The sequence below is a fragment of the Thiomicrospira sp. S5 genome, assembly GCF_003991075.1.
GTDB classification, from domain to species: domain Bacteria; phylum Pseudomonadota; class Gammaproteobacteria; order Thiomicrospirales; family Thiomicrospiraceae; genus Hydrogenovibrio; species Hydrogenovibrio thermophilus.
Window position 1 is genome coordinate 515,658 of the sequence record NZ_CP014470.1, and the last position, 57,671, is coordinate 573,328.

The window sequence follows — 57,671 nt, forward strand, 5'->3', positions numbered from 1 at the left end:
GCGATGGCATGGACCACCAGGCTGGAACCGCGTACCATATCCCCACCAGCGAACACTTTTTCATTCGATGTCTGGAAAGGGAACTCGGCTTCTTCTTGAGCCACGACGGTTTGCCAGTCGGTCAAGCCGATGTTGTGGTCTTTGAACCATTCCGGCGGGTTCGGCTGGAAGCCAAAGGCGACAATGACCGCATCACAGTCGATAACGTATTCAGAGCCTTCTACCATTTCCGCACGTCGACGACCGTTTTCATCCGGTTCACCCATGCGCGTTTCAATCACTTTCAATCCCGTCACCTGACCGTTTTCGGCGATAACCTCCACTGGCGCCAGGTTGAACTTGAACTGGACGCCTTCTTCTTTGGCGTTTTTCACTTCGGCGCGTGAACCCGGCATGTTGGCTTCATCACGGCGATAGACACAGAAGACTTCATCTGCACCTTGACGAACCGAAGTACGGGTACAGTCCATGGTGGTGTCACCACCGCCCAGTACGACAACACGCTTGCCTTTCATGGAAACAAATGGCTCCGGTGACTGTTTCAGTCCCAGTTCGTGTTTGACATTGCCGATCAGGAAGTCCAGCGCTTTATAAACTTGCGGTAGGTCTTCGCCTGGGAAGCGCCCGGCCATTGGTTTATAAGTCCCCATTCCCAAGAAGACAGCATCATAATCGTTTAGAAGCTGTTCGAAGGTGATGTCTTTACCGATTTCCGTATTGCAATGGAACTCCACGCCCATGCCTTCCAGGATGCTGCGGCGTTTCAGAACAATGTCTTTGTCGAGTTTGAATTGCGGAATCCCGAACGTCAGAAGGCCACCGATTTCCTGTTCTTTCTCAAACACCACCGGTTTAACGCCGTTGCGAATCAAAATGTCAGCACACCCTAGGCCAGCCGGTCCGGAGCCGACAATCGCCACTTTCTTATCCGTCATAGTGACGTTTTCCAGAGTCGGTGTCCAACCCATGTCGGTCGCGGTGTCGGTGATGTATTTTTCAACCGCGCCGATGGTGACTGCGCCGAAATTAGTGTCTTCCAGGGTACAAGCTTCTTCGCACAGACGGTCCTGCGGACAGATGCGGCCGCACATTTCCGGCAAAGAATTGGTCTGGTGCGACAGTTCGGCCGCTTCAATGATGTTACCTTCCGAAACCAGTTTCAACCAGTTCGGAATGTAGTTATGCACCGGGCAAGCCCATTCGCAATAAGGGTTACCGCAGTGCAGGCAACGATCAGCCTGAGCTTGGGCGTGAGCAGGGGTAAACTCCGTGTAGATTTCTTCGAAGTTCTGTTTACGCTCCATCGCCTCTTTTTTGGACGGAAGCTGTCGATCAAGTTCTAAAAATTGTCTTACATTTCCCATGATTCGCTCCCTTACTCTCCATCACCACAGTTGGCGAATAAATCCAATAGTTTGTCCACACCAATCGCTCTGGATTTGACTAACCAGAAGTTATGCAGATAGCGGCTGAAGTCACTCAATACTTCTTGGCCGAACTCGCTGCCGGTTTTTTCGACGTACTCGGTCAAAAGGTCGCGCAGATAAATGCGATACGCTTCGGTGGATTCGGTGTCGATACGAATTGCTTCAACCATTTCGGTGTTCAGACGATCCGGTAGCGTTCGATCCAGATCGAGGATGAAGGCCATGCCGCCGGACATGCCGGCCCCGAAGTTGACACCGACCGAGCCCAAGCTGACGACGGTTCCACCGGTCATGTATTCACAGCCATGATCCCCCAATCCTTCGACAACGGCGACGGCGCCGGAGTTACGGACGGCAAAACGCTCACCGCCGGTACCGTTAGCGAACAGCTTACCGCCAGTGGCACCATACAGACAGGTGTTGCCGACAATCGGCGTCATATGTGGGTCAAAGGCACGATTTTCCGGTGGGTGAATGACGATTTCACCGCCGGCCATGCCTTTACCGACGTAGTCGTTGGCATCGCCTTCCAAGTGCAGGTTTAAACCATCGACGTTGAAAACCCCGAAGGATTGCCCGGCAATGCCGTTCAATTTCAAGGTAATCGGTTGATCTTTCATACCGTGGTTGCCGTATCGTTGGGCAATTTCACCGGCAACGCGTGCGCCGATGGAACGGGCGGTGTTCACTAGATGGAACTGGAATTCGCCACCGGACTTACTTTCAATCGCCGGCAAGACTTCCTTGACGATCTCTTCGGCAATATGGCCGTCATCCCACGGGTTGTTGCGATCGACTTGTACCGTTTGCGGCTTGCTCGCATCGACACCGCCGTCGGAAATGATGGCGGTCAAGTCAATGTTACGCTGCTTGTCGGTCAGCGGTTGTTCGATTTTCTTCAACAGGTCGACGCGGCCGACCAAGTCTTCCAAGCGCGCCACACCCAATTTAGCCAACCATTCGCGGGTTTCTTCCGCCACGAAGCGGAAGTAGTTGATGACCATTTCCGGCAAGCCGATGAAGTGCTCTTTACGCAAGCGCTCGTCTTGTGTTGCAACGCCCACTGCACAAGTGTTCAAGTGGCAGATACGCAGGTACTTACAGCCCAGCGCGATCATTGGCGCGGTCCCGAAGCCGAACGATTCTGCCCCGAGGATGGCGGCTTTCACAACGTCCAGGCCGGTTTTCAGACCGCCGTCGGCTTGTAGAATGACTTGTCCACGCAAATCGTTGGCTCTCAGCACCTGATGCGCTTCCACCAAGCCCATTTCGAATGGATTACCGGCGTATTTCACCGAGGTAATCGGGCTGGCGCCGGTCCCACCGTCGTAACCGGAAATAGTAATCAAATCGGCATAGGCTTTGGCAACACCGGCTGCAATGGTCCCGACGCCTGGTTCGGCCACCAGTTTGACCGATACCAGAGCGTTTGGATTAACTTGCTTCAAGTCGAAAATCAGTTGCGCCAAATCTTCAATCGAATAAATATCGTGATGCGGTGGCGGTGAAATCAAGGTCACGCCTTCTACCGAGTGACGCAGGCGAGCGATGGTAGCATCCACTTTGTGGCCCGGTAGCTGACCGCCTTCACCCGGTTTCGCACCTTGGGCGACTTTGATTTGCAGGACTTCGGCATTGCGCAAGTAGTGCGCGGTGACACCGAAACGCCCGGAGGCAATCTGTTTGATTTTCGACATTTTTTCGGTGCCGTAGCGTGCCGGATCTTCGGCGCCTTCACCGGAGTTGGAGCGCGCGCCGATGCGGTTCATGGCAATGGCCAGCGCTTCGTGGGCTTCAGGAGACAGGGCGCCAAGGGAAATACCGGCCGAGTCGAAGCGTTTGAAAATCGATTCGATCGGCTCAACTTCGTTGATGTCGATGGATGGTAAATTGTCCTTGAAGGTAATCAGGTCACGAACTGTCATCGCCGGGCGTTCATTGACCAGCTTGGCAAATTTGTTGTAAGCCACTTGGTCGCCTTTCTGGACGGCATCACGCAGGTAGTTGACCACATCCGGGTTATAGGCGTGGTATTCGCCACCGTGCACGTATTTCAACAAGCCGCCGGCTTGCAAATATTTGCGTGGGTTAAAGGCGTTTTTCGCGGTTTTGATCAGGTCGGCTTCCAAATTGTCGAAGCGTGTCCCTTCAATGCGAGTCGGAGTGCCTTTAAAACACAAGTCGACAATCTCTTTACTCAACCCGACGGCTTCAAACAATTGTGAACCACGGTAAGACGTGATGGTGGAAATCCCCATCTTGGACAGAATCTTATAGAGACCTTTATTAACCCCTTTACGGTAGTTTTTGATGTAAGCGTCAATGCCGACTTTTTCGTCCAGTTCTTTACTGCGAATCATGTCCTGAATGGTTTCATACGCCAGGTAAGGGTAAACGGCTGTGGCACCGTAACCGAACAAGACCGCGAAGTGATGTGGGTCACGCGCGGCGCCGGTTTCGACAATGATATTGGCTTCTGGGCGCAAACCTTCGGTAATCAAACGGTGGTGGACGGCACCGGTCGCCATGGCCGATGGAATGGTGATCAAACCTTTCTCAATATCCAGGTCGCTCAAAATTAGCAGGGCGGTGCCGTTTTTAACGGCCTCGACCGCTTCGTCGCACATGTCGACGATGGCTTGCTTCAGGCCTTTTTCTTCTGGATTGTAGTGCAGTGAAACACGTTGGTTACGATAATTTTCGTCCACCAGCCCGATCAACTGTTTCATCATGGATGGCGATAGAATCGGAGATTGTGATTCCAAGCGGCGTGCGTGTTCTTCGCCTTCGTCGAACATGTTCAACTCGCGGCCGAAACAGGTGTTCAGAGACATGACGATGTTTTCACGCAACGGATCGATTGGCGGGTTGGTGACCTGTGCGAACATTTGACGGAAGTAGTCGAATACCGAACGCTCTTTGCTTGAAAACACCGGTAGCGGCGCATCGTCGCCCATGGAGCCGATGGCTTCCTGACTGGATTCGGCCAGGACGCGGATGACTTGGTCGCGTTCTTCAAAGGAGATTTGATAGTACTTCTGATAAACGTCGGCGGTGTCGTTATCCCAGTCGGAGATGTGCGCTTCAGCATCCAAACGTTCTTCCAGGCGCATGTACCCTTTGTCCATCCATTCACGGTATGGCTTGGCGTTTTTCAAGCCGTTGTCGATGTCTTCCGGTTTCAGAAGGCGGCCGGCTTCCATATCCACGGCAATCACTTGCCCCGGCTTCAGGCGACCTTTTTCGACGACGTCTTCGGCCGGGTAGTTGTACACCCCGATTTCGGAGGCAAAGGTGATGTGGCGGTCTTTTGTCACGACATAACGCGTTGGGCGCAAGCCGTTACGGTCCACGCCGCAGATGGCGTATTTACCGGTGTTGATAACCATACCGGCCGGACCGTCCCACGGTTCCATATGCATGGAGTTGTATTCCAGGAACGCTTTCAGGTCCGGGTCCATGTGCGGCATGTTCTGCCAAGCCGGTGGAATCAACAAGCGCAGAGCCTGGAATACCGGCATGTCGCCCATCATCAGGACTTCCAGCATGTTATCCAAGGAGTTGGAATCGGATCCTTCCTGAGCGACTAATGGCTTCAGGCTGGCCAGGTCTGGGATTAATGGGGTTTCGAACTTGCTTTGACGTGCCAGTGCCCAGTTACGGTTCCCTTTGATGGTGTTCAATTCACCATTGTGTGCCAGGAAGCGGAAAGGCTGCGCCAGACGCCATTGTGGCAACGTATTGGTGGAGAAACGTTGGTGATAGGAAATCAACGAGGATTCAAAACGATCCTGTTTCAAATCCAGGTAAAATTCCGGCAGCTCTCTCGGCATGACCAGGCCTTTATAGGACATCAGCTGGCTGTGCAAAGAGGCAATGTAGAAGGTCGGGTCGTTCGGTTCGATGGCCATTTCGGTTTTACGACGGGCGACAAACAGCAGACGGTTGAAGTCGGCATCGCTCATGTCGGCCGGGGCGTTGATGAAGATCTGCTCGATCAACGGTTCCATACTGGCGGCTTGTTCCCCCAGTACATCAGATGCGACCGGTACCTTACGCCAACCACAAACTTCAAGCCCTTTGTTGGCCAGCAGGTCTTCCAAAGTCTTTTTCGCCAAGGCCGCCTTGTCGGTATCCTGATTCAGGAAAATCATCCCGCACGCATAGTTCTCAGACAGCGTCATCCCCAACGTCTTGGCTTCTTCACGCAGGAAGGAATCCGGTTTTTTGATCAATAGACCACAGCCATCTCCCGTACAGCAATCCGCAGCGACGCCACCGCGGTGTGTCATGTTGGCTAAGGACTCGATGGCGGTTTGAACGGCCCAGTGACTTGGTTTGTCGTCCATCTGGGCAATCATTCCAAACCCGCAGTTCTCTCGTTCAAATTCGGGTGAATAGAGTCCTTGTAAGCTGTTGAGTGAATTCATAATTCAGTTTTCCTGTCTGTAAACATTTATAACGTATTGTTATAAAAGCACTTTTTGGGGGTACTTTTGGGTATCTGAGTGCGAAAAATTTAAAATGGTGCGAAATTATACTTTTTTAGCGGCTTGAACGCAATGTCTCGGACCGGCTTTCCCGGAGAAATGTTGTGGGCCGACAAAAGGATGAGGCGGGTGAGTCGAACGGCTTTGTCAGGAGCGAAAACGGCCAGACCTGGCCGTTTTCATCAGGCTTATCATCCCTTGTCGATCAAGGATGTTCCCGTCATTTCCTCTGGTTTTTCCAGCCCCATCATGTCAAACAGGGTTGGGATGACGTCGCACAGGGCGCCGCCGGTTTTCAGTGGGTAGTCTTTATCCCCGACATAAACCAGTGGCACCGGGAAAGTCGTGTGTGACGTCACCGGTTTGCCGGTTTCTTCGTTGAACAACATTTCCATATTGCCATGGTCGGCCGTGACAATGGCTTCGCCACCGGCTTCCTTGAGGGTGGCGAGAATTTCGCCCAGCGCTTCGTCAACCGCTTCGGCGGCTTTCACGCAGGCGTCGAAGTTACCAGTATGCCCGACCATGTCCGGATTGGCAATGTTGCAAATGAACGTGTCGTATTGACCGCTTTTGATGGCTTCGATCAATTTGGCTTTCACTTCCGGCAAACTCATTTCCGGTTGCAGGTCGTAAGTGGCGACTTTCGGCGAGTTGATCAGAATGCGGTCTTCGCCGTCGTTCGGCTCTTCCACGCCGCCGTTGAAGAAGAAGGTGACGTGGGCGTATTTTTCGGTTTCGGCAATGCGTAGCTGCTTTAAGCCTTGCTTGGCGACGTATTCCCCGAAAGTGTTACGCAGCTTGGTCGGGCGGTAGGCAATCAAAGCGCCGAATTTCTCAAAATTCTTTTTGTATTCGGTCAAGGTGACGAACGCGGACAGGACCGGTGTATTGCAACGGTGGAAATCTTCGAAGTCGTCGAAGATGAACGCTTTGGTCAGCTGACGGGCGCGGTCCGAACGGAAGTTCATGAAAATAATCGAGTCGCCGTCTTTGACGCGGACGCGTTTACCGTCTTCTTTTCGTGGAATGGCGGTGGCCAGAATGAATTCATCTGTTTCGCCACGAGCGTAGGCCATTTCCACCGCTTCTTTGGCAGTTTTGGCTTCGTGTTCGCTGATGCCGCAGGCGACGACGTCGTAGGTTTGTTTGACGCGATCCCAACGGTTGTCGCGGTCCAGCGCGTAGTAGCGACCGGTTACCGAGGCGATTTGGCCGCCGCCCAACTCCTGCATGAAGTCTTCCAGTTCTTCAATGTACTGGATGGCGCTTTTCGGGGCGGTGTCGCGGCCGTCGGTGAAGACGTGCACATAAATGTCCGCGCCACGCTCATGAGCCATCTGCACGCTGGCTTTGATGTGATTGATGTGCGAATGCACGCCGCCGTCCGACAAGAGGCCAAGGATGTGAACCTTGCGCTTGCGGTCAATGGCGGAATCGATGGCTTTCAATAAAGCGTTGTTTTGGAAGAAACGACCGTCATCGATGTCTTTCTGGATGCGGGTCAGCTCCTGATACACCACGCGCCCGGCGCCAAGGTTCATGTGGCCGACTTCCGAGTTCCCCATTTGCCCTTCCGGCAGGCCGACCGCCAGGCCGGAGGTGTTGATCAGGGTGTGGTGGTATTGTTTGAGCAGGTTATCCCAGTTCGGGGTGCTGGCTTGTGCAATGGCGTTGTGCTGCGTCGCTTCACGATGACCCCAGCCATCCAAGATGATCAATCCCGTTGGTCTGTGTTCGATTTGCACTTTGTCTGTCATGGTGTTTCCTTTTGAGAAGAATATTTGCGGTTCGGGTAGGTTGGCCGCAAAAGCAAATAAAATTTTAAAATGTCATTTATTGTAACCAGTTTCACTGTTAAAATCATTAGCTTTGAATTTTGGCTGATGTTATTTAAGGGAATATGAATGTTTATTGAATTTGTGCAAGAGCAAATTTTTCTGTTCATCGCATTGGGCGTGATTGTCGCCATGTTGTTCTACAGTTATTTCGGTGACAAGGTGTCGGGTTATAAGAGTGTGAATGCCGACGAAGCGGTTCGTTTGTATAACTCGGGTGCTTGGGTGTTGGATGTGCGCAGTGATGCGGAGTTCAAGACCGGTTACATCGGCGAAGCGGAAAATATTCCCTCCACGGAAGTGACGAAAAAAATGGATGCGGTTTTGCCGCATAAGGACGAACCGGTGCTGGTGTACTGCCAATCCGGTATGCGTTCGGCTTCCGTGGCCAAGCAATTGGTGAAACAAGGTTTTAAAGAAGTGAATAACCTGAGCGGTGGGATTTTGTCCTGGAAAAACGCCGGGTTGCCTTTGAATAAGCCGGTTTCTAAAAAAAAACTAAAAAGAGAAAAAAAGTGAGTTCGAAAATGCCGGAAGTCGTCGTTTACGCAACCCAAACCTGCCCGTTCTGCACCATGGCGAGAAATCTCCTGGAAGGTAAAGGGGTGGAATATCAATTGATCGATGTCGGTAACGACCGTGCCATGTGGGCCGAGTTGCAAGCCAAGACCGGTCGTAACACTGTGCCTCAGGTGTTTGTTGGCGAACATCACGTCGGCGGCTTTGACGATTTGTCGGCGGCAGACAATTCCGGAGAGCTGGATAAGCTTTTGGCCGGATAATCCAGAATTCAGATTAATCTTGTTAAGGAAAGAACATGGCAGAACAACAGGAAAAACAGTTTTCCATCCAAAAAATTTACACGCGTAACATTTCATTTGAATCACCGAATGCACCGGAGATTTTCACGCAAGAGTTTCAGCCACAGTTGGATGTGGATTTGAATGTCGAGACCTCCTCACTGGAAGACGGCGTGTATCATGCCGTGGTGCGTGTCACGGCGACCACGAAAGTGGACGACAAAACCGCATTTTTGTGTGAAGTCGAGCAGGCCGGTATTTTCAGCATTGTCGGTTTTGATGAAGGCGAGTTGAATTATTTGCTGGGAACGCAATGCCCGAATACGTTGTTCCCTTATGCGCGTGAAGCGATTTCCGAAATGGTCACGCGCGGCGGTTTCCCGCAGTTGTTGTTGGAACCGGTGAACTTCGATGCGATGTACGCCAGCCACTTGCAGCAGCAAGAGACGCAGCAGTAAAGTTTCTATTTCTGATTTGAAGGTCTCATGACGTCGAACGCTTCTCAACAACGTATTGCGGTGCTCGGAGCTGGCGCCTGGGGTTCGGCCTTGGCCATTCATTTGGCTAAGAATGGACACGATATTCAGCTTTGGGAACACGACCCAAAACGCGCAGGCTTGTTGCAAAAACACCGCGAAAACGAGCGTTATCTTAAAGGAATCGCGTTTCCGGAGCGTTTGACTGTGACCAGTGATTTGGCCGAAGCCTTGCATTCGGTGGATGCGGTTCTGCTGGTGGTGCCGAGTCATGTGTTTCGCGAAGTGCTGCATCACGTCGCCGAAGTACGTGATTTGAATCAAGCGCCAGTGCATTTCGCTTGGGCGACCAAAGGCTTTGAGCCGGGCAGCAGTTTGATGTTGCACCAGATCGTCGAGCAGGAATTGCACAACCGTTTCCCGGTGGCGGTTCTGTCCGGTCCGACGTTTGCCGATGAGGTGGCGCGCGGTTTACCGACGGCGATGGTCAGTGCCTCGGCCGACACCTCCGAAGCGCAGTTCTGGGCGGATGCCTTTCATTGTGATACGTTTCGTATGTACACCCAGTCCGATATTGTCGGAGTGGAAGTGGGGGGCGCCTATAAAAATATTATGGCGATTGCCACCGGGTTGTCGGATGGGCTTCAGCTGGGGGCCAATGCGCGTGCCGCGCTCATTGGACGCGGCATGAAGGAGATGATGCGTTTCGGCGCGGCCTTGGGCGCGAAGCCGGAAACCTTGATGGGGTTGTCAGGCCTGGGCGATTTGGTCTTAACCTGTACCGATAATTTATCCCGTAACCGCCGTTTCGGGTTGCGCATGGCGCAGTCGGGCTTGTCGTCGGACGCCGTGATTGACGAAATCGGTCAGGTTGTGGAGGGCGTCAAAGCCGCCAAAGCGGTGAAGCGAATTGCGGAACAGCACGGGTTGGATTTGCCGATTATGGAACAGGTCTATCGCATTATCACCGGCGAAAAAACCGCACAAGAAGCGGTGAGTGCGTTGATGCACCGTGACGGGCGTTCCGAAACCGAGCATTTTTAAGCCGGTTTGTAATTTGGCATCGGCACCAAAACCACCAGGCCTGGTGGTTTTTTCGGTTCAGTGGCTGGGTAAATCCATATCAAAATCAAGCTGGCGCCAGGCCTCATAAGCCATGACGGAAACCGCATTGGCCAGATTTAAACTGCGGCCGCCCGGCACCATTGGGATGGTGAGACGCTGTTCAGCGGGCAGGCTTTCCAATACGTCGGCAGGCAAGCCACGACTTTCCGGACCGAATAAAAAGGCATCGCCGTTTTCAAAGTTCGGTTCGGTATAATAACGGTCGGTTTTGGTCGTCAGCGCGAACACCCGATTCGGTTGTAAGTTTGCGAGGCAGGCGTCGAGCGAAGCGTGTTCATGCAGGTTGGCCAGTTCGGCATAATCCAAACCGGCGCGGCGGACTTTCTTTTCGCTGAGGTCGAAGGCATAGGGTTGAATCAAATGCAGGTGCGCGCCCATATTGGCGCTGAGTCGAATCAGCGCGCCGGTGTTTTGAGGAATTTCCGGTTCATAGAGAATAATGTGAATCATAATTTAATGTAATGGTGAAAAACTTGGTTGATTTGTCGGTTGATTTAAAAGGTATTCGGTTTGCAAACCCGGTGGCGATGGCTTCCGGTAATGCCGGTTACGGTTTCGAGTACCAAGCGGTGTCCGGTTTTTCCAATCGGGATGTGGGGGCCGTCTTTCTCAAAGGCACCACCTTGGAGCCGAAGCTCGGCAACAAACCGGAGCGCGTCATGGAATCGCCTTGCGGGTTGCTGAATTCCATCGGTTTGCAAAACCCGGGCGCGCATGCCGTGATTGCAGATTATCTACCAAAGCTCGATTTAAGCCAAACACAATTTATCATTAATGTCTCCGGCTCTTCGGTGGAAGAGTATGCGGAAGTGGTGCGTTTGTTTGATCAAACCGACTTGCCGGCCATTGAGGTGAATATTTCGTGCCCGAATGTGAAAAAAGGCGGTGCGGCCTTCGGGAATGATCCGGAGATGGCCGCGCGTGTGGTTGAGGCGTGTCGGGCCAGTACAAGCAAGCCGTTGATTGTGAAGTTGTCGCCGAACCAGACCGATATTGCCGAAGGTGCGCGCCGGGTGATTGATGCCGGTGCGGATATCTTGTCGGCGATTAATACGATGATGGGGATGCAAATCGATATTGATTCCGCCACGCCGACATTGGGTAATAACCAAGGCGGGCTTTCCGGCCCGGCGATTAAGCCGATTGCCTTATTAAAAGTGCATCAGGTCTATCAAGTGGCCAAGCAATATGACGTGCCGATTATCGGTTTGGGCGGGATCGCCTCGGCGGAAGACGCGATTGAATTCATTCTGGCGGGAGCGTCGATGGTGGCCATCGGCACCGCCATCGCCAAAGATCCGTTGCTGGTGAAAAAAGTGTCGAAAGGCGTGGAGCGATATATGAGGCGTCACGGCTATGCCTCGGTTAACGAGATGACGGGCCGCTTGACGCTGAACACCGATACCGTTTTGTGCGGGTAAAACACAACCGAATATAGAAAGAATAAACAGTGATTTTGAATAGAAAGATTGAGATGAAAACAGTAGAAGAACAATTAGCGATTATCAAACGGGGCGCCGAAGAGATTCTGGTCGAGAAAGAATTGGTGGAAAAGTTGGAGTCGGGCAAGCCGTTGAAGGTGAAAGCCGGTTTCGACCCGACGGCGCCGGATTTGCACTTAGGGCACACGGTCTTGATTAACAAGCTGAAGCAGTTTCAGGATTTAGGGCATGAAATTTTGTTCCTGATCGGTGATTTCACCGCCATGATTGGTGACCCGACCGGCAAAAGCGCGACACGCCCGCCGTTGTCGGAAGAGGATGTGCTGCGCAATGCCGAAACCTATAAAGAGCAGGTGTTCAAGATTTTGGATCCGGCCAAAACCCAAGTCGTATTCAATTCCGAGTGGATGTCCAAGTTGACGGCGGCGGATATGATTAAGTTGGCCGGCACCACGACGGTGGCACGAATGTTAGAGCGTAACGACTTTGGTGATCGTTATGCGTCCAATACGCCGATTGCGATTCACGAATTCCTGTATCCGTTGGTGCAGGGGTATGACTCCGTTGCGATGGATGCGGACATCGAGCTGGGTGGAACCGACCAGAAGTTCAATTTGTTGATGGGGCGTACCCTGCAACAGCATTACGGTAAAAGTGCTCAGTGTACGTTGACGATGCCGATTTTGGAGGGCTTGGACGGCGTGCAAAAAATGTCCAAGTCCTTGGGGAACTATATTGGTATCAAAGATGCCCCGAATGATATGTTCGGGAAAGTGATGTCGATTTCCGATGAATTGATGTGGCGTTATTTTGAACTTTTGTCGTTTGAGACCTTGGAAACCATTGCCGGTTATCAGCAGGCGGTGAAAGACGGCGAAAATCCGCGCAACATTAAAATCAAGTTGGCGTTGGAGTTGATTGAGCGTTTCCATGATAAAGAAAGTGCCGAAGCGGCGTTGAAAGATTTCGAAACCCGTTTCTCCAAAAACGCCATTCCGGATGATATGCCGGAATTCACGTTTCACGACGTTATGCCGTTGGCGAATGTATTGAAAGAGGCCGGTTTGGTCGCTTCAACTTCCGACGGACATCGTATGGTGAAACAAGGGGCGGTCAAGTTGAATGGCGAAAAAGTGTCCGATAGCCGGGCGCCGGTTGAAAATTGCGAAGGCCAAGTCTATCAAGTGGGTAAACGAAAATTTGCCCGAATCACCGTTCAGGCTTAAGCGAAAACCGCTGTCTTAAAAACCGCCAGGCCTGGCGGTTTTTTTATTTTAAAGAGGTCGAAAACGACAAGTACTTTGATATTAAACGGGAAATCGAATAATTGTTAAAAATGGCCTGAAATTTTTTTCAAAAAAGATGCAAAAAGCTATTGCAAAAAACTGGAGAGGCTATAGAATACGCATCTCTTTCACGGAGACGCCAAAAACAACACTGCAAACGGAGTTGAATAAAGCGGGAACGGGGAAGAAAAAAAAGCGTAAAAAAAGCTTGACGGAAACAAAATCAAGCGCCTATAATACGCGGCTTACCGAGACAGGGTGCAGCGCACTGGGTTGAGGAAAAGCAAGACCAAGAGTTCTTTAAAAATCAGGTAATTCAGAGATAATTTATGTGGAAGTTGCTTAGGTAAGTGGCTGTCCAAAAATAAATATCTCGACAACTATGTATATGGTTAATCACATTTATGTGAAACATGTACCTGTTAATTTCGAGTGTTTAATTCGTGCAGACAAGCACACAAAAAAATCGAGTAAAAAGATTAAACTGAAGAGTTTGATCCTGGCTCAGAATGAACGCTGGCGGCAGGCCTAACACATGCAAGTCGAACGGAAACGACAAGAACAAACTCTTCGGAGGGCGATCTTGGGCGTCGAGTGGCGGACGGGTGAGTAACGCGTGGGAATCTACCCTTTAGTTGGGGACAACATATGGAAACGTATGCTAATACCGAATATGCTCTACGGAGTAAAGGTGGCCTCTACTTGTAAGCTATCGCTAAAGGATGAGCCCGCGTTAGATTAGCTAGTTGGTGGGGTAAAGGCCTACCAAGGCGACGATCTATAGCTGGTTTGAGAGGATGATCAGCCACACTGGGACTGAGACACGGCCCAGACTCCTACGGGAGGCAGCAGTGGGGAATATTGCACAATGAGGGAAACCTTGATGCAGCCATGCCGCGTGTGTGAAGAAGGCCCGAGGGTTGTAAAGCACTTTCAATTGTGAGGAAAGGTTAGTCGCTAATATCGGCTAGCTGTGACGTTAACTTTAGAAGAAGCACCGGCTAACTCTGTGCCAGCAGCCGCGGTAATACAGAGGGTGCAAGCGTTATTCGGAATTACTGGGCGTAAAGCGCGCGTAGGCGGACTGTTAAGTCGGTTGTGAAAGCCCTGGGCTCAACCTAGGAATTGCATCCGATACTGGCAATCTAGAGTTTAGGAGAGGGAAGTGGAATTCCTGGTGTAGCAGTGAAATGCGTAGATATCAGGAGGAACATCAGTGGCGAAGGCGACTTCCTGGCCTAAAACTGACGCTGAGGTGCGAAAGCGTGGGTAGCGAACGGGATTAGATACCCCGGTAGTCCACGCCGTAAACGATGTCAACTAGCTGTTGGCCTTATTAAAAAGGTTAGTAGCGTAGCTAACGCGCTAAGTTGACCGCCTGGGGAGTACGGTCGCAAGATTAAAACTCAAAGGAATTGACGGGGGCCCGCACAAGCGGTGGAGCATGTGGTTTAATTCGATGCAACGCGAAGAACCTTACCATCCCTTGACATCCTGCGAACTTTCTAGAGATAGATTGGTGCCTTCGGGAACGCAGTGACAGGTGCTGCATGGCTGTCGTCAGCTCGTGTCGTGAGATGTTGGGTTAAGTCCCGCAACGAGCGCAACCCTTATCTTTAGTTGCTACCATTTAGTTGAGAACTCTAAAGAGACTGCCGGTGATAAACCGGAGGAAGGCGGGGACGACGTCAAGTCATCATGGCCCTTATGGGATGGGCTACACACGTGCTACAATGGGGGGTACAAAGAGCAGCTAGCTGGCGACAGTGCGCGAATCTCATAAAACCTCTCGTAGTCCGGATCGGAGTCTGCAACTCGACTCCGTGAAGTCGGAATCGCTAGTAATCGTGAATCAGAATGTCACGGTGAATACGTTCCCGGGCCTTGTACACACCGCCCGTCACACCATGGGAGTGGGTTGCAAAAGAAGTGGGTAGTCTAACCTTCGGGAGGGCGCTCACCACTTTGTGATTCATGACTGGGGTGAAGTCGTAACAAGGTAGCCCTAGCGGAAGCTGGGGCTGGATCACCTCCTTTAAGACAAAGACGGCCGCGAGCCTAAGTTAGCTTTCACATAAATTGTCTCTGAATTACTGAGAAAAACGAGAACGACCTGGGTCTGTAGCTCAGTTGGTTAGAGCGCACCCCTGATAAGGGTGAGGTCGGTGGTTCAAATCCACCCAGACCCACCAATGAATGGGGCTATAGCTCAGCTGGGAGAGCGCCTGCCTTGCACGCAGGAGGTCTGCGGTTCGATCCCGCATAGCTCCACCACTACACCTGTGAATAGGTTCTGACTTTAAGTCTAAAGCAGAGGTTATTCACAGTCGTATTGGTGACAATAGACTGAAGAAAGAAATAGATCTTTAACAATTAGGAAAAATCTCTAAGTGACTGTCGAGCGTCACGTTTGGTTTAACAATTTTAAAAAGTTAAATTGAAAAGACGCACGACAGTGTAGTTAGAAACATACAGAATACCGACATATTCTGTATGACCGGCATTCAAGCAACTCCAACAGCTTGAATGCCAAGGTAACAATGTATCTTAAAGAGTTCAAACACACGCAAGTGTGATGATACAAACTCAAGCGAGAACATGTCAGCGTAAAACTTTAGTCATTGCAGCGAAATAGGCTTTGATTGAGACATGGTTTTTTATGTATTTAAAAGATGATGGATCAACACAAAAGGTCAAGGTTATTTTTGAGTTGTATAGTTAAGTGACTAAGCGTACACGGTGGATGCCTAGGCGGTAGAAGGCGACGAAGGACGTAGTAACTTGCGATAAGCCACGGGGAGTTAGTAAACAAGCTTTGATCCGTGGATTTCCGAATGGGAAAACCCATCCTTTATGGATATCCCCTTGTGGGAGGCTAACCCGGAGAACTGAAACATCTAAGTACCCGGAAGGAAAAGAAATCAACCGAGATTCCCCAAGTAGCGGCGAGCGAACGGGGACCAGCCCTAAAGCATTTATTAAGATAGCAGAACAGTCTGGAAAGTCTGACGATACAAGGTGATAGTCCTGTATGCGAAATCTTATTAAGTGTTATTCGAGTAGGACGGAACACGTGAAATTCTGTCTGAACATGGGGGGACCACCCTCCAAGGCTAAATACTCTCTACCGACCGATAGTGAACCAGTACCGTGAGGGAAAGGCGAAAAGAACCCCTGGAGGGGAGTGAAATAGAACCTGAAACCGTGTACGTACAAGCAGTAGGAGCCCTTCGGGGTGACTGCGTACCTTTTGTATAATGGGTCAGCGACTTACGTTATGTTGCGAGGTTAACTGAATAAGGGAGCCGAAGGGAAACCGAGTCTTAAATGGGCGACTAGTAGCATGGCGTAGACCCGAAACCGGGCGATCTATCCATGGCCAGGTTGAAGGTGCCGTAACAGGTACTGGAGGACCGAACCCACGTATGTTGAAAAATGCGGGGATGAGCTGTGGATCGGAGTGAAAGGCTAATCAAGCCCGGAGATAGCTGGTTCTCCTCGAAATCTATTTAGGTAGAGCCTCATGTCTCACTGCTGGGGGTAGAGCACTGTTATGGTCTAGCGGGCCGTCAAGGCTTAGCAGCCCATTGCAAACTCCGAATACCAGCAAGTGCAATCATGGGAGACAGACTGCGGGTGCTAACGTCCGTAGTCAAGAGGGAAACAACCCAGACCACCAGCTAAGGTCCCTAAACACTACTCAGTGGGAAAGGATGTGGGAAGGCTTAGACAGTCAGGAGGTTGGCTTAGAAGCAGCCACCCTTTAAAGAAAGCGTAATAGCTCACTGATCGAGTCGGCCTGCGCCGAAGATTTAACGGGGCTAAGTAGTGTACCGAAGCTGTGGATGCCATTTATGGCATGGTAGAGGAGCGTCGTGTAAGCCTGCGAAGGGGTGTTGTAAAGCATCCTGGAGGTATCACGAGTGCGAATGCTGACATGAGTAGCGATAAAGGGAGTGAAAAGCTCCCTCGCCGAAAGACCAAGGTTTCCTACGCAACGTTAATCGACGTAGGGTTAGTCGACCCCTAAGACGAGGCCGAGAGGCGTAGTCGATGGGAAGCAGGTTAATATTCCTGCACTTTTTATAACTGCGATGGAGGGACGGAGAAGGCTAAACTAGCTTGCTGATGGTTGCAAGTTTAAGGTAGTAGGCAGAGATCTTAGGCAAATCCGGGATCTTAATGCTGAGAACTGATGACGAGTCCTCTTTTGGACGAAGTAGTTGATGCCATGCTTCCAAGAAAAGCTTCTAAGCTTCAGGTTATAAAGAATCGTACCCCAAACCAACACAGGTGGTCAGGATGAGAATTCCAAGGCGCTTGAGAGAACTCGGGTGAAGGAACTAGGCAAAATAACACCGTAACTTCGGGAGAAGGTGTGCCCCTGCCGGTGATGAGACTTGCTCTCTAAGCTAGTGGGGGTTGCAGAGACCAGGTGGCTGCAACTGTTTACTAAAAACATAGCACTGTGCAAAATCGAAAGATGACGTATACGGTGTGACGCCTGCCCGGTGCCGGAAGGTTAATTGATGGGGTTAGCTTAGGCGAAGCTCTTGATCGAAGCCCCGGTAAACGGCGGCCGTAACTATAACGGTCCTAAGGTAGCGAAATTCCTTGTCGGGTAAGTTCCGACCTGCACGAATGGCGTAATGATGGCCACACTGTCTCCACCCGAGACTCAGCGAAATTGAACTCGCAGTTAAGATGCTGCGTACCCGCGGCTAGACGGAAAGACCCCGTGAACCTTTACTACAGCTTTGCACTGGACTTTGATACTATCTGTGTAGGATAGGTGGGAGGCTTTGAAGCAGTGACGCCAGTCATTGTGGAGCCATCCTTGAAATACCACCCTGATATTATTGAGGTTCTAACCTAGGGCAGTGAATCCTGCTCAGGGACAGTGTATGGTGGGTAGTTTGACTGGGGCGGTCTCCTCCCAAAGTGTAACGGAGGAGCGCGAAGGTACCCTCAGCACGGTCGGACATCGTGCAATGAGCGCAAGAGTAAAAGGGTGCTTGACTGCGAGACAGACACGTCGAGCAGGTGCGAAAGCAGGTTCTAGTGATCCGGTGGTTCTGTGTGGAAGGGCCATCGCTCAACGGATAAAAGGTACTCCGGGGATAACAGGCTGATACCGCCCAAGAGTTCATATCGACGGCGGTGTTTGGCACCTCGATGTCGGCTCATCACATCCTGGGGCTGAAGTCGGTCCCAAGGGTATGGCTGTTCGCCATTTAAAGTGGTACGCGAGCTGGGTTTAGAACGTCGTGAGACAGTTCGGTCCCTATCTGCCGTGGGCGTTGGAGAATTGAGAGGGGCTGCTCCTAGTACGAGAGGACCGGAGTGGACGAACCTCTGGTGTTCCGGTTGTCACGCCAGTGGCACTGCCGGGTAGCTATGTTCGGAAAGGATAACCGCTGAAAGCATCTAAGTGGGAAACCTGCCTCGAGATAAGTTCTCCCTAGACTTTAAGTCTTCTTAAGGGCCGTTAAAGACTATGACGTTGATAGGCTGGGTGTGGAAGTTCAGTAATGGATGAAGCTAACCAGTACTAATTACCCGTGAGGCTTAACTATACAACTCAAAAGTAACTTTTGAGCAATGACTCGAAGTATGACGTGAAGACGTGTTCGAGCTTGAGTTTAGTATTAAGAACGCTTTAAGCGCATTGTGACATCATGTGAGATAGCATGAGATAAGCTGACTCGAAAAGCTTAAGAGATTTTTCCGAATTCAGTGAGCTGTCTGTTTAATAGACAACTTACATAACCAAATTGCTTGGGGACCATAGCGAGATGGAACCACCTGATTCCATTCCGAACTCAGTAGTGAAACGTCTTAGCGCCGATGGTAGTGTGGGAGGTCCCATGTGAGAGTAGGTCATCCCCAAGCTTATATTCCTAAAAACCCGTCTTTATGATGGGTTTTTTTTTGCCTGGGATTTATACAATAGGGGTTCCAGGTTTTGAAGAGATGTGTATGTCGTTTACGTCTGAATTGTATCAAACGATTGAATTAAGCGAAGTTGATTCAACCAACCGTTATCTGAAAACCGAATTGTCCGAGGGGCGGTTGACGGGACCGATTTTTTGCCGTGCGCACAGTCAGACAGCAGGTTATGGCCAGCGAGGCCGTGCGTGGACGCAGTCGTTGGATTCGCTAACGTTTTCAATTGCGCTGCCTTTCGACGGTCGTATTGGCGAAATGCCGTTTATTTCAGCGCAAATTGCCTTATTGCTACGACAATCGATTGCCGGGGCATCTCATGCCACGAATTTGACCGTTAAGTGGCCAAATGATGTCTTTCTGGATGGAAAAAAGGTGGCAGGCTGTCTGATTGAAATGCTCAGTCCGTCACCTTCGCGTAAGGAAGGTTATTTGATTATCGGGGTGGGTGTGAATTGTTCTCCGGTATCGGGTGACGGATTTGATGCCCAATATGTGAACGATTTGGATTCGGAGCGTTTTTTTCAATCGTTTTCAGTAGCACTATATGAATTGTTCATGGTGGATGTGCCCCCTGTTTTTAAATTGAGCGAATGGCGAAATCATGATTTTTTTACGCCGGGGCAGGAAGTGATTGTGTATCATAACGACTCGTCCGAAACAGGCCGATACGACGGGTTGGATGAGATGGCATGTGCCATGGTCGAGATTGAAGGCCGAGTGAAACGTTACCAGTCCGGTGCGGTTTCCATTCGGCCGTTATGAGTGAGATAAAGAATGTTGATTTTTTTTGAACTGGGAAATACACGGCTGAAAGCGGCTTCGTTGAAAAAGGGCCGTTACGACTATCTGGGATCAGTCAATCATGCCGAGATGACTTCAGACAGCTTGTTGACCGATTTGGGTTTACAGGGTGTTGATGTGGATGCCGTGTATGTCTGTTCTGTGGTGGATTCGGAGTCCAATGCGAAGTTCAATGAATGGATTCAACAGGCATTTAAACTCTATCCGACGTATCTTGCAACCCAGCCGAACTGCTGTGGTATCCAGTGTGGCTATGACGCTTTTGAAACGTTTGGAGTCGATCGTTGGATGGCCATTATCGGTGCCTGTTCCGGGCAAAATAAGCCAACCTTTATTGTGGATGCCGGGACGGCGATCACCGTGGATGTCGTCATTGAAAAAGAGCACATTGGCGGCTTTATCGTGCCAGGCCTGGCGATTATGAAGCAAAGCCTGTTGGACCAAACCGCACTGAAACCCGAGGCGATACAGCTGAAGGATGAGACCATGTCTTCCGGTTTATTGGCCACCAATACCGCTGAAGCCGTGGCTGGCGGCACGCTTTATATGGTGGCGGCTTATCTGAACGCTCTTCTGGCAGACTTGGAAAAGGAAACCGGTCGACGATTCGATTGTGTGGGGACTGGCGGGGACTTTCCGATCATTGAACCCCTGCTGGATAAGTCGTTCGATTATGTCGAAGACCTGACGTTACAAGGCATGGTCGAGGTCATCGAAAGTTTATAAAAAACAGTTGACATAAATCGGTAAGAATTTATAATACGCCGCATTCAGCCGACATAGCACAATTGGTAGTGCAACTGATTTGTAATCAGTAGGTTGGGGGTTCAAGTCCCTCTGTCGGCACCATCTTCCAAGCCCGCATTCCAAAAGGGAATCGCGGGCTTTTTTGTATGTGGGAATTGCGTTGTAATGGAAATCTCACTACTGTTATAATAGGATTTATAACTTGTCAATTTGGAAAATACATGGAAAAGCAGTCTAGCTATAATAAAGAAGAACTTTTATCTTGCGGGCGCGGCGAATTATTCGGCCCAGGTAACGCCCAACTTCCATTGCCACCGATGTTAATGTTTGATCGTATCAGCCACATTTCCGAAGAAGGTGGGGCTTATGGGAAAGGAGAAATCCGCGCTGAGCTAGACGTAACTGAAGACCTGTGGTTTTTCGAATGCCACTTCAATAACGATCCGGTCATGCCGGGCTGCCTGGGGTTGGATGCCATGTGGCAGTTGATCGGTTTCTACCTAGGGTGGACCGGTGGTCCTGGACGCGGCCGTGCGCTAGGCGCCGGTGAAGTCAAATTTTATGGCCAGGTCTTGCCGAAGGCCAAAAAAGTCGAATATGTGATTGATATCAAGCGGGTCATCAAACGTAAGTTATATATGGGCATTGCCAATGCTCATTTGTTCGTGGATGGGCGTGAAATTTATTCAGCGGATGACTTGAAAGTCGGATTGTTTACAAATACGGATAGTTTTTAACATGAAAAGAGTTGTTATCACCGGTGTTGGGATTGTTTCCAGCCTTGGAAACAATAAAGATGAAGTCACGGATTCCTTGAAAAACGGACGTTCCGGGATTGTGTTTGCCCCAGAATACGAAGAGAACGGTATGCGCTCGCAAGTTCATGGCGCGGTTAAGAACCTGGATTTCAAAGAGCATATCGATCGTAAGCAACTGCGCTTTATGGGCGATGCCGCTGCTTACTCTTACATTGCGATGAAACAAGCGGTGGAAGATTCCGGTTTGACCGAAGATCAAATTTCAAATCCGAGAACCGGCTTGGTAGCCGGTTCCGGCGGCGGCTCCAACTCAAATGCAACGGAAGCCGTCAGCATCGCCAAAGAACGTGGCGTTAAGCGTATTGGGCCTTATATGGTAACGCGTACCATGGGTAGCACTGTGTCAGCCTGTTTGGCAACGCCGTTCAAAATCCAAGGCATTAACTACTCCATCAGTTCGGCTTGTTCCACATCGGCACACTGTATCGGCACTGCGGTTGAGCAGATTCAACTGGGTAAGCAGGATGTGGTGTTTGCCGGTGGTGGTGAAGAGTTGCACTGGACCATGTCGGTCTTGTTCGACGCCATGGGGGCTTTGTCGACCAAATATAATGACACGCCTGAAAAGGCCTCCCGTGCTTACGACGCCGACCGTGATGGCTTTGTCATCGCCGGTGGCGGTGGTATGGTTGTGGTTGAGGAATTGGAACACGCTTTGGCGCGTGGTGCGAAAATCTATGCGGAAATCACCGGTTACGGTGCCAATTCCGATGGTTATGACATGGTTGCCCCTTCCGGTGAAGGGGCGGTACGTTGCATGGAGCTGGCGTTGTCGACAGTGAACGGCGACGTGGATTACATCAACCCGCATGGAACGTCCACCCCGGTGGGCGATACCAAAGAAGCCGCGGCGATTCGTGATGTATTCGGTGCCAAAGTGCCGAAAATCAGTTCAACCAAGTCATTGTCCGGCCACTCTTTGGGTGCAGCGGGAGTACATGAGTTCATTTACAGCTTGATGATGCTGGAAAACGATTTCATCGCACCATCGGTTAACATCGAGACCATGGATCCGGAATGTGAAGGGATGCCAATCGTGACGGCACTTGAAGAAAATGCCGGGTTGACGCGGATGATGAGTAACAGCTTTGGTTTCGGTGGAACCAACGCATCTCTGGTCTTTGAAAAATACCAAGGATAATCGAGACGCGTTATTGCGCGGAGATCGAGTGTACAAAAAAGCCGCTGAAAAGCGGCTTTTTTGTATCTGTTTTTTGACGCTCTGGCAATTTAACAGTAAGGCCAAGGCGCATTGCATTCTCCTCGGCTCTTGGCTTGTTGAGTACGGTTTTGAACGACCGGTTCAGCCTTCTTGGGCTTCGGTGCCGGAGTCGTTACAGCAAGCTTGTCACAGACTTGTAACTGTTTTTTGTACAGCATTGAGCGTTTAGTGACTTTATAGGCGACTTTCTTCAGCCAGGTCTTATTTTGATAGGTCTTGCGGGAGTAACCGCCTTGGCCTTCGTGATAGGCCAGGTAAAGGTTGTAAGGGTCGTTTCGTGAAATGCCGTTGCGCTTGTAAGATTGATAGTTGTACCAACCGATAAAGTCGAGGGAGTCCTCAATGTCAGTGCGGCGTGCCGACCAGTTTCCGGTGGCTTTTTGGTAATCGTACCAAGCCGGGTCCTGCGCTTGGCAGTATCCGTAAGCGGATGAGCTTCTCGGTAACGGAATTAATCCCAATGCATACTCCCGTGGTGGTTGGGCATCGTGTGTGAAACGGGATTCCTGGTGGATAAACGCCATCAGAATGTATTCCGGTGTGCCCCATTTCTTGGCCGAGTCGTGCGCGGCTTCTTCCCAGTCGGAATCGTGATCGTAAATATAGCAAATGTTATCGTGGGTTTCTTTTGGCGGGTTGCTGGAGCAACCGGCCAATCCAATGAGTGCAAAGAAGATCAAGGCGGGTTTAATCTGACGAATCATGGTGCTTACGGTCTCTCGCTTTCTGTTATGTAATTGAACGAGTATCGATAGATGACTTGTTCTTGGTTATCCAATACCTCGACATGCCATTGTCCCGGCCAGGCACTGCTCAGGCGCTTGCTGGACCAGGTTCGGAAGCGTTGGCTGGTGATTTTCAACGGCACCGTGGCCATCACCCGGTCTTTGTAAATCCAACGATGGTATATCGTCTGGTCGGCGGCATGGTCGACTTGGGTAAAGAAAAACACTTTCCGTACATACTTCGGTACGAAGGGGCCAAGCGGTTGAGTTGGTGTCAGGTTCGACACCTCTTCAGCCAAAACGGCTTGTTCAATTCGAATGTCGCTGGCTTGAACCGGAGCCATGGAAACGCGTTTTTCCGATTGATTATAAAGGACTTCTTCACGCGTTTGGGCTAAATCTTGCCGTGCCTGATGGGAGAGCAATGACAAACCATCGTTTGTTGCCTCTGTTTTCTCTGGAAGCGAAGGTGATGGTTCGGTGGGCGCTTTGGGTGTCATGGCTTCTGGAGAAGGTATTTCAGGCAAAGAAGTTGAGTTGGCTGGTGCGGTTTCGATTAGACTTAAATCCGCGGTATTCATGGCGGTGTCAGTGGTGGGTTCGGGAGATGGCTCCGATTTCACTTCTGGGGCCGTGGAAGCGGTATTCTCGCCAGGCCTGGCGGTTTCAGCATTCGCCGGGGCATCGATACGTGCTTGTTGTTCGGCTTTTTTGTCGTTGATTTGCGTAATCATCAGTGATGCGGTGCCGATGCCGGCGAGCATCATCATCATGAACCAGGCAAAACGACTTCGCCAAGGTGTTTTGGCATCGTCCTCTTCGCCGTTGGCGACCTCTTCCTGCAGTTGGTTCCAGCCCATTTGAAAGTATTCCCGTAAAGCGGCATCCCGGCGGATGCTGCTGGGCATGTGCGACATGGGTTTACCATCCAAGGCCAGGCGATAGCCTTTTTTAAAGGCGTAATGGTAATGGGCGTTATCCGTGTCCGGCAGGTTCATGGAAATCAGCTATCGGTCTGATCGAACAGCGCTTCAGCAAATTCATCGGCTTGGAAAGGTCGCAAGTCGTCAATTGCTTCGCCGACCCCAATAAAACGAACCGGAATGCCGAGTTGTTCGGCCAGAGCGAAGACAATCCCCCCTTTGGCGGTGCCGTCCAGTTTGGTCAGGGTCAATCCAGTCAAATCAACCGCTTCATGGAATTGCTGTGCTTGGCTCAAGGCATTTTGCCCGGTGCCGGCATCGAGTACCAGCATGACTTCGTGTGGTGCGTTGGGGTTGACCTTTTGAATGACGCGCTTGACCTTTTTCAGTTCTTCCATCAAGTTGGATTGGGTGTGTAAGCGTCCGGCGGTATCGGCAATGAGGACATCGACTTTTTTCGCGGTGGCGGATTGAATGGCGTCGAAAATGACGGCGGCGGAATCGGCTCCGGTTTTCTGGGCAATGACTGGCACTTGGTTGCGTTCGCCCCAGGTTTCCAGTTGTTCTACAGCGGCGGCGCGGAAGGTGTCCCCGGCCGCCAGCATTACGGACTTACCTTCGTTTTGGAATTTTTTCGCCAGCTTGCCAATGGTGGTGGTTTTGCCGACGCCGTTGACGCCGACCATTAAAATCACAAAGGGCCCGTCGTCGTTTGAAAGGCTCAGAGGCTGTGAAACCGGTTCCAATAACGCTTCCAATTGGCTTTTTAGTGCTTGAATTAACGCTTCGGGTTCTTTAAGCTCTTTGCGTGAGACTTGGTCCGTCAGGTTTTGGATGATTTTGTCGGTGGCTTCGACACCCACATCGGCGGTGAGTAGAATCATTTCCAGCTCATCCAGTAAATCCGCATCGATTTCTTTGCGCCCCATAACCAAGGTTGACAGACTGTCGGTAAAGTTACGACGCGTTTTACTCAGGCTGTTTTTCAGCCGGGTGAACAGGCCGGGTTTGCGAGGCGTTTCGTCCGCATCTTCCGCTTTATCGGATGGTGCTGCCGGCATCTCGTCGATTGTCTCGACCGGATTGGGGGCTTCGATGGATGTGTCCGGATTTTCCGGGAGGCTGGTTGAATCGTTTGGCTGGGTTTCGTCGGATGATGGTTTGTCTTTGCGTTTTAAAAAACTGAACATGTCGCTTCCTGTTTTAAAGCTTCGTCAATACTTGCGGCAATCAATTACGTTATTATAAATGAAATTCGTTTAATTTTAGGAGATTCCCCTATGGTGAGAATTGGATTATTCGGTCTGGTGATGGCGTTGGCATGGCCGGTTCACGCCAGTATATCGAAGTTCAAACTCGACAACGGCATGCAAGTGCTGGTCAAAGAAGATCATCGTGCGCCGGTTGTGGTACAGCAGGTCTGGTACCGGGTCGGTTCCAATTATGAATACGGTGGCATTACCGGCATTTCGCATATGCTGGAGCACATGATGTTCAAAGGGACGGAGTCGTTGGAACCGGGTGAATTCTCCAAAGTCGTGTCGAAGTTGGGCGGTCAGGATAACGCTTTTACGTCGAATGACTACACCGCTTACTATCAGGTCGTCGGCACCCAGAATCTGGAAAAAGTCATGGAGTTGGAATCGGACCGCATGCGCAACCTAGTCATTAAAGACGAGGAGTTTCAAAAAGAGCGTGATGTGGTGACCGAAGAGCGCCGCTGGCGTGTTGAAGACCGCCCGGGTTCCAAACTCTATGAATTGTTCAAAGCGTCGGCCTATGTGAACAGTCCGCAGCATCATCCGGTTATTGGCTGGATGTCGGACATCCGTGCCTATACGGTCGACGACTTACAGCAATGGTATCAACAGTGGTATGCGCCGAATAACGCCACCTTGGTGGTGGTCGGTGACGTCGACCCGAAGCAGGTCTACGAATGGGCGAAACGCTATTACGGCGCGCATAAGCCGGAAACCATTACCCCGCCAAAACCGCGTGTGGAAATCGAACAGGAAGGCGAGCGCCGCATTCAGATGAAGGGCGCGACCAAATCGCCGAGCTTGATTATGGGCTTCCATGCGCCATCGTTGGTGACGGCTAAAGACAGTCAGGAAGTCTATGCGCTTTCGGTGTTGAACAGTGTTTTGGACGGCGGTGACAGCGCGCGTTTGCCGCGCCACTTGGTGCGTGGTTCGAAAGTCGCGGTCTCCGCCGGCGCCAGTTACGATGAAACCAGCCGTCTGGAAAGCCTGTTTATGGTGAATATCACGCCTTCTGAAGGGAAAACGCTGGAAGAAGCCGAAGCCGCGCTTTGGGAGCAAATCGAGCAGTTGCAACAACAGCCGATTTCCGAAGACGAACTGAAACGGGTGCTGGCGCAAAGTGAAGCCCAGTATGTGTTTCACCAGGATTCGATTCAATCTCAAGCGATGATTTTGGGCTCGCTGGTCAGCATCGGATTGCCGACCGAAACCTACGATAACTGGGTGGAAAATTTACGTCAGGTCACGCCGGAGGCGGTGCAAGCCGTGGCGAAAAAATACCTGACGCGCGATAAAGTCACGGTGGCGACCTTGCTGCCGAACGGGGAAGGCGTGCAAACCCCGAGTGTACCGGTGATGGAAGGAGGGGTTCGATAGTGACGAGAATGAAGCAACTGACCGTGTGGGCATTCGCGTTTGCCTGCTTGTTAAGTACCCAGGCCTGGGCGAAAGTCGATATTCAAACTTGGCAGACCGCCAAAGGCACCAAGGTGATGTACGTCCATGCGCCGCAACTGCCGATGGTGGATGTGGAATTAATGTTCGATGCCGGTTCGGCACGAGACGGCGACCAATGGGGCGTCGCCTCCTTTACCTCGAATTTATTGGGCACGGCGACGCCGGAGCATGACGAAAATCAGATCTCCGAAGCCTTTAACGACTTGGGCGTGCAAATCGGTTCCAATGCAGGGCGCGATTCCGCCAGCATTCATTTACGCAGTCTGACGCGGTCGGAAATTTTGACGCCGGCGATGACGTTGTTTGCCGAAATCGTCGGACAACCGGTGTTTCGCCAAAACATTATGGCGCGTGAAAAAGCGCGTCTGATGACCGGTTTGAAGCAAAAAACCGTCAAGCCGCAAGCGATGTTGTCGGATGAACTCTGGGCCAAGCTCTACGGCGACCACCCATACGCTCATCCGGTACCGGGCACCTTGAAAACGGTCGAGGCCTTGACGGTCGAGGACTTAAAAGCCTTTTACAAACGTTATTATGTGGCCGCCAATGCGCAAGTGACCATTGTCGGCGCGGTGGATCGCAAGCAGGCCGAGCAAATGGTGGAAGATTTGACCCGTTCCTTGGCGACCGGCGAAAAAGCGGCGGCGTTGCCGCAACCTAAGCCGCTGGATAAAGCTCAGGCGAAAATCATCCGTTTCGGCTCGACCCAGACGTACTATACCTTGGCGCAACTGGGTGTGGAGCGCGGAGACCCGGACTATTATGCGCTCTTTCTCGGCAACCATCTGTTGGGAGGTAGCGGCTTCGGTTCTTTGTTGATGGAAGAAGTGCGTGAGAAACGCGGCTTGGTGTATGGGGTGTCGAGTGGCTTTTATCCGATGAAAGTGCCGGGGCCATTCCAAATCGGCTTGTCCACCAAAAACGCTTCGGCCAAAGAAGCGGATGAAGTCGTCAAACAAACGTTGGCGCAGTTTATGAAGGATTTTCCGGATGAGAAGTTGGCCGAAATTAAAAGTAACCTGATTGGTGGCTTTCCGCTCCGCATCGATAGCAATTCAAAAATCGCCGGATACATTGCGATGATCGGCTTTTACGATTTGCCGCTGGATTACTTGGAGCGTTTTCCGAAAAAGATGGCGGAACTGACCAAGGAAGACGTCCTTGAAGCCTGGCGTAAGCATATCCATCCAAACAAAATGCTGACGTTGATGGTCGGCGAACCGAATGTGAAACCGATCGAAAAGTGACCACTTAAGCTTTCCGTTGTTTAAACCGCCAGGCCTGGCGGTTTTTTTTATTCCAAAACTGTGTCAATTCGTCTTGAAAGTTATAATGAGAGCTTTGCACGAGATGGATTCATGGAAAGGTTTGGAAATCGAAAATGAAGTTTTTATACGGAATAACTTGGTTGCTGATTTTTCAGCTTGTAGGCGAATCGTTGGCGATTGTATTGAATCTGCCGGTGCCCGGGCCGGTCATCGGCATGATGCTGTTGTTTGCCTCACTACTGTGGCGAGGGCGCAGCTCCGAAGCGTTGGATGAGGTGTCCGACGGTTTGTTGAGTCACTTGTCGTTACTGTTTGTGCCGGCCGGGGTCGGCATTATGGTGTATTTTCACCGTATTGCCAGCGAATGGCTGCCCATCGGTTTGACGCTGTTGCTCAGCACCGTGATTACGATGGTGACAACCGCCCTGACCATGTGGTGGGTGATGCAATGGTCGCAAAAACGATTGGCGAAAAAGGCGGCGGGTGATGGCGGAAAGTGATTTGACTTATCTCTGGGTCTACCTGTCGGCTTCGCCGTTGACCGGTTTGACGATGACGTTGGTGGCCTACACCTTAGCGCTGAAGTTGTATGAGCGTATGAACCGAAATGTCCTGCTGCATCCGGTTATTACCGCCATCGGCTTACTGATCGTATTTTTAACCCTGTCCGAGATGGATTACGAAGCCTACTTCGAAGGCGGGCAGTTCATTCATTTCTTGTTGGGGCCGGCGACCGTGGCGCTGGCGATTCCCCTGTATCAGCAGTTCCCGAAATTGAAAAAAATCTGGTTGCCGGTGACGTTCGGTTTGTTGGCCGGGGTGTTGACGGGGGCAATCAGTTCGATTGCCATTGCGCACGTTACCGGCGCGAGCCTGGAAACCTTATTGTCGCTGGCGCCAAAGTCTGTAACGGTGCCGATTGCAATGGGGATTTCCGAAAAGATCGGAGGCTTACCGTCGTTGACGGCCGTATTGGTGGTGGTAACCGGTATTCTCGGTGCCGTGATTGGTCTGAAGGTGTTTCAGTGGTTGGGCATTCGAGACGACAGCATCAAGGGAGTCGCCATGGGGGTAACCGCACATGGCATCGGTACCGCGCGCAGTTTTCAAATCAGTTCGGAAATGGGTGCCTTCTCCGGCTTGGCCATGGCGCTTTCGGCGGTGTTGACGGCCATTGTGCTTCCAACGTTGGTGCCATTGTTACATTGGCTAGCCTTGTTTTGAAACCGAATTTTCAGGTGGTTGAACGCCGGATTTAACCAATTCAATTTTAAGGTTTTTCTGTCGCCGAGCTGGTGCAGCAAGCCGGTTCGGTTTATCATATAAAGAATATTGATAATAGATAAAAACGGATGACTTCAGTGGTAGAGGTGACATGCCTGAACAGGCCCCGAACATGGCAGTGGTTAAGGGGGGCGATAATCCAAGCGGTATTGGCCTTTGTCATTTCATCCTTGTTTTTCTCCCTACCGGTGTCGGCGGACAATACCCTACCGGTGTCGTCCGGTCCTAAGCTGGAAAAAGTCACCGTCAAACTCAAGTGGCGCCATCAGTTTCAGTTTGCCGGATATTACGCGGCGCAGAAGCAAGGTTATTATCGAGACGAAGGTTTGGAGGTTGCGCTACATCCTCGTGACCTGTTGGAAAACAACATCGAACAGGTCTTGAAGGGCGACGCGCAATATGGAGTGTCCGACAGTATCTTATTGTTGTATCAATCCCGCCAAAAACCCATCGTGATCGTTGCGCCGATTTTTCAGCATTCTCCACAAGTCCTGTTTACCCTCAAGTCTTCCGGGTTGGACAGCCCTTATAAATTAAACGATAAATTACTGGCCTTTTATAAAAAAGACACGGACGGTTTGGCGATTTTGGCGATGCTGGAGGAGCTGGGCGTCAAACCCGTGATGGATCGGGTGATTATCGATAAATCGCCTATCATGCTGGTGCGTAAGGAAGTGGACGCCTATGCCGGTTACCTGGCGAATGAAGCTTACTTCTTCAAGAAAAACGGTGTGCCCTACGATGTCATTAACCCGATGAACTATGGCATCGATTTGTATGGTGATATGTTATTCACCACGCGGGATGAGGTCGAACAGCATCCGGAACGGGTTGCCAAAATGCGCCGGGCGACCATTAAAGGTTGGCAGTATGCGATGGCGCATCAAGAGGAAATGGCGCGCTATATCCTGAAACAGTACGGCTTGAAAAAATCCTTTCAGCACCTGATGTTTGAAGCGCGGGTGATTGAAAGCGTGATGGACTTGAATAGTGTGCCCATCGGCACTTTAAACGAAGGGCGGCTTCGATACATTGCCGACTTGTTCCAGAAACAAGGGCTGTTGAAAGGCTCGGTGGATTTGCAAAAAGGCATTTATCGGCCGGAGGATGAAACACTTCAATTAACACAGCGCGAAAAAGAGTGGATCAAGCAACATCCGGTGATTCGTATCGGTGTTGATCGCGCTTATGCTCCGGTTGAGTTCGTGAACGAACAAGGGCAGTATTCCGGCATTACGCCCGAGTTTCTGGATTTTATATCACAGCGTACCGGCTTGGAATTCGTGCCGTCACTGCATTTGAAGTGGCCGGAAGTCTTGGCCGAGTTCAAGGCGCATCGGCAGGATGTGTTGCCGGCGGTGATTGAGACCGAGGAGCGCAAGGCCTATATGAACTTCACGCAAGCTTACTTGAAGTTTCCGATGGTGGTGGCGACGCGGGATGGGGTGCCTTATATCGCCAATTTCAACCAGTTGCGCTCCAAAACCATTGCCGTGGTCAAGAATTATGCGGCGCATGAAAAATTACACAGTGTGTTTCCGGATGTGGCATTGAAGTTGGTCGATAATGCCAAAGAAGGTTTGGAAGCCGTCGCCAACGGGGATGTGTTCGGTTACGTCGATAATGTTGCGGTGATTGGCTATCACATCAAAAAGTACGGTCTGACCAATTTGCAGATTTCCGGGGAAATGCCGTTCCACGCCAATATCGCCATGGGCGTTCGCCAGGACTGGCCGGAACTTTTGAGCATTTTTCAAAAGGTGTTGCAACAAATACCGAAACCACGTTATGTCGAAATGACCAACAGTTGGCTTCAGATCAATTACAAGAAAGAATACAGTTGGACACAGCTGTTGCTCATCCTCGCGCCGGTTTTATTGTTATTGGCGGTGTTTATTTTCTTTAACCGCAAGTTGCGACATACTCAAGACGAGCTTCGCGCCTCCAATGAGAAGTTGTCGGTTCTGTCGGTGACGGATCACTTGACCGGAATTTATAACCGTCAATACCTGGATCAGGTTTTGGATGCCGAAGTGGAGCGAGTGGATCGTTATCATTCGAAGCTCAGTCTGGTGATGATGGATTTGGACGATTTCAAGCGAGTCAATGACACTTACGGCCATCTGGTCGGGGATGAAGTGTTGGTCAAGAGTGTTGAAACCATCCACCATCTGGTGCGGAAGACCGATACTTTCGGACGTTGGGGCGGAGAGGAGTTCATTTTGATTTGCCCGGAAACCGATTTGCATCAAGCCTCGCAACTGGCTGAAAAGGTGCGGGCGGCGATTGAGACGACTGAATTTTCGCAAGACATACGCTTGACCTTCAGTTTGGGGGTGGCGCAATACCACGCCGGAGAGTCGGTCAACGAGTGCGTGGACCGAGCTGACCGCAACCTGTATCGTGCCAAGCGCAACGGTAAAAACCAGGTGTCAGCGAGCGAAGATTGATAAGACGCGCGTTGAACGCGCGCCGGTTCCTTAGGTTTCTTTCTCAACGGTCGCGCTCAATTTCTGGTAAACCCCCAGGCCGACGATCAGAACCACCGCGGCGAGCACCAATGTCGTCGGATAGACCAATAAGGTAATGTCCTGAATCCCGGCTTTGAAAATGAACACCAAGCCTTCAATGCCGACCGCAATCGACAGAATGACAATCACTTTGGTGATGGTCTGGCGTGCTTCAACCGGCGAACGCAACTCCTTATTGCGAAAGACCTCTTCTTCAATCATGTACTTGGCGACGTCGATAATCGCCACCGAAATGACGGTGGCGCCGACGGCCTGCAACATCATCGACACAAATTCGCCGTCCAATAGGTTGTCGTTGTCCACTTCGGACACGACTTCGTAAATCGACCAGCCGATAGTGGTGAAGGCCATGGCGAATAACACTAATGCGGCGGCGGAGTAACTGATGCTGATGATGAGTTCAAACATTTTTTTCATCTCATTCCTCCTTTGCCGCGAGTGATCAGAGCTGCGGCGTGTTGGGTCAGGGGTCTTCCGATACAGGGTGTAAAAGGCGCTTCAAGTGCCGACGTCCCTGTCGGCCGGAAGCTGATTGTGAGATGTTGGGCTTTATTGAGCGCTTCAAACTTTTGCGGGTTTGGCGCTGGTTTAATGTATGAGACAGCGTTTTTGTGGTTTGGTAACGGGTTGAGTGTTGCATGGTGCCTCCTTTGACTTGTCCAATACGGTTTGTCATGGTTAGCGATGGCCGGGATGAATCGAGTCAACCGCAACCCGGTGGTTTTGCCCGGCCCTGCTTCGGCTATTTAAACGGTTGGAATTTAAGCGGTTAGCATCCGGAAAGCCTTTCGAATCTTTCCAGCGGTGGTTTTGACTGCTGATGTTTAAAAACGGTCAGTGGCCGCCTGTAACGCCCGCTTTAGGTTGTCGTGTGCTTGCTCGATGCCTTGTTTGAGATCTTGCCAGGCCTGGTCGCCCGCGGTTTTGAGTTCGGCCAGTTTGGCCTCAGCTTGATGTTGATAGGTTTTGAGCGTGTCGATGTCCGCTTGAAGGTCGATGCGGGCCTGCGCATCGGCTTGTCTGGCTTTGGCTTCCAAAGCATCAATATTGGCGGACCACTCATCCAGTTGGGCTTGGAGTTTCGCTTGATAAGCTTGTTTGTTACTCGTACTCATCTTTCACCTCGTCGGATCAATTTCGTGCGTGTAAAGGCCGCTTCTATGAAAGAAGCGGTTTCAACTCCCTGTGCCCACCTTACTAATGATGGGGAGGGTTTGTCAAACCGAGGTGTTTTTCGGGCTTTTAGTCGCAGACCTGGTGAGAGTTGGTTATCATGGGCGGGAAAGATAACGATACTGGCTTAACAAAATGACGAAAAAACGACGCACACATGGTTCTCAGGGCCGACAAGCTGGCAAAAAATCCGTGCAGATGGGCGCTGTCCGTATTATCGGCGGTGACTGGCGGGGGCGTAAGCTACCGGTGTTGGATGCGCAAGGCTTGCGGCCGACATCCGACCGGGTGCGGGAAACACTGTTCAACTGGTTGCAGTTTGATGTGGAGGGTGCACATTGCCTGGATGTATTTGCCGGGTCCGGTGGACTGGGGTTTGAGGCCTTGTCCCGTGGCGCGGCCGCGGTGACTTTTTTGGAGTTGTCCAAGTCGAATGCCGAGCAGCTCAAGCAGAATGTGGCGACACTGCAAGCCAAGAACGCCGAGGTGGTGCAAGCCGACAGTTTGGTTTGGTTGGAACAACCTGCCAGACAACTGTTTGACATGGTGTTTCTGGATCCGCCGTTCCATCAAGGGTTGATGCAGCCGGCGGTGGATAAGCTGTTTGCCGGGCAGTATTTGAAAAACGACCAGGCCTGGCTGTATTTGGAACAGGAAAAAGCGCTGGACTGGCCGACCTTGCCCGACGGTTGGGTGTGCCACCGTGAGAAGACCACCCCGGAAGTGCGTTACGGATTGTTTTGTATATCCGGCCATTAAGAGAAATGTTAGGCAAGCCTGAGCCGTTGCGTTAGAATAAAATCAGGAGAGGTTGCCATGACGCGCGGGAGGCTGTCATGGCGACCGAAGCCGTTTATCAGAAGGCAAGAGGGACTTAATGGATGCAAATGTCGCTCAAACGATTTAGTGTGTTATGGCTGGCCGCATGGATGTTGATGGCATCTTGGGCGGTGAAGGCGCATCCAACGTTTCAAGCCTTTTTCCAAGACAGCGGTTCTGTCATGTTGCTGATTGATCCGGCCAATGGCGACATTGTCGAAGCTAACGCTGCCGCGGCCAAATTCTACGGCTATTCCATTCCGCAACTTCAGCGGATGACCATTCAAGAAATCAATCAACTGACTCCGGAGCAAGTCGCCGAAGAGCGCCGCCTGGCGAAATCCGAAGGCCGTAATTATTTCATTTTCCGCCATGAGCTGGCGGACGGTGAAATTCGTACGGTCGAAGTCCATTCCGAACCCTATGATTTCAATGGACGCACCTTGCTGCTGTCCATGGTTCACGACATGACCCCCCTGCGCGAGAAGACGGAAGATTTCTGGCACTACCAAACCCGTTTGGAAGAAATGGTCGATGCCCAGCGTCAGGAGCTTGAAGCCTCCTATGCGCGCCAAACCTGGATTCTGGTGGCGGGCATTCTGATTCAGGCGCTCTTGATTTTGTTGTTGCTGTGGGTGATGCACCGGCGTCAAAAACTGCAAAAGTCTTTAAACGGTGTGGCTTCACTGCTGACTAATATCATGAATTCAGCCACCGGGATTGGCATTATCGCGACGGATACTGAGGGGATGATTACGGCTTTCAACCATGGTGCCGAAAAGCTGTTGGGGTATCGCGCGGATGAAATCATCGGCAAAGTCACGCCGTTGAAATTTCATGACAAGGAGGAAGTGAAGGCGCAACAAGGCGTGCTTTCGCGTCTATTGGGGCGCCCGGTGAACGGCTTTGGTGTCTTTGTCCAGCAGTTGGAAGGCAATCAACATCGTCAAAGCGAGTGGACCTATATTCGTAAAGACGGCTCTCGTTTTTTAGTCAGCCTGTATGCCTCCAATATCTTGAATGAAGCGGGTGATGTGATCGGATACTTGGGGTTGGTTCAGGATATTTCTGAATTGAAAGCCTCACAGTTGGCACTGGAAACGGCACGAAATGAGCTGAAAGCGACATTCGATGCCTTGCCGGATTTGTTGTTTGAGGTGGACCTGAATGGCGTGATTCTCAGTTATCATTCGGCGGAAGCAGATCATCTTTATGTGACGCCGGATGTGTTTTTGAATAAGACGGTTGAAGCGGTTTTACCTGAAAAACCGGCGATTGTGATTATGACGGCTTTGCACAATGCCCATAAATCCGGTCAATCCTTCGGATTACAGTACGCACTGGATTTTGAAGATGGACGGCGATATTACGAACTGTCCGTGTCACGGAAAACGCCGTTGGATGTGACCGAAACACCAAGGTTTGTGGTGCTGGCGCGGGATATTTCCTTGCGTAAGCGTCAGGAACGCCAGTTGGCGGAAAAAGACCAGCGTCTCAATCTGATTTTGGAAGCCAGCAATATCGGGCAATGGGATTGGGACATCGTCAATGACGTCATGCTTTGGGATGCACGTTCTTATACCATGCTCGGTTTTAAAGAAAATGCGTTTAAAGTCAGCTTCGAGAAATGGCGGCAGATGTTGCACCCGGATGACTGTCACGCGGTGGAGCGCTTGCAAGCGCATTTGGAGGATAAAGATACCTACAGTGTTGAGTATCGGCTTGCGACGGTGGACAACGACTGGCTTTGGATCGAATCGCGCGGGCAGGTGGTCGAGCGCGACGATGAAGGCCATCCGACCCGGATGGTGGGGATGCACATGGATGTCTCCGACCGTAAGCAGGTCGAAGATATGATTGCCATGAATGAAGAGCGCTTGAGAACCATTTTTGAAATACTGCCGATTGGCATTTCCCTGACCGATCGTGACGGACATATTTTAGAATGCAATTCCGCGTCGGAAAAACTGTTGGGTATTACCCGAGAAGAGCATACCTCGCGGCGTTATGACGATGACGTATGGCAGATTTATCGGGAAGACGGTACCCCGATGCCGCCGGATGAGTATGCCAGTGTTCGTGCTTTACAGGATCACACAACCATCAAAAATCAGTTGATGGAAGTTCGACGCATGGACGGCAGTACCTGGCTGAACGTCAACGCCACGCCGTTGGATCATCCTCAGTATGATCTGGTCATCAGTTATGAAGATATTTCCGATAAACGTGCCGCCGAAGCCCGTTTGAATCTCGCCGCCAGTGTATTCACGCATGCGCGAGAAGGCATCACCATCACCGATAAGAACGGATTGATTATCGACGTCAATCGCGGCTTTACGCTGATTACCGGTTACGAACGTGACGAAGTGATCGGGAAAAATCCGAACATTCTCAGCTCAGGGCGTCAGCCCAAAGAATTCTACAATACCATGTGGAAAACCCTGTTCGAGAAAGGGCACTGGACCGGTGAAATGTGGAACCGTGACAAGAACGGTTCGATTTACGCTCAGCTCATCACCATCAGTGCCATTAAAGACAGCAACGGCTCCATCCAGAATTACGTCGGCCTGTTCACCGACATAACCTCATTGAAAGAGCAACAACAGCAACTCGAACACATTGCCCATTACGATGTGCTGACGCAACTGCCGAACCGCTCATTGTTGGCCGACCGGTTGAATCAGGCCATGCTCATCATTAACCGTCATGGCGGTTATCTGGCGGTGTTGTTTATCGACCTGGATCAGTTCAAAGCGATCAATGATTCCTTCGGGCACGACATTGGCGACGATTTGCTGGTGGAGGTGTCCAAGCGGATGCGAATCGCTTTACGAGAAGAGGACACGCTGGCTCGAATTGGGGGCGATGAATTTGTGGCGGTGCTGGCCAATCTGGAAGGGATTCAGGACTGTGAGGAAATTTTGGACCGGCTGTTGGTGGCCGCTTCCGATCCGGTTGAAGTTCAGGGGCATAGTTTGACGGTGTCCGCCAGTATCGGTGTGACTTTCTATCCGGATGACCAGGGCGATGCCGACCAATTGATGCGCCATGCCGACCAAGCCATGTATCAGGCCAAGCAGGAAGGCAAGAACCGTTACCATTTCTTTGATGTCAGCCACGATTCGATGGTCAAGTCGCAAAGTCGCATCCAGCGCGAAATGGCCGATGCCATTGAACACAATCAGTTGGAATTGCACTTTCAGCCCAAGGTCAATATCAAGGAAGGTCGGGTGATTGGTGTCGAGGCCTTGGTGCGTTGGCCGCATCCGGAGAAAGGCCTGCTGATGCCCGCCGATTTTCTGCCCAGCGTGGACGGTTTGCCTCTGAGTATCGAACTGGATAAATGGGTGTTGCGCACGGCGTTGAAGCAAGCGAATATATGGCATGAACAAGGCATGCACATCAATGTGAGTGTCAATATCGGCGCCTACTTCATCCAACATCGCGATTTCATGGAAACGTTACGCGAATACGTGGCGGATTATCCGGCTTTGCCGCCGTTTACATTGGAAATCGAAATTTTGGAAACCAGTGCGCTGGAAGACGTCGTCAATGTCAGTCTGTTGATCTGGGAATGCCATGAACTGGGCGTGCATTTTGCATTGGATGATTTCGGCACCGGTTATTCCTCCCTGACTTACTTGCGCCACCTGCCGGCCAAAATCATCAAGATTGACCAAACCTTTATCCGCGACATGCTGATGGATTCGGATGACCGAGCCATCGTGGACGGAATTTTGAAACTGGCCCAGGCGTTCGATCGCGAAGTGATTGCCGAAGGGGTGGAAACCGAAGCGCATTTTGAAGCCCTGTTGGCGATGGGATGTGAACTGGCGCAGGGCTATGCCATCGCCAGGCCGATGTTACCCGAGGCGTTACCGGATTGGGTATGCGAATGGGAAAAGTCGCCGCAGTGCGAAAAATCATAACCGACCGGATTTGGCATGGAACCGAAATCGTATCTCAAGTAGAATAGGCGCCATTCATTACCCTGAAAGAGTGAAATTATGTCGATCACAGCGGTTTACCCTGGCACCTTCGATCCCATTACCTGCGGCCATTTCGATTTAATCGAAAGGGCGGCGCGTTTTTACGACCGGCTGGTCATCGCCGTGGCGGATAACCGCAATAAAACCTCTTTGTTTTCGCTGGAAAAGCGTGTGGCGCTGGCGAAAGAGGTGACGTCGGGCATGGACAATGTCGAAGTCATCGGTTTCAGCGGGTTATTGGTGGACTTTGTGCGTGAGATTGACGGCAACGTGCTGCTGCGGGGACTGCGAGCCGTCTCCGATTTCGAGTACGAATTCCAGTTGGCGTCGATGAATCGTAAACTGGCCCCGGAAGTGGAAACCATGTTCATGACCCCGGCGGAACAATACGCTTTTATTTCCTCCAGTCTGGTGCGGGAAATCTCTGCTTTAGGTGGGGATGTTTCGGAATTCGTGCACCCGGTGGTTGCCAAGGCGCTGGACGAAGCCAGTCTGTAAACAGCCGTTTTCGCCAGGCCTGGTCGATTCTTCTATTATTCGTTGATAAGGTTTCAACGCTCCCTCTCAACTATTCATTCCGTGATTCCGGACGTGGTTCTGACGAGGTTTTTCGGTGCCAAAGCCCGTTTTCCTGCACCATTTCATATTTCGCCCAATGCGCGAATTCCTCGCGGGTGACGCAATCGGTGGTTTTGCGTTCCTGACCGGCGATTTGTTTGAAAATCACAAAGTCCTTTTCCGGATCGTCACTGCCCGATTCGTCAATGATGCGACGCATCGACCAATCCCGACCAATCAAGCCATTGCTGTAAACTCGACCGAGTTCGATGTCTGACGACGAAAGCTGCGTGTTCGGATGACCAATCAAAGCCAGAATGCGACGCAAATCGTATTCATTGATGTCCACGAACGAATCGATTTCCTTTAAGGCATTTAAAAAATCGCTGTGGGAAAAGCCGTCCTGCGATGCCGGTTGGGGCTCGGTCTGTTGTTGGTACCAGTAAGCCGGATAGCGCCGCCAATGAAAAAAAGCATTGAACAACACGGCAATCGCCAGGATGGAAAACACATTCAATAATACCGGCGTCAACAGAAACTCGTAACCCAATGCATGGATGCTTTCGCTGCCGATGACGGCGGTTAAGGCGGTGGCCCCGCCCGGCGGATGAATGCATTTCAAATAATACATGGCGGTGATGGACGCGCCGACGGCGACGCTGGCGGCGAGAATCGGCGGGTCGATCAAGTGTGCGCAGCTGACGCCGATGAAGGCGGAAATCAGGTTGCCGCCAATCAACGGCCAGGGTTGTGATAAAGGACCGTGTGGAACCGCAAACAACAAAACGGCGGAGGCGCCCATGGAGGCGACCACGGCCAACGCATCCGGGAGTGCCAGAAAGCGGTGGCTGATCAGCAGGATGACCAGAATCGCCAGAAAACCGCCCAGGCCTGAAATGAGTTTTTCGGAATGGCTGCTGCCGGCTTCGCGGACCCCTAGGTAGCGGCGAATCGTTGACCGCAAGTCGGCCATGCGGTTGTTTTGCGGTTGTTTGGGGGAGAGGCTGTCCATCTTCGTCCTTGAGAGATAGCGCATTAAAAGCGTATCTTAACATGATGCCTGGCGGCGGTTAAAATTGAGTTTTACCAGCCAGGTCGGGAATTTATTTGGCGATTAAATAATTTAAACACCTAAGCGTTGCGGTTGGTCAATCGCTCGACTATAATGCTTCGCTATGTACTTAAAGTTATAAAGAAGGCCGGACATTTGAACGCATCCAATCTCCCCGAACAGCTTGTGCAATCTTTCTTGATGGGCAGCAAACAGTCTCGCTCCGGGCAGCGTCGTTTGGAATTGTTGAACAAAGTGGAGTCACTGGGTTCCCTGTCGGCGGCGGCGAAAGCTTGTGGGATGAGTTACAAAGGCGCCTGGCAAGCCATTGAAGCCATGAATCAGCTGGCGGAAGAGCCGTTGGTGCACACCCAGAAAGGCGGTGCTGGCGGCGGCGGAATGGTGTTGACCCAAGCCGGTGAAGCCTTGTTGGCGGCCTATCGATTATTCAATGAACAGATGCAGCATTGGATGCGGGAGCTGGAGGCGATGTCGCCGAACATGCTCAGTCAATTGGAATTGATGAGGAAAATTTCCATGAAAACAAGTGCACGAAATTTATTCCACGGAACCGTTACCGAAATTGAAAAAGGGGCGGTGAACTGTGAGGTGACCCTGTCGGTGGGGCAAGGTAACGAAGTGATCGCGCAGATTACGCTGGACAGTTTGGAGCGTCTGGGGCTGGAAGTCGGTTCCGATGCGTATGCCCTGATTAAAGCCAGTTGGGTCATTCTGACCGAAGACTTGAACGGCACGGTGAAAACCAGCGCACGGAACCAGTTCTGCGGCGTGGTCACCAAACTGGATGAGGGCGCCGTGAACAGTGATGTGTCCATTCAACTGGAAGGGGAGCAAATGATTTCTGCCATCGTGACAAACCAGAGTGTCGAGAATTTGGGGCTGGCCGTGGGGGCAAGATGTTGCGCCCTGGTCAAAGCCAGTCATGTATTGTTGGCGGTTTCCGACTGAGGTCGGATTTTTTTGATTTAACGATATGTATCAAACGTAATATGTATTAACTATCATAACGGAGTGACTGTATGAAAACGATGATTCGTACCCTGGCCTTGGCTATGGGTGTTTTGAGTGCCTCGATGGCGTATGCGGAAACCGCCAAGATTGCGGTGGCGGCCAATTTCACCAAAACCATCGAAGAGGTCGGCAAGGTGTTTGAAAAGGAAACCGGTCATCAGGTGAAATTCTCTTTCGGCCCGACCGGTAAACTCTATGCCCAAATTAAAAACGGCGCGCCTTTCGATGCCTTCTTCGGTGCGGATGAACGTCGCCCGAAAAAAACCATTGACGACGGGATTGGCATTGCCGACAGTTATTTTGTTTATGCACAAGGTCAAATCGTACTGTACAGTGCAAAACTGCCGGTGAAAAACAGCCCGATTGAGGTATTGAAAGCCAAAAAATACAATCACTTGGCGGTGGCGAACCCGAAAACCGCTCCTTATGGCGAACGTGCGGTCGCTTTCTTGAAAAAAGAGGGTTTGTATCAGGACGTGAAATCGAAAATCGTCAATGGTGAAAGCATCGCTCACGCTTTCCAATACGTCGCCACCGGCAATGCCGAAATCGGGTTTGTCGCCATGTCGCAAGTGGTGGACCCGCAAAGTCCGGTGTACAAAAAAGGTCAATACTGGGTGGTGCCGCAGTCGGACTATAAGCCGATTAACCAAGGCGCGCTTCTGACTAAACAAGGTGAAAAGAATGCGGCCGCCAAAGCCTTTATGGCATTCATCAAGACGCCGAAAGCCATCGAGATTATCAAACGTTATGGCTATAACGTCAGCTAAGTTACAATAGCCTTTGTCTGAAAAAACGACCAGGCCTGGTCGTTTTTTTATGGGAGCGGAAAAGAGACATCATGTTGGAAATCTTCGGTACGGAAATCAATTTACAACCCATTTGGCTGACGCTGGAAGTGGCGACCATGACGACCATTGTTTTATTGGTCTTGGGGACGCCTTTGGCCTGGTGGATGGCGCAAATGCGCTCGTCCAATAAGGTGTTTCTGGAAGCGCTGGTGGCCTTGCCATTGGTGCTGCCGCCGACGGTGCTGGGGTTTTATCTTCTGATTCTGTTCAATCCAAATGGAACCGTGACCGAAGTGTTGCACTGGTTCGGTTTTGAAGGACAGTTGACCTTCAGTAAAACCGGCCTGGTGATTGGGTCGGTGTTTTATTCATTACCCTTTGCCATTCAACCGCTGATGCATGCCTTTGAAAATATTCCACATCGTCTACTGGACGCGGCCGCCACCATGCGAGCGTCGTTTCTGGACCGTTTCTGGACCATTGTTTTGCCCTTGTCGCGCCGAGGAATTCTGGTGGCCGCCACTTTGTCGTTTGCGCATACGGTGGGGGAATTCGGGGTCGTGCTAATGGTGGGGGGCAATATCCCGGGCGAAACCCGCATGGTGTCGATTGATATTTTCGACCATGTGGAAAGTCTGGAATATGATCAGGCGCACATTTTGTCGGCGATGATGTTGATTTTCGCGTTGAGTGTGCTGATGCTGGTGTACGGCTTGAATCGTCGTTTCGGTGTGAAGGTAGGATAAAGATGAGTGATATACAAGCGCTGATGAAAGGCGATTTGACGCTGGATCTGGGCAGTTTTCGTCTGGACTCCGGCTCGTTTGAAATTCCGCTGCAGGGCGTGACGGTATTGTTTGGCCGTTCCGGTAGCGGCAAAAGCACCTTGTTACGTGCCATCAGCGGGCTGGATAAACGCACTGAAGGGCACCTCACGGTGAATGGCGAGATATGGCAGGATGAAGCAAACGTTTTGCCAACGCAAAAGCGTCATATCGGGTTCGTATTTCAAGATGCCGCCTTATTTCCGCACATGACCGTACGACAAAATCTAATGTACGGAGTCAAACGTTTGCCGAAAGACATCACGCCGGAAGATTTTGACGACATTGTTCAACGCGTTGGTATTGCCGACAAGCTGAATCGAGCCGTGACGTTTTTGTCCGGTGGCGAACGTCAGCGAGTGGCAATTGCCCGTGCGTTGTTGATGCGCCCGAAGCTGTTGTGTATGGACGAACCGTTATCGGCACTGGACTGGCGTGCCAAAGCGGAGATGCTGACGCTGATTGAAGAATTGGTGGCGGCCTACCGTTTGCCGGTGCTCTACATCACTCATGCGCCAGCGGAAGTCGAGCGTTTGGCCGACCGGGTGCTGTTCATGCAAAACGGTCGGGTTGAAACCGTCGAGACGTTGCAACAGGCGTTGGCGCGTCCGGATTCGCCGTTGTTTGACGAGCAGGGCGCGGTGTCGGTGTTGCAGGCGAGTCCGTTGCCAATGCAGGACGGCTTGCAACCGGCCCGCTTTGGGGAAACCGAAACCATTTGGTTGTCGGAAGCCGTGCCGAAGGGTAAGGAAACCATCCGGGTGCGGGTATTGGCGCGGGACGTCAGTTTGGCCCTGTCCGACCCGAAAGACCTGAGTATCATTAACCATTTTCCCGCGGAAGTCACCGAGCTGATTCCGCAAGGCCAGCACCGTTTATTGGTGCGCTTACGCTTGTCGGACGGCCAGCAACTGTTTTCGGAAGTGACCCAACACTCGGCGGAACGACTGAAGATTCAACCAGGCCTGGCGGTTTTTGCCCTGATTAAATCGGTCGCGGTGACCGAATAAATCGTCGAATCCCCCTTTCTTGTCGGACGGACCATCTTTCCGGAAAATGCCCAGGCCTGGGCATTTTTTTCGTCGGCGTTACAGCCATTTCATGTGAAATATTTCTTTCAGGCCGGACAGAATGAATGTCGGCAGTGCGGCGATGAACAGTGTCATCAACAAATGCTGAGGTTCCAGCGGCGTGGTGCCGAGCGCCAGGTTGCCGAACGGTGTGTAGACCATCAACAATGACACACAGGCCGATCCGAATACCGCCAACAGCAGCAAATGATTGCTGAACGGGTTGCGGTGATAAAGCGTGGTGAAGGTGCGCGCGTCGAACACATGCACCAGTTGGCCGAAAATCAAAGTCATAAAGGCGAGTGTTTGAGCGTATTCCAGTGACAGGTTCAAATTGAGCGCGTACATGAACATCGCAAAGGTCAGGCCGCCCATAATCAACCCCCGTATCACGATGCGCGTGCCGAGGTTGTCGGCGAAGAAGCTTTCGTTGCCGGCCCGCGGTTTACGTTGCATCACGTCGCCTTCCGCTTCATCGACGCCCAGCGCTAGCGAAGGCATCCCGTCGCTGACCAGGTTGATCCAGAGAATCATCAGGGGCGCCAATGTCAGCAGCGGTTCGCCAATCATAATCAGAAACGAGAAGAGTATCGCCGATACCTCACTGACGTTGGCGGTGAGGCCCTGGCGGATGAATTTGCGGATATTGTCGTAAATACGGCGGCCTTCTTGCACGGCATGGACGATGGTGGCGAAGTTGTCGTCCAGCAAAATCAGGTCGGCGGATTCTTTGGCGACGCCGGTGCCGGTGATGCCCATGGCGATACCGATGTCGGCCTTACGCAAAGCCGGAGAATCGTTGACGCCGTCGCCGGTCATGGCGACGACTTCGCCGTTGGACTGCAAGGCCTTGACGATGCGCAGTTTGTGTTCCGGTGTCACCCGTGCGAAGACCGAGGTTTTCGGTGCCAATCGCTGCAGTTCTTCATCGCTGATTTGATTCAATTCGGCTCCGGTCATTACCAGTTCGTCGTCCGAATCGATGATGTCCATTTGACGGGCGATGGCTTTGGCGGTGATGGCGTGGTCGCCGGTGATCATCACCACGCGAATGCCGGCGGAATGGCATTCTTTGACCGCTTGGGTGGCTTCGGGGCGTGGCGGGTCGATAATGCCGTGAATGCCGGTGATGATGAGACGGTTTTCCAACGCTTCCAACGGCTGTTCAATCTCATCGGGACGCAGCGGGCGATAAGCGACCGCCAGTGTACGTAACGCCTGAGTACCGAACTCGTGGATGACGTTGTCGATTAGGTTGGGGTTACTGACGATGTCGCGACGTTGGTCGGCGTATTCGATGACTTCGGAGTGCTTGAGGATGACGTCCGGCGCGCCCTTGACGATGAGCGTGTGGTTGCCGTCCGCATCACGGACGATGACACTCATCATTTTGCGTTTGGGATCGAACGGGTGGGACACGACTCGTTGATGGGTGGTCATCAAGGCCTCTTTGTCAATACCGGCTTTGGCCGCGGCCACCAAAATCGCGCCTTCGGTGGGAACGCCCTGAATCCGGTAATGACCGTCTTCTTCCAGTAAGGTGGTATCGTTGCAGAGCGCGGACATTTCCAGCATGCGATTGAGATGAAAGTGGTGTTTCGGGGTTCGGGTGCGTCCGTGGATGTCGGTGTAGTCGCCGGTCGGGTCGTAGCCTTGTCCGCTGATTCGGTAATATTCGCCCGCGGCCCAGACACTGACGGTTTGCATCTTGTTTTGGGTCAAGGTACCGGTTTTGTCGGAGCAAATGACTGAAGTGGAGCCCAATGTTTCCACCGAGGCCAGTTGTTTTGCCAGGGCTTTGTTCTGCATCATCTGCTTGGCGCCCAGCGTCAGCACGATGGTGACGACGGTCGGCAAGCCTTCCGGTATGGCGGCGACGGCTAAGGATATGCTGGTGTTGACCATGCCGATGGGGTCCAGTCCTTTCAGCAGACCGATGCCGACAATGACGGCGACGATGAACAGGGCGGCCCATATCAAGGTGTGTGACAGTTTGGCGATGCGGTTTTGGAGCGGTGTCAGGCGGTTGTCGGTGCTTTGCATCAAGCTGGCGATTTTGCCCACCTCGGTTTTCATACCGGTGGCGGTGACCACGGCCAAACCGTGACCGTGGTTGACGGAGGTGCTCATGAACACCATGTTGACCTGATCGCCCAGTGTCGGGTCAGCCTCATTCAGGGCTTCGGTTTTTTTATGAATCAAGTCCGACTCGCCGGTCAAGGGGGCTTCGTCGACCTCCAAACGGGTGACCTCGATTAAACGACCGTCGGCGGGAACGATGTCGCCGGTCTGTAACTTGATAAGGTCGCCCGGCACCAATTCGGCGGCGGAAATCTCTTGCCATTTTCGCTCGCGGCGAACCATGCACTTGGGGGCGGCCATGTCCTTAAGGGCGTCGATGGATTTTTGCGCTTTGAGTTCCTGAAAAAACGTAATCAGGGCGTTGATGAGAATGATGATGGTGATGGCGATGGCATCGACAGTATGCCCGGTGTAAAACGATAAGAGCGCGCCGAAGGCCAGCACCACCAATAATGGATTTTTCAGCTGCTTCAGGAATAACCGAAACGGTGAAATGCTTTCGGTTTGAGTGAGACTGTTCGAACCGAAGGTCTGTTGGCGTTCGGTGATGTGCTCGGGGGAAAGACCTTCCTCTCGGTGGCTGTCGAGCTGTTGTAAAACCTCGTCAGGTGTTTTTTGAAACCAGTTCATCTCAAACCTCTTACAGCGATAAGTTGTTGGACAGAATGATTTTATTCTGACACAAACGCCGGAGGCTTTTAAAGAATTATTCAGCGATTATGCGTAACCAATAAGAAGGGCGCTTGAATGACTTCGCCATCTTCCTGAGTGGCGATGACGGTCAGTTGCCAGTCCATGCGGTCATTGGTGCAGAAGGCCAGCATGGATTTGCCTTCGTAAAAACCGGGTTGGCCCGGTAATGGGAAAAGGGTGACGCGGTTATAGCCCATGTACATATTCAAGCCGGAAATATCGAGTTCCACTTTGCTGGCGTAGATGTTGTCGAGTTTGACGCGGACGGTCAAGGTGCGCGCCACCCGGATCGGTTTAGGACGGATGTCGATGGTGATGTTTTGCTTTTCATGCTGAGTTTGGCAGGCGGATTGGTGCAGTTCACAGGCGTCGTTCAAGGGCCATTGCTCGATATTCGATGGCGAGGACGAGTCGCAACTGGACAGTGCAAACGTCAGTGATGTCAGTCCGACGGCGAGCCAGACAGGAAACGAGCGGATTGTCGAGAAGAAGGTGTTCATATGGCCTGCGTCGGAATCGAAGTGTCCAGTGAAATCTATGTGGCTATATTAGAAGCTTTTTTTCATGCGCTCAAGTCGCTTTTTGGTGTCAGGGACGACACGCAGGCTATCTTCAGGGTTGTGCATTACTTTTGACAATGTTCGCAGAAGTAGGCGGCTCGCTGATTCAGCACCGTTTTTTGCACGGGACGGCCACAGGTCGGACAAGGTTGTTTGTCGCGGCCGTATACGTGCAGCTTTTGTTCGAAATAGCCCGGCTGGCCACTTGGGCTGAGAAAGTCTTTCAAGGTGGTACCGCCTTGTTCGATGGCGGCGGCCAACACCTGTTTGATGTGGCCGACCAACTGTTCGGCTTCCGGGCGCGTCAGGCTGTGCGCGGGGCGTGTCGGATGCAGGCCGCTGAGAAACAAGGCTTCGTTGGCGTAGATGTTGCCGACACCAACGACCACGGAGTTGGTCATGATGAAGGTTTTGACGGCCACTTTTCGGTTTTGAGCTTTTTGCAACAGGTGGTCGGTGTTGAAGGCATCGGTTAAAGGTTCTGGCCCAAGCGCTTTAAGTAAATCGTGCTCTTCGGGGGCAGTTTCCGTCCACAGCCAGCAGCCAAAACGACGCGGGTCGTGATAACGCAACAGATAGCCGTTGTCCAGAACCAAATCGATGTGGTCGTGTTTGACGGGCGGATGGTCGTGCGGCAAGACTCGTAAGTTACCGGACATGCCTAAATGGATGATGAGATGACCGCGCTCGGTTTCCAGCAGCAAGTATTTGGCGCGGCGGCGAATTGCGGAAATCACCAGGCCTGGGAGTTTTTTCGGCAGAGTCGTGTCCACCGGCCAACGCAGGCGGGCATCGCGAATAATGATGTCGCGGATGGTTTGTTGTTCGACATTCGGCTGAATGCCGCGTTTGGTGGTCTCGACTTCCGGTAATTCTGGCATGTTTCTTTCTTGAGGTTGTTAAACGATTTCAGGTGTCAATATTCTAATGCAGTTGGCGCAAAAAGCCAGTTTTCAGAATATGAGGCCTTAACCTTTCCGTTAAATGGTCGATAGCACTATTAAGGCAAGGGAAAAAATAAAAAACCTTCGAGTATCAGGAGGGTGAACAAATGAACACACAAGATTATTATGTGGACTGCGATGAATTAGGGTATTGCGTTGCCAATAACGACGGCGTGGTCGCGAGTTTCAGCTTGATTGAAGACGCTTATAATGCATTGCGTGAATTTCAGTCCAAGGATTTTCCGGAAAACTGGGCCAAGGTACCGCCGGCGATGCGGGAAGCCAAACGCCGTTTGTATGGCGTCGTTTCCTGACGCCTGCGTTCAATGCATACGTGATTGAACGCAGGACAGCGTGAATTTATTCTAATTAATCTCTTTTAAAGTAGGGTAAATTTTTTATAATGATGGCAAACACAATAATAACGGTTTGCACTCGCTATGCCCTTTCGCCCTTTATGGATTTCCGCACTGCTGGTCGGCTTGGTGTTTTCCGCCAAGGCTTTCTCTCAGACACTGACGCCCATCACCGTTCAGGTTAACTGGAATCATCAATTTCAATTCGCCGGTTTTTACGCCGCCATCAAGCAAGGTTATTATCAAAATGCCGGGTTGGATGTGACCGTCAAAAGCTGGAAGCCCGGCACCAATATGGTCAATGAAGTGGTTAACGGGCGGGCCGACTTTGCCACGGCTTACAGTTCGGTGATCGTCGATTACGCCAAAGGCGCGCCGATTAAGCTGGTGATGAGTTCTTTCCAGTTTTCGCCGATGGTGTTGCTGGCCCACAAGCCGGTTGAAGACCTCAAAGACATGAGCGGCATGGATGTCATGCACTTCAGCAACCTCCAGATTCAAAGCCTGATCAACAAAGCCAATACCGTGACCCAAAAGCCGTTGAAGTCGATTCCTCCTTCGGGTGATTTGAACGACTTTATCAATCACCGGGTGGACTTGTATGGCGCCTACATGACCAATGAGCCTTTTCGTCTTCAGCAAGAGGGCATCCCTTATTATGCCGTGGACCCGAAAACCTTCGGGGTGCAAAGTTACGGCGATTTGATTATCACCTCCGAACGTTTTGCCAACCGTCACCCTGAAGTGGTGCAGCGATTCAAGGAAGCCACCATTCGCGGTTGGCGCTATGCGTTGCAGCATCAGCCTGAAGTGGTGGATTATATTTTGGCGCATTATCCGGTGGTCAAATCGCGGGAAGCCTTGCTCAACGAAGCCAAGGTGACGGTGCACTATGTGAAATCCGGGTTGACGCCGATCGGGACGATTGAACCGGCAAAACTGTTGGCCACGGCGGCCGAAGCCAAGGAAGTCGGGCTGATTTCGGCTTCGGTGTTCAATCAACTCGATATGAAGGACTTTATTTTCAATGCGGCCAGTTATGTGTTTACACCGGAAGAATTGGCGTATATCGAACAGAACCCGGTAGTGTATCTGGCGAATGACATCGATTGGGAGCCGTTTGAGTTCATCGATTCCAAAGGACGTTACCGAGGCATCGCCGCCGAATATTTTCAACTGTTGTCGCAAAAAACAGGGTTGCGTTTTCAGGTCGACCAAACTCGACCTTGGGCCGAGGTGTTGAAATTGGCGCAGGAGGGGGAATACGATGCCTTTTCCTGCGCCGTGGCGACCCCGGAACGTTCCGAGTATATGCAGTTTACCGAACCGTATCTGTCGTTCCCGATGGTATTGGTCGGGCAAAAAGAGCTGTCGGTGATTCCGGATTATGAACAATTAAACGGCCACACGGTAGCGGTGGTGAAAGGTTATTGGTCGCATGAGACATTGGCCAAAAACTACCCGCAAATCAAGTTGCTGCCGGTGAATTCGGTGAAGGAAGGCTTGGAAGCCGTGATTGACGGTCGAGCCATGGTGTACTCCGGTAACCTAGGGGCGATTAACTACGCCATCAACAAATATGGTTTGACCGGTATTCATGTCATCGGGCAATCCGAACACCGTTTCGAGCTGGCCATCGGGGTGCGCAAAGACAAGCCGGCTCTGTTCAGTATTCTACAGAAAGGATTGGCATCCATCAGTGATGAGGAGCGCCGGGAAATTTTTAATCATTGGATTCAGTTGGAAATGGTGAATCGTCTGGATAAACGCCAGTTGTTTGAGGTCGCTTTGGTGATTTTGGTGGTGGTGTTGACCATGCTGTTTTTGGTGATGTTTTATCGTTATCAAAAAAACAAGCAACAGGTTTACATCAATCAAATCCACGAGTTGACCTATGCGACCTTGATTGATCTGGAATCCTTGACCTTCGATTGGGTGAGCGAGTCCTATTGCCGTTTGACCGGTTATAATGAGCGGGAGCTGTTGGGACGCTCTTATCTCGACTTGGCCGCACACGATCTGCCGAAAAGTAAACAGGATTATATTCAGAACTGGGTGCTGGCGGGACGCACCTGGCGCGGGGAAATGGAAGGTCGTACCGCCGACGACAAACCTTATTGGGTGGAGTTGACCTTGACGCCGGTACGCAACCTCTGGGGGCGGGTTGACCAGGTCTGGGCGACTCGGGTGGACATTTCCGACCGTAAGCGTATCGAGCAGATTTCCATTACCGATGACCTGACCGACTTGTATAACCGTCGTTATTTCAATCAAGTGTTCGGGCGGGAGTTGAAACGATCGCAACGGGATGCAGTCCCTTTGTCGGTGGCGATGCTCGATATCGATTTCTTCAAAAAAATCAATGACCATTACGGTCATCAGAAAGGGGACGAAGTGTTGAAGCAAGTGGCGGATTTGCTGAAAAAACACTTTGCCCGTGAAACCGATGTGATTTTCCGAATGGGCGGGGAAGAGTTTTTTGTGCTGGCGAACTTCAAGTCACAAGCCGCGTTACAGGAGCACTTGCAAGACCTGTGCCGGGACGTGGAAGGGCTAAAAGTTCGGAATGAAAGCTCGCAACATGGTTATCTGACGATTTCCGTGGGAGCTGCCTTCCTGCAACCGCAAGACCTGTCGGGGACCGATCAGGTTTACCATTTGGTGGACGAAGCGCTCTATGCGGCCAAACAGCAGGGGCGCAATCAGGTGGTGATGGTGAAGCCGGACGCTGTCGCTTGAAACGCAGGCATTGGGGTGAGGAAACCGTGTCGGAGCCTGAATTTCAGGCATAAAAAAACCCAGCCTTTTGAGCTGGGTCATCATCTAAGTCGGATAGAACTTATTTGATTTTGGCTTCTTTGAAGAGAACATGCTTGCGCAGAATCGGATCGTATTTCTTGATCTCGAATTTTCCGGCCATGTTACGCTTGTTTTTATCGGTTGTATAAAAATAAGCGCTTTCTGTCGATTGAAGTTTAATTTTATCGCGCATGTCGGGCTCCCTTAAACTTTCTCACCACGTGCACGCATTTCTGCAAGCACTGACTCAATACCGTTTTTATCAATAACACGCATTCCAGAAGTGGAAACGCGTAGTTTTACAAAACGGCTTTCGTTCTCAACCCAAAAACGGTGAGTTTGTAGGTTAGGTAAAAAACGACGACGAGTTTTACGATGAGAGTGGGAAACATTGTTACCGACTACAGGCTTCTTTCCTGTTACTTGGCAGACTTTGGACATTTCTCAATTCCTCTCAAAAAAGGTTAGCGAATCTCGCTACCCCTGACATTAAAAATATTCGAATATTTCTATGTTAAAACAGCCTGGGTAAGACTGTGAAAAACAAGAAGCGGAATTATCCATAAAATCCAATCAAAAAGCAAGCGTCTCGCATGGAAATGTTGTGTTGGGGGTTAAAAAAATCTTTTTTCTGTAAATTCAACGGCTTTTTAGGCGGCCCGCCTGTGTTTGGAAGCGTTGTGCGGTGTAGAGTAGCAAGCTAAAAATCAATCCGGCGGTCACGACCAATGCGATGGTGATGTACGCGAATAAATCCGGCGCCTTCATCAAAGTGCTCATTAACGAGTCTTCGTAGAAAAAGAACCAGGGATGTTCCGGCGGAAACACCCAAACATGCAGTTGGTAGAAGACCTTTTCCGCTCCGAGCAGAGCCAAGAGCAGTGCGATTAGGGCTAAGCCGGTTCCCAGAAACCACCAGGCCTGGCGGAAAGTTGTGTATTGATGGCGCTTGAGTTGCCATGCACTGACAAGAAGCCAAATGCCGAAAACGACCAGGCCTGCCCGGTTCAACCAGGAGACCAGATTGGCGACATCCTGCAAGTGAGCGATTTCCGGTGGGCGCAGTAATAAAACGTTTTGCCCTGCATGACGGTAAGCCAGCGTTTCCAACCCTTTCCCTTGGTGTTGAATCGACTCGACAATGCCGTGAAACAGCGCCAGACGTTCGCCGCGCGAGGTATTCTCAAACCCTTCTCGGTAACGGTTGTCGGGGGCATAACGTTCAATGTTTTCGTGAATGCCGGCGTGGTCGTACCAAACCGGATAGAAGAAATCCGCTTTGGCCAACAGGTGCCAGCTGATCCAAAGCGATAGCAGAAACCCCGTCCAAACCCAAATAACACCTAACCAAAAAGAGGGCGTTATCCAGTATCGGGCTTGGTGCATGGTTACAAATGCCCTTGCTGTGCAAGGGACGTCCACCGTCCATGATCGCCCAAAATAATGTGATCCAAGCAACGCACATCAATCATGTCCAAGGCCTGCTTCAAGCGTTGGGTCAAATCCAGGTCGGCTTGGCTGGGCGTTGGGTCGCCGGACGGATGATTGTGCGCCAGTATCACTGCCGCTGCCTGATGGTCCAGAACGGTCTGGATGACTTCACGGGCGTGTACCGAGGCTTGATTCAGGGTGCCGGTAAAGAGCGGGACAAAGGCGATAAAATGGTGTTGCTGGTCCAGCAAGACCAAACCAAAGGTTTCCCGTGCCTGCTGGCCGATGTGGTGTTGCAATAACCGGGCGACGTTTTCCGGGTCAGTCAAGGCGTCGCCTTTGGTCAACCCGGATTCAAAGTGGCGCCGTGAGATTTCCAAAACCGCTTGGAGTTGAACGAATTTGGCTTGCCCGAGTCCCTTGGCTTCGCAAAATTCCGTTTCGTCGGCATTGAGCAGTTGGTGCAGACTACCGAAGTGGTCCAGTAAATCCTGCGCCAGTTCGACGGCGCTTTTGCCTTGCACGCCGACGCGTAGGAAAATGGCGAGCAGTTCGGCGTCACTGAGGTGTTCGGGGCCGAAGTTGAGGAGTTTTTCACGCGGACGGTCGTTTTCGTGCCAATCGGTAATTGCCATGTTTTTACGGAATTTTTGGTAAGATAATCGCCATCTTAATGAAAAGGGTTTTCACTGGCAATGTTTAAACTTGAAATGGCCGTCCGCGATTATGAGTGCGATCTGCAGGGCGTGGTCAATAATGCCGTTTATCAAAATTATCTGGAACACGCGCGTCATGAATTTTTATTGGCGAACCAAGTGGATTTCGCAGCTTTGGCGGCACAAGGCATCGATTTGATGGTGATTCGGGCCGAAGTGGATTACAAGGCTTCCTTGCGGCCGCACGACCGTTTTTATGTGACGGTGGAAATGGTGCCACAGGGGCGTGTCAAAGTGGTGTTTGTTCAGAATGTTTATAAAGAAGACGGCACCTTGATGGTGGCGGCGAAAACCTACGGTGCCACCGTGCAAAACGGTCGCCCGGTGCGAATGGCGCCGGAGTTATTGGCGTTGGCTTCTCAGGCCACGGAAGCCGGGTAGTTGTAGATGAACGTGTTACTGGGCGTCACCGGCGGTATTGCCGCGTATAAGGCATTGGAATTGGTGCGACTGTTTGTCAAAGGCGGGCATGAGGTGCAGGTGGTGATGACCGAGGGTGCCAAGGCCTTTATTCAGCCGTTGTCCTTTCAAGCCCTGTCGGGCCATCCGGTGCGTGACCAGTTGTTTGACGAAACCCAGGAAGCCGGGATGGGCCACATTGAATTGGCGCGCTGGCCGGATGTGATTTTGGTGGCGCCGTGTTCGGCGGAAACCCTCGCTAAGTTCCGAATGGGGCGCGCCGATGATTTGTTGACGACTCTGTGCCTGGCGTCGGATAAGCCGAAAATGTTGGCACCGGCCATGAACCGTTTGATGTGGCAAAATGAGGCCACTCAGGAAAACCTGGCGGTACTGCAGCAACGCGGTTGGCAAGTGATTCCGCCGGGAGAAGGCGAGCAGGCCTGCGGCGAAACCGGTGCCGGGCGCCTGCCGGAACCCCCGGCGATTTATGTGGCGGTGGAGCAGCAGATCGCGGACATCACGAAAAACGCCCAGGCCTGGGTGGAATTGGCGAAACATTGGCAGGGCAAACGTTTGTTGGTGTCGGCGGGGCCGACGCAGGAAGCGATGGATCCGGTGCGTTTTCTGGGGAACCGCAGTTCCGGAAAAATGGGGTTTGCCATTGCCGAAACCGCCCGGAAGTTAGGCGCGGACGTGACGTTAGTAGCCGGGCCCGTGGCGCTGTCCGCCCATCCCGATATTCGGCGGGTGGATGTGGTGTCCGCTCAGGAGATGTTGGCGGCGGTGACCGAGCAAGTCACTTCTCAGGATGTGTTTATCAGTGCGGCGGCGGTGGCCGACTTTCGGCCGGAAACCGCGCATGACCGTAAGTTGAAAAAACAGGCCGGTCAGGATGACATGACCTTGCGTTTGGTGAAAAACCCCGATATCGTCGCCACGGTGGCGCGGCAGTATCCGGATGTTTTCGTGGTGGGATTTGCCGCCGAAACGGACGATGTGCTGGCGCACGCGCGAGAAAAACGCGCCCGAAAAGGGCTGGACATGATTTGCGCCAACCGTGTCGGCGACGGGCTGGGGTTTGAAACCGATGATAACCAGTTGACCTTGATTTCCGAAGCGCAGGAACGGGCATTGACGCCGTCGTCCAAGTCGCAACAAGCATTCGAGCTGTTGGCGTTCATTGCGGAAGCGTCCTTTTAAAACGCCCAGGCCTGGGCATTTTTAGACTAGCGTATTTAATGTTCATTTACATGAGAAAGGAAGGGACCGTATTTAACGTCCGCCGTTTCTCGCGTACAATTTGATACGAACTCCCTGTTTCAAAGTAATCCTAAATTAAGTGAGGCATTATGAAAGCACCAGCGTTGAAGCAACGTTTCATTCTTCCATTGGCGAGCGTGGTTGTCGCGTCCTTGTTAACGGTCAGTGGCTGTACTTTTAATAAACCGACCGAGGCATCGAAAAGCGTTTCTGTGGTGAAAGCGTTTAATGTCACCGGCTGTGAAAAGCTGGGCACCACCACGGCTCAGGTTCAGAGTTCGTTGGGGGGCGTTGAATTTTCGGAAGAGAAGGTTCAAAAAGAACTGATCAATATCGCTAAGAACGACGCCGGTACCATGGGCGGCGATTCGGTGGTTGCGGTTTCCCCCGTGATTGGCGGCATGCAAAAGTTCGACATTTATAAGTGCGCGAAATAATCGTGTGACGACTTCGTCGACGATTAAGCCCTTTCGGGTGGGTTTTCGGGCTTTATAATCGGAAACCCTTTCCATTCATTGGAATTTTTTATTTCCTTACTAAAATTATGTGTATGTGTATAATCTGATAAAAAGCAAATGGATAGGACAATCCAATCCGGCTGAAAAATAGATTACAGACTATGCACTCGTATCAACCGAAACAAGCCGAATTCCGGACGTTGATTCTTCAGCGACTGGATGAGGTGATCGAACCGTTTTCAGATTTCGATTCCATCTCGTTCGAGATGGAACTGGACACGCTTTTCTGCGTGTTGGATTCTCTGTCTTACACGTTGAAATCTTATGGCATGAACGCTTTTTCCGACGGGTTTGCCCGTTTGAAGCGGCGGATGATGAAGGATATCCATCCGACGTTTGAAGGGTTCGATGACTTTTTGGTGGAGTTGAAGGCGCTCCGGAACCGACTGGCGGAAAGTGTCGAGACGGAATCCTTGCGGAAAGAGGACGCGCCAAGACTGTGTTTTTACGGTGTCCCGGATTCACAAATCAACGACCTGTCGCGCCGAACCAGCGGCTTGAGTTTGCAGGAAGTGATTTTCCACTCTCCGACGGAATTGTCCGGACTACGTCGACGGGATATTCTGGTCTTCTCGTTGCCTGAAAACGAACAGCACAATCTGTCGTTTCTCGCCAATGTCATGGCGCAGCATTTTCCGTTGGAACAGGCCATTTACTTGGCGTCCAGTGAAGACATGGCCTTGCGATTGGATTTATCCCGGCACGGGTTCCAATTCTTTTTTGTCTGGCCGGAAGACAGTTTCTATTTCCGGCGTCATTTTTATCAGCTTTATCATAATATTGCGGCACAGTATCAACCCTATCGCGTTTGTTTGATCGGTCAGGGCGATGAATGCCGGGACTTGGAAACGCATTTGCGTGGATTGGGGGTGCACACGGCGCATTACTACGAAGCGGCGCAAGCGTTGGCGGCCGTTCGTAACGGCCTGCCGAACGCCATCGTGCTGAATCAGGATGCGACGGATGACGCGGCCTCCATGCACACGGCGTTGCGCCAGTTTCCGAATATGAAAATGGTGCCAGTGTTTCATTTTCAGACCGTCCCGGAGCATTTAGCGAAACTGGATGCCTTTAATCACTATCAGGAAGATGTGGTGTTGCCGAAAGGGACGTCGGTTTACCGTTTGGGGGCGCAAATCCTGGCGCGTTTGGATCATGAACGGGATTTGCGTTATTTCACCGAGGCGGCCGATAACGCTCTGCAAAAAGCCATCGACTATAAAACCGGGTTGGATTTCCATAACATTATTTCCGTGGCGGATCGCAAAGGGCGCATCATCGAAGTCAACGACACCTTCTGTCGTGTCAGTGGCTATACGCGGGATGAGTTGTTGGGGCAGGATCACCGCATTGTCAACTCAGGGCGACACCCGCAAGAGTTTTTTGCCGAGATGTGGCGTACCATCGCTTCCGGGCGCCCTTGGCGAGGTGAAGTGTGCAACCGAGCTAAGTCGGGCGAACTCTACTGGGTGGAGTCGAGTATCATCCCGATTCTCGATACCAAAGGCCGCCCGGAAAAATACATTTCCATCCGAACCGACGTCACACATATCAAGCGAACCGAGCAGCGTCTGTTGGACGCGCAGTCCATGGCCAAAATCAGTTATTGGCAATTGAATGTGAATGATCAGACTTTGGAATGGTCCGACACCATTTACGATATTTTCGGTTACGACCGTGAGAGTTTCCCACCGGATATCGAAGGGTTCGAGTCGATTGTCCATCCGGACGACTACGATTATGTGGTCGCCGCCAAAGCCAAACTGGCGGACCCCGAAGGTTATGCGTTTGTGCATCGCATCATTCGAGCCGATGGAACACTGCGTTACATCCAGCAACAAGGCCATCCGGTGTTTGATGAGGCTGGCAATGTGATTTTCATTTCCGGTTTCGCGCAGGATGTCACCGATGTCAAACTGGCGGAAAGTGCTTTGAAAACCAGTGAAGATCGTTTGAGCCGCAGCCAGAGTTTTGCCAATATCGGTACCTGGGATTGGAATATTCAAACGGGCGAACTCTATTGGTCCGACCGGATTGCGCCTTTGTTTGGTGGCGAACGTGTTGAAATGGAATCCAATTTTGATAATTTTGTCGACGCCTTGCATCCAGACGACCGACAAACGGTGTTGGATGCCATTACCGCCTGTGTCGAAAAGGGCGAGGACTACAATGTGGAACACCGGGTGGTCTGGGGTGACGGTACGGTGCGCTGGTTGCAGGAACGCGGTGATGTGGTGCGATCCGAAACGGGTGAAGCCATCAAAATGCTCGGTATCGTGCAGGATGTCACAGAACGTAAACAAGCCGAACAGAAGTTGATTGAGGCGGTCAAACGCGCGGAAAAAGCCGACCAAGCCAAAAGCGATTTCTTATCCAGCATGAGTCATGAACTTCGGACGCCACTGAATGCGATTATCGGCTTTGCCGAGTTGCTGAAAGATGACGGCTTGGCGGAACGTCAGTTATGGCAGGTGCACAATATCGCCGACAGTGGTGAGCATCTGTTGGCACTGATTAACCAGCTACTGGAGCTTTCCAAAATCGAGGAAGGGGAAGTCGATATCAATATCGAGCCGACGTGCTTGGAGAACCTGGTGAAAAGTTGCCTGTCGACCATCGAACCTTTGGCGAAAAAACACCGTGTCGATGTGTTGCCAATCGCCTGGTCGGATTTCGACCGTAAAATCGATGTGGATGGGTTGCGATTCAAGCAAGTGTTGCTGAACTTATT

45 protein-coding genes, 3 tRNA genes and 3 rRNA genes (2 of these 51 cut by a window edge) are annotated in these 57,671 nt (G+C 51.5%); 34 read left to right on the forward strand and 17 right to left on the reverse strand.

The features are described 5' to 3' along the window. The 3 genes from AYJ59_RS02355 to gpmI form a co-directional block, all read right to left on the reverse strand. A protein-coding gene (locus AYJ59_RS02355) for a glutamate synthase subunit beta (protein WP_029938906.1) crosses the window boundary here: on the reverse strand, positions 1 to 1,364 show its 5' portion. The gene continues 49 nt to the left of window position 1, outside the view; the window shows 1,364 of its 1,413 coding nt (coding positions 1-1,364); the start codon lies at positions 1,362 to 1,364; its stop codon lies beyond the left edge, outside the window. Positions 1,365 to 1,375: 11 nt separating this feature from the next. Next, positions 1,376 to 5,857, reverse strand: a complete 4,482-nt coding sequence (gene gltB, locus AYJ59_RS02360; RefSeq protein WP_029938905.1) for a glutamate synthase large subunit — start codon at positions 5,855 to 5,857, stop codon at positions 1,376 to 1,378. 251 nt (positions 5,858 to 6,108) lie between these two features. After that, positions 6,109 to 7,677: a 2,3-bisphosphoglycerate-independent phosphoglycerate mutase gene (gene gpmI / locus AYJ59_RS02365; RefSeq protein ID WP_127119222.1), complete on the reverse strand. Its 1,569-nt coding sequence runs from the start codon at positions 7,675 to 7,677 to the stop codon at positions 6,109 to 6,111. A gap of 147 nt (positions 7,678 to 7,824) precedes the next feature. Here gpmI and AYJ59_RS02370 point away from each other — a divergent pair, with 147 nt between their 5' ends. From AYJ59_RS02370 to AYJ59_RS02385, 4 genes are read left to right on the forward strand one after another with little or no spacing between them, the layout of a single operon-like run. Further along, a complete protein-coding gene (locus tag AYJ59_RS02370) occupies positions 7,825 to 8,274 on the forward strand; it encodes a rhodanese-like domain-containing protein (RefSeq protein ID WP_051673434.1) in 450 nt (149 codons plus the stop codon). Then, positions 8,271 to 8,537 carry a glutaredoxin 3 gene (gene grxC, locus AYJ59_RS02375; protein ID WP_237260364.1) on the forward strand — a complete coding sequence of 89 codons (267 nt, stop codon included), beginning with the start codon at positions 8,271 to 8,273 and terminating at the stop codon, positions 8,535 to 8,537. Before AYJ59_RS02370 ends, grxC begins: the two co-directional genes overlap by 4 nt. Before the next feature lie 35 nt (positions 8,538 to 8,572). After that, positions 8,573 to 9,013 (forward strand): protein-export chaperone SecB, encoded by a 441-nt coding sequence (gene secB, locus AYJ59_RS02380; RefSeq protein ID WP_029938901.1) that lies wholly within the window; start codon positions 8,573 to 8,575, stop codon positions 9,011 to 9,013. 27 nt (positions 9,014 to 9,040) lie between these two features. Beyond that, complete coding sequence (locus AYJ59_RS02385; RefSeq protein WP_127119223.1) at positions 9,041 to 10,075, forward strand: NAD(P)H-dependent glycerol-3-phosphate dehydrogenase; 1,035 nt, start codon at positions 9,041 to 9,043, stop codon at positions 10,073 to 10,075. 57 nt (positions 10,076 to 10,132) lie between these two features. Here the strand turns inward: AYJ59_RS02385 and AYJ59_RS02390 are convergent, their stop codons facing one another. Then, complete coding sequence (locus AYJ59_RS02390) at positions 10,133 to 10,606, reverse strand: tRNA (cytidine(34)-2'-O)-methyltransferase (protein ID WP_127119224.1); 474 nt, start codon at positions 10,604 to 10,606, stop codon at positions 10,133 to 10,135. Positions 10,607 to 10,629: 23 nt separating this feature from the next. Between AYJ59_RS02390 and AYJ59_RS02395 the strand changes: the two genes are divergently transcribed. From AYJ59_RS02395 to fabB, 12 genes are all read left to right on the forward strand, one after another. After that, complete coding sequence (locus AYJ59_RS02395; protein WP_127119225.1) at positions 10,630 to 11,577, forward strand: dihydroorotate dehydrogenase; 948 nt, start codon at positions 10,630 to 10,632, stop codon at positions 11,575 to 11,577. A gap of 53 nt (positions 11,578 to 11,630) precedes the next feature. Then, a complete protein-coding gene (gene tyrS, locus AYJ59_RS02400; RefSeq protein WP_127119226.1) occupies positions 11,631 to 12,824 on the forward strand; it encodes a tyrosine--tRNA ligase in 1,194 nt (397 codons plus the stop codon). 541 nt (positions 12,825 to 13,365) lie between these two features. Then, a 16S ribosomal RNA gene (locus tag AYJ59_RS02405) occupies positions 13,366 to 14,921 on the forward strand. A gap of 78 nt (positions 14,922 to 14,999) precedes the next feature. After that, a tRNA-Ile gene (locus AYJ59_RS02410) sits at positions 15,000 to 15,076 on the forward strand. A 6-nt stretch (positions 15,077 to 15,082) separates the two neighbouring features. Further along, positions 15,083 to 15,158: transfer RNA gene (locus tag AYJ59_RS02415), tRNA-Ala, on the forward strand. 442 nt (positions 15,159 to 15,600) lie between these two features. Beyond that, a 23S ribosomal RNA gene (locus tag AYJ59_RS02420) occupies positions 15,601 to 18,460 on the forward strand. Positions 18,461 to 18,661: 201 nt separating this feature from the next. Next, positions 18,662 to 18,776 (forward strand): 5S ribosomal RNA (gene rrf / locus AYJ59_RS02425). Together the 16S, 23S and 5S rRNA genes with 2 tRNA genes alongside form the textbook arrangement of a ribosomal RNA operon. An 87-nt stretch (positions 18,777 to 18,863) precedes the next feature. Then, positions 18,864 to 19,595 (forward strand): biotin--[acetyl-CoA-carboxylase] ligase, encoded by a 732-nt coding sequence (locus AYJ59_RS02430; RefSeq protein ID WP_164730728.1) that lies wholly within the window; start codon positions 18,864 to 18,866, stop codon positions 19,593 to 19,595. A gap of 12 nt (positions 19,596 to 19,607) precedes the next feature. After that, complete coding sequence (locus tag AYJ59_RS02435; protein ID WP_127119228.1) at positions 19,608 to 20,360, forward strand: type III pantothenate kinase; 753 nt, start codon at positions 19,608 to 19,610, stop codon at positions 20,358 to 20,360. A 47-nt stretch (positions 20,361 to 20,407) separates the two neighbouring features. Next, a tRNA-Thr gene (locus AYJ59_RS02440) sits at positions 20,408 to 20,483 on the forward strand. Positions 20,484 to 20,602: 119 nt separating this feature from the next. After that, on the forward strand, positions 20,603 to 21,118 hold the full coding sequence (gene fabA / locus AYJ59_RS02445) for a 3-hydroxyacyl-[acyl-carrier-protein] dehydratase FabA (RefSeq protein ID WP_029938894.1): 516 nt from the start codon (positions 20,603 to 20,605) through the stop codon (positions 21,116 to 21,118). A gap of 1 nt (position 21,119) precedes the next feature. After that, positions 21,120 to 22,340, forward strand: a complete 1,221-nt coding sequence (gene fabB, locus AYJ59_RS02450) for a beta-ketoacyl-ACP synthase I (protein WP_029938893.1) — start codon at positions 21,120 to 21,122, stop codon at positions 22,338 to 22,340. Between the two features lie 89 nt (positions 22,341 to 22,429). Here fabB and AYJ59_RS02455 read toward each other — a convergent pair whose 3' ends face one another. The 3 genes from AYJ59_RS02455 to ftsY are packed head-to-tail and all read right to left on the reverse strand — an operon-like array spanning position 22,430 to position 25,259. Continuing rightward, positions 22,430 to 23,125: a transglycosylase SLT domain-containing protein gene (locus tag AYJ59_RS02455; protein ID WP_127119229.1), complete on the reverse strand. Its 696-nt coding sequence runs from the start codon at positions 23,123 to 23,125 to the stop codon at positions 22,430 to 22,432. Between the two features lie 5 nt (positions 23,126 to 23,130). Continuing rightward, complete coding sequence (locus tag AYJ59_RS02460) at positions 23,131 to 24,144, reverse strand: DUF2914 domain-containing protein (RefSeq protein WP_127119230.1); 1,014 nt, start codon at positions 24,142 to 24,144, stop codon at positions 23,131 to 23,133. 5 nt (positions 24,145 to 24,149) lie between these two features. Further along, complete coding sequence (ftsY, locus tag AYJ59_RS02465; RefSeq protein WP_127119231.1) at positions 24,150 to 25,259, reverse strand: signal recognition particle-docking protein FtsY; 1,110 nt, start codon at positions 25,257 to 25,259, stop codon at positions 24,150 to 24,152. 90 nt (positions 25,260 to 25,349) lie between these two features. Here ftsY and AYJ59_RS02470 point away from each other — a divergent pair, with 90 nt between their 5' ends. The 5 genes from AYJ59_RS02470 (at position 25,350) to AYJ59_RS02490 (ending at position 31,791) form a co-directional block, all read left to right on the forward strand. Continuing rightward, positions 25,350 to 26,708 (forward strand): M16 family metallopeptidase, encoded by a 1,359-nt coding sequence (locus tag AYJ59_RS02470; protein WP_127119232.1) that lies wholly within the window; start codon positions 25,350 to 25,352, stop codon positions 26,706 to 26,708. An 8-nt stretch (positions 26,709 to 26,716) separates the two neighbouring features. Continuing rightward, on the forward strand, positions 26,717 to 28,036 hold the full coding sequence (locus AYJ59_RS02475; protein WP_127119233.1) for a M16 family metallopeptidase: 1,320 nt from the start codon (positions 26,717 to 26,719) through the stop codon (positions 28,034 to 28,036). A 134-nt stretch (positions 28,037 to 28,170) separates the two neighbouring features. Continuing rightward, positions 28,171 to 28,557 carry a CidA/LrgA family protein gene (locus AYJ59_RS02480; RefSeq protein ID WP_127119234.1) on the forward strand — a complete coding sequence of 129 codons (387 nt, stop codon included), beginning with the start codon at positions 28,171 to 28,173 and terminating at the stop codon, positions 28,555 to 28,557. After that, positions 28,544 to 29,281, forward strand: a complete 738-nt coding sequence (locus AYJ59_RS02485; RefSeq protein ID WP_029938886.1) for an LrgB family protein — start codon at positions 28,544 to 28,546, stop codon at positions 29,279 to 29,281. Before AYJ59_RS02480 ends, AYJ59_RS02485 begins: the two co-directional genes overlap by 14 nt. 209 nt (positions 29,282 to 29,490) lie before the next feature. Beyond that, positions 29,491 to 31,791 carry a transporter substrate-binding domain-containing diguanylate cyclase gene (locus AYJ59_RS02490; protein ID WP_164730729.1) on the forward strand — a complete coding sequence of 767 codons (2,301 nt, stop codon included), beginning with the start codon at positions 29,491 to 29,493 and terminating at the stop codon, positions 31,789 to 31,791. Positions 31,792 to 31,821: 30 nt separating this feature from the next. On the opposite strand, the gene AYJ59_RS02495 is transcribed toward AYJ59_RS02490, so the two are convergent. Beyond that, a complete protein-coding gene (locus tag AYJ59_RS02495) occupies positions 31,822 to 32,289 on the reverse strand; it encodes a hypothetical protein (RefSeq protein WP_029938884.1) in 468 nt (155 codons plus the stop codon). A 407-nt stretch (positions 32,290 to 32,696) separates the two neighbouring features. Beyond that, on the reverse strand, positions 32,697 to 32,987 hold the full coding sequence (locus AYJ59_RS02500) for a coiled coil domain-containing protein (protein WP_127119236.1): 291 nt from the start codon (positions 32,985 to 32,987) through the stop codon (positions 32,697 to 32,699). A 193-nt stretch (positions 32,988 to 33,180) separates the two neighbouring features. Here AYJ59_RS02500 and rsmD point away from each other — a divergent pair, with 193 nt between their 5' ends. From rsmD to coaD, 3 genes are all read left to right on the forward strand, one after another. Continuing rightward, the gene (gene rsmD / locus AYJ59_RS02505; protein WP_127119237.1) at positions 33,181 to 33,804 is read left to right on the forward strand and encodes a 16S rRNA (guanine(966)-N(2))-methyltransferase RsmD; all 624 of its coding nucleotides are present in this window, start codon (positions 33,181 to 33,183) and stop codon (positions 33,802 to 33,804) included. A 122-nt stretch (positions 33,805 to 33,926) separates the two neighbouring features. Beyond that, positions 33,927 to 37,793, forward strand: coding sequence for a bifunctional diguanylate cyclase/phosphodiesterase (locus tag AYJ59_RS02510; protein WP_127119238.1), 3,867 nt, complete (start codon positions 33,927 to 33,929; stop codon positions 37,791 to 37,793). A 78-nt stretch (positions 37,794 to 37,871) separates the two neighbouring features. After that, positions 37,872 to 38,351 (forward strand): pantetheine-phosphate adenylyltransferase, encoded by a 480-nt coding sequence (gene coaD / locus AYJ59_RS02515; protein WP_029938881.1) that lies wholly within the window; start codon positions 37,872 to 37,874, stop codon positions 38,349 to 38,351. A 70-nt stretch (positions 38,352 to 38,421) separates the two neighbouring features. On the opposite strand, the gene AYJ59_RS02520 is transcribed toward coaD, so the two are convergent. After that, positions 38,422 to 39,423 carry an HPP family protein gene (locus AYJ59_RS02520; RefSeq protein ID WP_237260365.1) on the reverse strand — a complete coding sequence of 334 codons (1,002 nt, stop codon included), beginning with the start codon at positions 39,421 to 39,423 and terminating at the stop codon, positions 38,422 to 38,424. 195 nt (positions 39,424 to 39,618) lie between these two features. Between AYJ59_RS02520 and AYJ59_RS02525 the strand changes: the two genes are divergently transcribed. The 4 genes from AYJ59_RS02525 to modC all read left to right on the forward strand — a co-directional run bounded on the left by AYJ59_RS02525 (position 39,619) and on the right by modC (position 43,119). Beyond that, entirely contained in the window at positions 39,619 to 40,431 is an 813-nt protein-coding gene (locus AYJ59_RS02525) for a TOBE domain-containing protein (protein WP_237260366.1), read from the forward strand. A gap of 71 nt (positions 40,432 to 40,502) precedes the next feature. Then, a complete protein-coding gene (gene modA, locus AYJ59_RS02530; RefSeq protein ID WP_127119240.1) occupies positions 40,503 to 41,264 on the forward strand; it encodes a molybdate ABC transporter substrate-binding protein in 762 nt (253 codons plus the stop codon). Positions 41,265 to 41,335: 71 nt separating this feature from the next. Further along, a complete protein-coding gene (modB, locus tag AYJ59_RS02535) occupies positions 41,336 to 42,031 on the forward strand; it encodes a molybdate ABC transporter permease subunit (RefSeq protein WP_127119241.1) in 696 nt (231 codons plus the stop codon). Between the two features lie 2 nt (positions 42,032 to 42,033). Next, entirely contained in the window at positions 42,034 to 43,119 is a 1,086-nt protein-coding gene (gene modC / locus AYJ59_RS02540; protein WP_127119242.1) for a molybdenum ABC transporter ATP-binding protein, read from the forward strand. A gap of 78 nt (positions 43,120 to 43,197) precedes the next feature. Here modC and AYJ59_RS02545 read toward each other — a convergent pair whose 3' ends face one another. The 3 genes from AYJ59_RS02545 to mutM all read right to left on the reverse strand — a co-directional run bounded on the left by AYJ59_RS02545 (position 43,198) and on the right by mutM (position 47,395). Beyond that, positions 43,198 to 45,891, reverse strand: coding sequence for a cation-translocating P-type ATPase (locus AYJ59_RS02545; RefSeq protein ID WP_127119243.1), 2,694 nt, complete (start codon positions 45,889 to 45,891; stop codon positions 43,198 to 43,200). 80 nt (positions 45,892 to 45,971) lie between these two features. After that, positions 45,972 to 46,454 (reverse strand): hypothetical protein, encoded by a 483-nt coding sequence (locus tag AYJ59_RS02550; RefSeq protein ID WP_127119244.1) that lies wholly within the window; start codon positions 46,452 to 46,454, stop codon positions 45,972 to 45,974. Between the two features lie 125 nt (positions 46,455 to 46,579). After that, positions 46,580 to 47,395, reverse strand: a complete 816-nt coding sequence (gene mutM, locus AYJ59_RS02555; RefSeq protein ID WP_127119245.1) for a bifunctional DNA-formamidopyrimidine glycosylase/DNA-(apurinic or apyrimidinic site) lyase — start codon at positions 47,393 to 47,395, stop codon at positions 46,580 to 46,582. A gap of 170 nt (positions 47,396 to 47,565) precedes the next feature. Between mutM and AYJ59_RS02560 the strand changes: the two genes are divergently transcribed. Together AYJ59_RS02560 and AYJ59_RS02565 are read left to right on the forward strand one after the other, a co-directional pair. Continuing rightward, complete coding sequence (locus tag AYJ59_RS02560; RefSeq protein WP_029938872.1) at positions 47,566 to 47,772, forward strand: hypothetical protein; 207 nt, start codon at positions 47,566 to 47,568, stop codon at positions 47,770 to 47,772. Between the two features lie 126 nt (positions 47,773 to 47,898). Next, positions 47,899 to 50,553 carry a diguanylate cyclase gene (locus AYJ59_RS02565; RefSeq protein WP_029938871.1) on the forward strand — a complete coding sequence of 885 codons (2,655 nt, stop codon included), beginning with the start codon at positions 47,899 to 47,901 and terminating at the stop codon, positions 50,551 to 50,553. A gap of 100 nt (positions 50,554 to 50,653) precedes the next feature. On the opposite strand, the gene rpmG is transcribed toward AYJ59_RS02565, so the two are convergent. The 4 genes from rpmG to radC all read right to left on the reverse strand — a co-directional run bounded on the left by rpmG (position 50,654) and on the right by radC (position 52,679). Next, positions 50,654 to 50,806 (reverse strand): 50S ribosomal protein L33, encoded by a 153-nt coding sequence (gene rpmG, locus AYJ59_RS02570; protein ID WP_029938870.1) that lies wholly within the window; start codon positions 50,804 to 50,806, stop codon positions 50,654 to 50,656. 11 nt (positions 50,807 to 50,817) lie between these two features. Then, positions 50,818 to 51,054, reverse strand: coding sequence for a 50S ribosomal protein L28 (gene rpmB, locus AYJ59_RS02575; protein WP_081836833.1), 237 nt, complete (start codon positions 51,052 to 51,054; stop codon positions 50,818 to 50,820). 198 nt (positions 51,055 to 51,252) lie between these two features. Then, the gene (locus AYJ59_RS02580) at positions 51,253 to 51,999 is read right to left on the reverse strand and encodes a lipoprotein intramolecular transacylase Lit (RefSeq protein WP_127119246.1); all 747 of its coding nucleotides are present in this window, start codon (positions 51,997 to 51,999) and stop codon (positions 51,253 to 51,255) included. Between the two features lie 2 nt (positions 52,000 to 52,001). Next, complete coding sequence (gene radC, locus AYJ59_RS02585) at positions 52,002 to 52,679, reverse strand: RadC family protein (protein WP_127119247.1); 678 nt, start codon at positions 52,677 to 52,679, stop codon at positions 52,002 to 52,004. 60 nt (positions 52,680 to 52,739) lie between these two features. Between radC and AYJ59_RS02590 the strand changes: the two genes are divergently transcribed. The 4 genes from AYJ59_RS02590 to AYJ59_RS02605 all read left to right on the forward strand — a co-directional run. Further along, a complete protein-coding gene (locus AYJ59_RS02590; RefSeq protein WP_127119248.1) occupies positions 52,740 to 53,141 on the forward strand; it encodes an acyl-CoA thioesterase in 402 nt (133 codons plus the stop codon). 6 nt (positions 53,142 to 53,147) lie between these two features. Continuing rightward, on the forward strand, positions 53,148 to 54,362 hold the full coding sequence (coaBC, locus tag AYJ59_RS02595; protein ID WP_127119249.1) for a bifunctional phosphopantothenoylcysteine decarboxylase/phosphopantothenate--cysteine ligase CoaBC: 1,215 nt from the start codon (positions 53,148 to 53,150) through the stop codon (positions 54,360 to 54,362). Between the two features lie 149 nt (positions 54,363 to 54,511). Continuing rightward, positions 54,512 to 54,859 carry a DUF4156 domain-containing protein gene (locus tag AYJ59_RS02600; protein WP_051673430.1) on the forward strand — a complete coding sequence of 116 codons (348 nt, stop codon included), beginning with the start codon at positions 54,512 to 54,514 and terminating at the stop codon, positions 54,857 to 54,859. Positions 54,860 to 55,041: 182 nt separating this feature from the next. Beyond that, on the forward strand, positions 55,042 to 57,671 hold the 5' portion of the coding sequence (locus tag AYJ59_RS02605) for a hybrid sensor histidine kinase/response regulator (RefSeq protein ID WP_029938864.1). The gene runs 727 nt beyond the window's last position; only the first 2,630 of its 3,357 coding nucleotides appear in the window; it begins with the start codon at positions 55,042 to 55,044; its stop codon lies off the right edge, out of view.

Bases quoted from the DNA above. Each gene is read 5' to 3' on its own strand.
- gltB (WP_029938905.1), bottom strand. From the start codon at position 5,857: ATGAATTCACTCAACAGCTTACAAGGACTCTATTCACCCGAATTTGAA.
- gpmI (WP_127119222.1), bottom strand. From the start codon at position 7,677: ATGACAGACAAAGTGCAAATCGAACACAGACCAACGGGATTGATCATC.
- AYJ59_RS02370 (WP_051673434.1), top strand. From the start codon at position 7,825: ATGTTTATTGAATTTGTGCAAGAGCAAATTTTTCTGTTCATCGCATTG.
- secB (WP_029938901.1), top strand. From the start codon at position 8,573: ATGGCAGAACAACAGGAAAAACAGTTTTCCATCCAAAAAATTTACACG.
- AYJ59_RS02385 (WP_127119223.1), top strand. From the start codon at position 9,041: ATGACGTCGAACGCTTCTCAACAACGTATTGCGGTGCTCGGAGCTGGC.
- AYJ59_RS02390 (WP_127119224.1), bottom strand. From the start codon at position 10,606: ATGATTCACATTATTCTCTATGAACCGGAAATTCCTCAAAACACCGGC.
- tyrS (WP_127119226.1), top strand. From the start codon at position 11,631: ATGAAAACAGTAGAAGAACAATTAGCGATTATCAAACGGGGCGCCGAA.
- AYJ59_RS02430 (WP_164730728.1), top strand. From the start codon at position 18,864: ATGTCGTTTACGTCTGAATTGTATCAAACGATTGAATTAAGCGAAGTT.
- AYJ59_RS02435 (WP_127119228.1), top strand. From the start codon at position 19,608: ATGTTGATTTTTTTTGAACTGGGAAATACACGGCTGAAAGCGGCTTCG.
- fabA (WP_029938894.1), top strand. From the start codon at position 20,603: ATGGAAAAGCAGTCTAGCTATAATAAAGAAGAACTTTTATCTTGCGGG.
- fabB (WP_029938893.1), top strand. From the start codon at position 21,120: ATGAAAAGAGTTGTTATCACCGGTGTTGGGATTGTTTCCAGCCTTGGA.
- AYJ59_RS02455 (WP_127119229.1), bottom strand. From the start codon at position 23,125: ATGATTCGTCAGATTAAACCCGCCTTGATCTTCTTTGCACTCATTGGA.
- AYJ59_RS02460 (WP_127119230.1), bottom strand. From the start codon at position 24,144: ATGAACCTGCCGGACACGGATAACGCCCATTACCATTACGCCTTTAAA.
- ftsY (WP_127119231.1), bottom strand. From the start codon at position 25,259: ATGTTCAGTTTTTTAAAACGCAAAGACAAACCATCATCCGACGAAACC.
- AYJ59_RS02470 (WP_127119232.1), top strand. From the start codon at position 25,350: ATGGTGAGAATTGGATTATTCGGTCTGGTGATGGCGTTGGCATGGCCG.
- AYJ59_RS02475 (WP_127119233.1), top strand. From the start codon at position 26,717: ATGAAGCAACTGACCGTGTGGGCATTCGCGTTTGCCTGCTTGTTAAGT.
- AYJ59_RS02480 (WP_127119234.1), top strand. From the start codon at position 28,171: ATGAAGTTTTTATACGGAATAACTTGGTTGCTGATTTTTCAGCTTGTA.
- AYJ59_RS02485 (WP_029938886.1), top strand. From the start codon at position 28,544: ATGGCGGAAAGTGATTTGACTTATCTCTGGGTCTACCTGTCGGCTTCG.
- AYJ59_RS02495 (WP_029938884.1), bottom strand. From the start codon at position 32,289: ATGAAAAAAATGTTTGAACTCATCATCAGCATCAGTTACTCCGCCGCC.
- AYJ59_RS02500 (WP_127119236.1), bottom strand. From the start codon at position 32,987: ATGAGTACGAGTAACAAACAAGCTTATCAAGCGAAACTCCAAGCCCAA.
- rsmD (WP_127119237.1), top strand. From the start codon at position 33,181: ATGACGAAAAAACGACGCACACATGGTTCTCAGGGCCGACAAGCTGGC.
- AYJ59_RS02510 (WP_127119238.1), top strand. From the start codon at position 33,927: ATGCAAATGTCGCTCAAACGATTTAGTGTGTTATGGCTGGCCGCATGG.
- coaD (WP_029938881.1), top strand. From the start codon at position 37,872: ATGTCGATCACAGCGGTTTACCCTGGCACCTTCGATCCCATTACCTGC.
- AYJ59_RS02520 (WP_237260365.1), bottom strand. From the start codon at position 39,423: ATGGACAGCCTCTCCCCCAAACAACCGCAAAACAACCGCATGGCCGAC.
- modA (WP_127119240.1), top strand. From the start codon at position 40,503: ATGAAAACGATGATTCGTACCCTGGCCTTGGCTATGGGTGTTTTGAGT.
- modB (WP_127119241.1), top strand. From the start codon at position 41,336: ATGTTGGAAATCTTCGGTACGGAAATCAATTTACAACCCATTTGGCTG.
- modC (WP_127119242.1), top strand. From the start codon at position 42,034: ATGAGTGATATACAAGCGCTGATGAAAGGCGATTTGACGCTGGATCTG.
- AYJ59_RS02545 (WP_127119243.1), bottom strand. From the start codon at position 45,891: ATGAACTGGTTTCAAAAAACACCTGACGAGGTTTTACAACAGCTCGAC.
- AYJ59_RS02550 (WP_127119244.1), bottom strand. From the start codon at position 46,454: ATGAACACCTTCTTCTCGACAATCCGCTCGTTTCCTGTCTGGCTCGCC.
- mutM (WP_127119245.1), bottom strand. From the start codon at position 47,395: ATGCCAGAATTACCGGAAGTCGAGACCACCAAACGCGGCATTCAGCCG.
- AYJ59_RS02560 (WP_029938872.1), top strand. From the start codon at position 47,566: ATGAACACACAAGATTATTATGTGGACTGCGATGAATTAGGGTATTGC.
- AYJ59_RS02565 (WP_029938871.1), top strand. From the start codon at position 47,899: ATGCCCTTTCGCCCTTTATGGATTTCCGCACTGCTGGTCGGCTTGGTG.
- rpmG (WP_029938870.1), bottom strand. From the start codon at position 50,806: ATGCGCGATAAAATTAAACTTCAATCGACAGAAAGCGCTTATTTTTAT.
- rpmB (WP_081836833.1), bottom strand. From the start codon at position 51,054: ATGTCCAAAGTCTGCCAAGTAACAGGAAAGAAGCCTGTAGTCGGTAAC.
- AYJ59_RS02580 (WP_127119246.1), bottom strand. From the start codon at position 51,999: ATGCACCAAGCCCGATACTGGATAACGCCCTCTTTTTGGTTAGGTGTT.
- radC (WP_127119247.1), bottom strand. From the start codon at position 52,679: ATGGCAATTACCGATTGGCACGAAAACGACCGTCCGCGTGAAAAACTC.
- AYJ59_RS02590 (WP_127119248.1), top strand. From the start codon at position 52,740: ATGTTTAAACTTGAAATGGCCGTCCGCGATTATGAGTGCGATCTGCAG.
- coaBC (WP_127119249.1), top strand. From the start codon at position 53,148: ATGAACGTGTTACTGGGCGTCACCGGCGGTATTGCCGCGTATAAGGCA.
- AYJ59_RS02600 (WP_051673430.1), top strand. From the start codon at position 54,512: ATGAAAGCACCAGCGTTGAAGCAACGTTTCATTCTTCCATTGGCGAGC.